This is a genomic window from Pseudomonas sp. GM60 (assembly GCF_000282415.1).
Taxonomy (GTDB): domain Bacteria; phylum Pseudomonadota; class Gammaproteobacteria; order Pseudomonadales; family Pseudomonadaceae; genus Aquipseudomonas; species Aquipseudomonas migulae.
The window spans coordinates 1-47,407 of the sequence record NZ_AKJI01000165.1; the positions used below are offsets into that span (position 1 = coordinate 1).

The 47,407-nt window shown below is 60.9% G+C and carries 46 protein-coding genes; 26 read left to right on the forward strand and 20 right to left on the reverse strand.

All coding sequences use genetic code 11. The features are described from left to right. From PMI32_RS01680 to PMI32_RS30485, 4 genes are all read left to right on the forward strand, one after another. Positions 1 to 226: CidA/LrgA family protein (locus PMI32_RS01680; protein ID WP_008035077.1), on the forward strand; the 226-nt coding region annotated here is incomplete at its 5' end. Continuing rightward, positions 223 to 939, forward strand: coding sequence for an LrgB family protein (locus PMI32_RS01675; protein WP_008035079.1), 717 nt, complete (start codon positions 223 to 225; stop codon positions 937 to 939). The genes PMI32_RS01680 and PMI32_RS01675, both read left to right, overlap by 4 nt. Positions 940 to 949: 10 nt before the next feature. Next, on the forward strand, positions 950 to 1,540 hold the full coding sequence (locus tag PMI32_RS01670; protein ID WP_008035081.1) for an LON peptidase substrate-binding domain-containing protein: 591 nt from the start codon (positions 950 to 952) through the stop codon (positions 1,538 to 1,540). A 129-nt stretch (positions 1,541 to 1,669) separates the two neighbouring features. After that, positions 1,670 to 1,837: a hypothetical protein gene (locus PMI32_RS30485; RefSeq protein ID WP_008035083.1), complete on the forward strand. Its 168-nt coding sequence runs from the start codon at positions 1,670 to 1,672 to the stop codon at positions 1,835 to 1,837. 53 nt (positions 1,838 to 1,890) lie between these two features. Here the strand turns inward: PMI32_RS30485 and PMI32_RS01665 are convergent, their stop codons facing one another. Together PMI32_RS01665 and PMI32_RS01660 are read right to left on the reverse strand one after the other, a co-directional pair. After that, positions 1,891 to 3,207 (reverse strand): bifunctional DedA family/phosphatase PAP2 family protein, encoded by a 1,317-nt coding sequence (locus tag PMI32_RS01665; protein WP_008035085.1) that lies wholly within the window; start codon positions 3,205 to 3,207, stop codon positions 1,891 to 1,893. Positions 3,208 to 3,377: 170 nt separating this feature from the next. Continuing rightward, entirely contained in the window at positions 3,378 to 4,076 is a 699-nt protein-coding gene (locus PMI32_RS01660) for a DNA-3-methyladenine glycosylase (protein ID WP_032829223.1), read from the reverse strand. Between the two features lie 177 nt (positions 4,077 to 4,253). Between PMI32_RS01660 and PMI32_RS01655 the strand changes: the two genes are divergently transcribed. From PMI32_RS01655 to PMI32_RS01595, 13 genes are all read left to right on the forward strand, one after another. After that, positions 4,254 to 5,525 carry a glutamate-5-semialdehyde dehydrogenase gene (locus tag PMI32_RS01655; RefSeq protein ID WP_008035088.1) on the forward strand — a complete coding sequence of 424 codons (1,272 nt, stop codon included), beginning with the start codon at positions 4,254 to 4,256 and terminating at the stop codon, positions 5,523 to 5,525. Position 5,526: 1 nt separating this feature from the next. Next, positions 5,527 to 6,216 carry a nicotinate-nucleotide adenylyltransferase gene (gene nadD, locus PMI32_RS01650; RefSeq protein WP_085989747.1) on the forward strand — a complete coding sequence of 230 codons (690 nt, stop codon included), beginning with the start codon at positions 5,527 to 5,529 and terminating at the stop codon, positions 6,214 to 6,216. A 72-nt stretch (positions 6,217 to 6,288) separates the two neighbouring features. Continuing rightward, positions 6,289 to 6,783, forward strand: coding sequence for a ribosome silencing factor (rsfS, locus tag PMI32_RS01645; protein ID WP_008035092.1), 495 nt, complete (start codon positions 6,289 to 6,291; stop codon positions 6,781 to 6,783). Positions 6,784 to 6,792: 9 nt separating this feature from the next. Beyond that, complete coding sequence (gene rlmH / locus PMI32_RS01640; protein WP_007937439.1) at positions 6,793 to 7,260, forward strand: 23S rRNA (pseudouridine(1915)-N(3))-methyltransferase RlmH; 468 nt, start codon at positions 6,793 to 6,795, stop codon at positions 7,258 to 7,260. A 9-nt stretch (positions 7,261 to 7,269) separates the two neighbouring features. Then, entirely contained in the window at positions 7,270 to 9,165 is a 1,896-nt protein-coding gene (gene mrdA / locus PMI32_RS01635) for a penicillin-binding protein 2 (protein ID WP_008035095.1), read from the forward strand. Between the two features lie 31 nt (positions 9,166 to 9,196). Further along, positions 9,197 to 10,300: a rod shape-determining protein RodA gene (gene rodA / locus PMI32_RS01630; protein ID WP_050550375.1), complete on the forward strand. Its 1,104-nt coding sequence runs from the start codon at positions 9,197 to 9,199 to the stop codon at positions 10,298 to 10,300. A gap of 17 nt (positions 10,301 to 10,317) precedes the next feature. Beyond that, positions 10,318 to 11,328: a lytic murein transglycosylase B gene (gene mltB, locus PMI32_RS01625; RefSeq protein WP_008035098.1), complete on the forward strand. Its 1,011-nt coding sequence runs from the start codon at positions 10,318 to 10,320 to the stop codon at positions 11,326 to 11,328. Beyond that, entirely contained in the window at positions 11,328 to 12,338 is a 1,011-nt protein-coding gene (locus PMI32_RS01620) for a septal ring lytic transglycosylase RlpA family protein (protein ID WP_008035099.1), read from the forward strand. Before mltB ends, PMI32_RS01620 begins: the two co-directional genes overlap by 1 nt. A gap of 182 nt (positions 12,339 to 12,520) precedes the next feature. Beyond that, positions 12,521 to 13,678, forward strand: coding sequence for a D-alanyl-D-alanine carboxypeptidase family protein (locus PMI32_RS01615; RefSeq protein WP_008035100.1), 1,158 nt, complete (start codon positions 12,521 to 12,523; stop codon positions 13,676 to 13,678). 86 nt (positions 13,679 to 13,764) lie between these two features. Further along, positions 13,765 to 14,040, forward strand: coding sequence for a DUF493 domain-containing protein (locus PMI32_RS01610; RefSeq protein ID WP_008022933.1), 276 nt, complete (start codon positions 13,765 to 13,767; stop codon positions 14,038 to 14,040). Continuing rightward, positions 14,040 to 14,687, forward strand: a complete 648-nt coding sequence (gene lipB, locus PMI32_RS01605; protein ID WP_008035101.1) for a lipoyl(octanoyl) transferase LipB — start codon at positions 14,040 to 14,042, stop codon at positions 14,685 to 14,687. Before PMI32_RS01610 ends, lipB begins: the two co-directional genes overlap by 1 nt. 1 nt (position 14,688) lies before the next feature. Next, a complete protein-coding gene (lipA, locus tag PMI32_RS01600; protein WP_008035102.1) occupies positions 14,689 to 15,714 on the forward strand; it encodes a lipoyl synthase in 1,026 nt (341 codons plus the stop codon). Positions 15,715 to 15,873: 159 nt separating this feature from the next. Further along, positions 15,874 to 16,824, forward strand: a complete 951-nt coding sequence (locus tag PMI32_RS01595) for a S66 peptidase family protein (RefSeq protein ID WP_008035103.1) — start codon at positions 15,874 to 15,876, stop codon at positions 16,822 to 16,824. 111 nt (positions 16,825 to 16,935) lie between these two features. Here the strand turns inward: PMI32_RS01595 and PMI32_RS01590 are convergent, their stop codons facing one another. The 5 genes from PMI32_RS01590 to leuS form a co-directional block, all read right to left on the reverse strand. Beyond that, entirely contained in the window at positions 16,936 to 18,258 is a 1,323-nt protein-coding gene (locus PMI32_RS01590; RefSeq protein ID WP_008035104.1) for a lytic murein transglycosylase, read from the reverse strand. A gap of 62 nt (positions 18,259 to 18,320) precedes the next feature. After that, complete coding sequence (arfA, locus tag PMI32_RS01585) at positions 18,321 to 18,485, reverse strand: alternative ribosome rescue factor ArfA (RefSeq protein ID WP_008035105.1); 165 nt, start codon at positions 18,483 to 18,485, stop codon at positions 18,321 to 18,323. A gap of 234 nt (positions 18,486 to 18,719) precedes the next feature. Further along, the gene (gene holA / locus PMI32_RS01580) at positions 18,720 to 19,757 is read right to left on the reverse strand and encodes a DNA polymerase III subunit delta (RefSeq protein WP_008035107.1); all 1,038 of its coding nucleotides are present in this window, start codon (positions 19,755 to 19,757) and stop codon (positions 18,720 to 18,722) included. A 39-nt stretch (positions 19,758 to 19,796) separates the two neighbouring features. Continuing rightward, on the reverse strand, positions 19,797 to 20,402 hold the full coding sequence (locus PMI32_RS01575) for an LPS-assembly lipoprotein LptE (RefSeq protein WP_008035109.1): 606 nt from the start codon (positions 20,400 to 20,402) through the stop codon (positions 19,797 to 19,799). 87 nt (positions 20,403 to 20,489) lie between these two features. Further along, positions 20,490 to 23,096 carry a leucine--tRNA ligase gene (gene leuS, locus PMI32_RS01570; RefSeq protein ID WP_008035112.1) on the reverse strand — a complete coding sequence of 869 codons (2,607 nt, stop codon included), beginning with the start codon at positions 23,094 to 23,096 and terminating at the stop codon, positions 20,490 to 20,492. 279 nt (positions 23,097 to 23,375) lie between these two features. Here leuS and PMI32_RS01565 point away from each other — a divergent pair, with 279 nt between their 5' ends. Together PMI32_RS01565 and PMI32_RS01560 are read left to right on the forward strand one after the other, a co-directional pair. Beyond that, positions 23,376 to 23,696: a hypothetical protein gene (locus tag PMI32_RS01565; RefSeq protein ID WP_008035114.1), complete on the forward strand. Its 321-nt coding sequence runs from the start codon at positions 23,376 to 23,378 to the stop codon at positions 23,694 to 23,696. A 107-nt stretch (positions 23,697 to 23,803) separates the two neighbouring features. Next, positions 23,804 to 24,565: a YdcF family protein gene (locus PMI32_RS01560; protein ID WP_008035115.1), complete on the forward strand. Its 762-nt coding sequence runs from the start codon at positions 23,804 to 23,806 to the stop codon at positions 24,563 to 24,565. Between the two features lie 125 nt (positions 24,566 to 24,690). Here PMI32_RS01560 and lnt read toward each other — a convergent pair whose 3' ends face one another. From lnt to miaB, 5 genes are all read right to left on the reverse strand, one after another. Continuing rightward, positions 24,691 to 26,214, reverse strand: coding sequence for an apolipoprotein N-acyltransferase (gene lnt / locus PMI32_RS01555; RefSeq protein WP_008035117.1), 1,524 nt, complete (start codon positions 26,212 to 26,214; stop codon positions 24,691 to 24,693). A gap of 14 nt (positions 26,215 to 26,228) precedes the next feature. Next, complete coding sequence (locus tag PMI32_RS01550) at positions 26,229 to 27,068, reverse strand: CorC family transporter (RefSeq protein ID WP_008035118.1); 840 nt, start codon at positions 27,066 to 27,068, stop codon at positions 26,229 to 26,231. 5 nt (positions 27,069 to 27,073) lie between these two features. Beyond that, the gene (ybeY, locus tag PMI32_RS01545; protein ID WP_008035119.1) at positions 27,074 to 27,568 is read right to left on the reverse strand and encodes an rRNA maturation RNase YbeY; all 495 of its coding nucleotides are present in this window, start codon (positions 27,566 to 27,568) and stop codon (positions 27,074 to 27,076) included. Next, complete coding sequence (locus PMI32_RS01540) at positions 27,561 to 28,565, reverse strand: PhoH family protein (RefSeq protein WP_032829221.1); 1,005 nt, start codon at positions 28,563 to 28,565, stop codon at positions 27,561 to 27,563. Before PMI32_RS01540 ends, ybeY begins: the two co-directional genes overlap by 8 nt. A gap of 193 nt (positions 28,566 to 28,758) precedes the next feature. Next, positions 28,759 to 30,087 (reverse strand): tRNA (N6-isopentenyl adenosine(37)-C2)-methylthiotransferase MiaB, encoded by a 1,329-nt coding sequence (gene miaB, locus PMI32_RS01535; protein WP_032829224.1) that lies wholly within the window; start codon positions 30,085 to 30,087, stop codon positions 28,759 to 28,761. A 134-nt stretch (positions 30,088 to 30,221) separates the two neighbouring features. Between miaB and PMI32_RS01530 the strand changes: the two genes are divergently transcribed. Next, positions 30,222 to 30,551, forward strand: a complete 330-nt coding sequence (locus PMI32_RS01530; protein WP_007894425.1) for a DUF1820 family protein — start codon at positions 30,222 to 30,224, stop codon at positions 30,549 to 30,551. A 140-nt stretch (positions 30,552 to 30,691) separates the two neighbouring features. On the opposite strand, the gene PMI32_RS01525 is transcribed toward PMI32_RS01530, so the two are convergent. From PMI32_RS01525 to PMI32_RS01510, 4 genes are all read right to left on the reverse strand, one after another. Further along, positions 30,692 to 31,246 (reverse strand): tetratricopeptide repeat protein, encoded by a 555-nt coding sequence (locus PMI32_RS01525; protein ID WP_008035122.1) that lies wholly within the window; start codon positions 31,244 to 31,246, stop codon positions 30,692 to 30,694. Positions 31,247 to 31,471: 225 nt separating this feature from the next. After that, the gene (gene hemL, locus PMI32_RS01520) at positions 31,472 to 32,755 is read right to left on the reverse strand and encodes a glutamate-1-semialdehyde 2,1-aminomutase (protein ID WP_008035126.1); all 1,284 of its coding nucleotides are present in this window, start codon (positions 32,753 to 32,755) and stop codon (positions 31,472 to 31,474) included. 15 nt (positions 32,756 to 32,770) lie between these two features. Beyond that, positions 32,771 to 33,394, reverse strand: coding sequence for a thiamine phosphate synthase (gene thiE / locus PMI32_RS01515; protein ID WP_008035128.1), 624 nt, complete (start codon positions 33,392 to 33,394; stop codon positions 32,771 to 32,773). Between the two features lie 18 nt (positions 33,395 to 33,412). After that, on the reverse strand, positions 33,413 to 34,210 hold the full coding sequence (locus PMI32_RS01510) for a hydroxymethylpyrimidine/phosphomethylpyrimidine kinase (protein WP_032829222.1): 798 nt from the start codon (positions 34,208 to 34,210) through the stop codon (positions 33,413 to 33,415). 314 nt (positions 34,211 to 34,524) lie between these two features. Here PMI32_RS01510 and PMI32_RS01505 point away from each other — a divergent pair, with 314 nt between their 5' ends. The 4 genes from PMI32_RS01505 to PMI32_RS01490 all read left to right on the forward strand — a co-directional run bounded on the left by PMI32_RS01505 (position 34,525) and on the right by PMI32_RS01490 (position 41,012). Continuing rightward, on the forward strand, positions 34,525 to 36,909 hold the full coding sequence (locus PMI32_RS01505; protein ID WP_008035132.1) for a hybrid sensor histidine kinase/response regulator: 2,385 nt from the start codon (positions 34,525 to 34,527) through the stop codon (positions 36,907 to 36,909). Between the two features lie 73 nt (positions 36,910 to 36,982). After that, positions 36,983 to 38,629: an acyl-CoA dehydrogenase family protein gene (locus PMI32_RS01500; protein WP_008035134.1), complete on the forward strand. Its 1,647-nt coding sequence runs from the start codon at positions 36,983 to 36,985 to the stop codon at positions 38,627 to 38,629. A 172-nt stretch (positions 38,630 to 38,801) separates the two neighbouring features. Further along, on the forward strand, positions 38,802 to 40,301 hold the full coding sequence (amn, locus tag PMI32_RS01495; RefSeq protein WP_177318196.1) for an AMP nucleosidase: 1,500 nt from the start codon (positions 38,802 to 38,804) through the stop codon (positions 40,299 to 40,301). Positions 40,302 to 40,376: 75 nt separating this feature from the next. Next, positions 40,377 to 41,012, forward strand: coding sequence for a pseudouridine synthase (locus PMI32_RS01490; protein ID WP_008035145.1), 636 nt, complete (start codon positions 40,377 to 40,379; stop codon positions 41,010 to 41,012). Here PMI32_RS01490 and PMI32_RS01485 read toward each other — a convergent pair. Together PMI32_RS01485 and PMI32_RS01480 are read right to left on the reverse strand one after the other, a co-directional pair. Continuing rightward, positions 41,007 to 41,216 (reverse strand): DUF2788 domain-containing protein, encoded by a 210-nt coding sequence (locus PMI32_RS01485; protein WP_007937369.1) that lies wholly within the window; start codon positions 41,214 to 41,216, stop codon positions 41,007 to 41,009. The genes PMI32_RS01490 and PMI32_RS01485 overlap by 6 nt on opposite strands. A 189-nt stretch (positions 41,217 to 41,405) precedes the next feature. Next, positions 41,406 to 41,885 carry an Lrp/AsnC family transcriptional regulator gene (locus PMI32_RS01480; protein ID WP_007894448.1) on the reverse strand — a complete coding sequence of 160 codons (480 nt, stop codon included), beginning with the start codon at positions 41,883 to 41,885 and terminating at the stop codon, positions 41,406 to 41,408. Between the two features lie 435 nt (positions 41,886 to 42,320). Here PMI32_RS01480 and PMI32_RS01475 point away from each other — a divergent pair, with 435 nt between their 5' ends. Next, complete coding sequence (locus PMI32_RS01475) at positions 42,321 to 43,349, forward strand: DUF6515 family protein (protein ID WP_008035148.1); 1,029 nt, start codon at positions 42,321 to 42,323, stop codon at positions 43,347 to 43,349. Here the strand turns inward: PMI32_RS01475 and PMI32_RS01470 are convergent. Beyond that, a complete protein-coding gene (locus tag PMI32_RS01470) occupies positions 43,334 to 44,242 on the reverse strand; it encodes a cation diffusion facilitator family transporter (protein WP_008035150.1) in 909 nt (302 codons plus the stop codon). The two genes, PMI32_RS01475 and PMI32_RS01470, sit on opposite strands and share 16 nt — an antisense overlap. A 29-nt stretch (positions 44,243 to 44,271) precedes the next feature. After that, positions 44,272 to 44,691, reverse strand: a complete 420-nt coding sequence (gene pmcY, locus PMI32_RS01465) for a periplasmic Zn2+ metallochaperone PmcY (RefSeq protein ID WP_008035153.1) — start codon at positions 44,689 to 44,691, stop codon at positions 44,272 to 44,274. A 109-nt stretch (positions 44,692 to 44,800) separates the two neighbouring features. On the opposite strand from pmcY, the gene hrpB reads away from it, so the two are divergent. Next, positions 44,801 to 47,317, forward strand: a complete 2,517-nt coding sequence (gene hrpB, locus PMI32_RS01460; protein WP_008035161.1) for an ATP-dependent helicase HrpB — start codon at positions 44,801 to 44,803, stop codon at positions 47,315 to 47,317. Positions 47,318 to 47,407 lie beyond the last annotated feature (90 nt).

Below are 47,407 nucleotides of genomic sequence, written 5' to 3' on the forward strand. Positions count from 1 at the left end.
GGGGGGGGAGCCGTTGAGCCTGGCGGCCGGCAGCCTGCTGCGTTACCTGCCGTTGTTGCTGGTGCCGCCTGCCGTGGGCGTGATGGTTTACGCCAAGGACATTGCCGCGGACTTCTGGGCCATCGTCGGTGCACTGGTGTTGTCGCTGCTGCTGTCCATGGCGTTCGCCGGTGTGCTGATGCAGCGCATGGTCAAACGCCACGCGCACCGCGAGGACTCGCAATGATCTTCGACTGGCAGGGCGCCTGGGTGTCGGTGATTCATCATCCGTTGTTCGGCATCGGCATCACCCTCGGCGCCTATCAGCTGGTGTTGGCGGCGTTCGAGAAAACCCGCTGGATTTTTCTGCAGCCGGTGCTGGTCTCCATGCTGTTGGTCATTGGCGTGCTGGTCGGCTGCGGCCTGACCTACGCCGAGTACCGCAAGAGCACCGAGATCCTCAGCATTTTGCTCGGCCCGGCCACCGTTGCGCTGGCCGTGCCGCTTTACCTCAACCTGCGGCGGATTCGGCAGTTGTTCTGGCCGATATTTACTACGCTGGTGATAGGTGGCGTGATTGCCACCGGCATGGGCGTGTTGCTCGGGTGGTCGTTTGGTGCAGAGCACATGATCCTGATGACCATGGCGCCGAAGTCGGTGACCTCGCCGATCGCCATGCTGGTGGCCGAACAGATCGGCGGCGTCGCGGCGCTGGCGGCGGTTTTTGTGTTGATCACCGGCGTGATCGGGGCGATCTTTGGGCCGAGCCTGCTGAACCGGCTCGGCGTCCACAGCCCCGAGGCGCGCGGCATGGCGCTGGGCATGACCGCCCATGCGGTGGGCACGGCCGTGGCGATGCAGGAAAGTGAAGAATGCGGCGCCTTCGCGGCGCTGGCGATGAGTCTGATGGGCGTGGCCACGGCGGTGTTCCTGCCGTTGGCGGTGTCGATGGTGGTGTAAGGAAATGTCTATGAGCTTGCCGCTTTTCCCGCTGAATACGGTGCTGTTTCCGGGCTGCATCCTCGACTTGCAGATCTTCGAGGCGCGCTACCTGGACATGATTGGTCGCTGCATGAAACAGGGCGGCGGCTTCGGCGTGGTGTGCATCCTTGAGGGTGAAGAGGTCGGCATCGCCCCGTCAGGTTATGCGCTGGTCGGGTGTGAGGCGCTGATCACCGATTTCAAGCAGCAGGACAATGGCCTGCTGGGCATTCGGGTGCAGGGCGGGCGGCGTTTTCACGTGTTGCGCACCGAGGTTCAGCGCGATCAGTTGACCGTCGCCGAGGTCGAGTGGCTGGAAGACGAGCCGGAGCAACCCTTGCAGGATGAGGATGCCGACCTCGTCGCACTGCTCAAGGCCCTGGCCGAACACCCGATGGTCGAAGCGCTGAACATGGGCACCGAAGCGACCGGGCAACAGTCGCTGGCCAATCAGTTGGCGTACCTGCTGCCATTCGCCGAGGTGGACAAGATCGACCTGCTGCAACTCGACGATCCGCAGCAACGACTGGATGCGATCCAGGCGCTGCTCGATGAATTGCAGGGTGAGTTGTTCGCTTGAAAGCGAAGGGCTGATGAACGCATTTGGTAGCAGTTTGGGCCTCAGGCCAGCATTGTCGGAAGCAACGGATGCGCATAGTTTCAAGTCTGCCCACAGGAAGTGGGTTCACACTTGAAAAGGAAGATGTAAATGGATTCCGACGCAACACAAAAACAGGCTATCTGGGATCAATGCGCCGTTGAGGTCATGCTGGTAGTGCTGAAGAGTCAACAGCGATTCAACTATGAAGTCGCTGCTCAGGCTGCCGTCGATGCCGCGGATGCACTGATCGAAAAACGCGAAGCTCGACGTACTTGAACAATTTCGCTGGATAAAAAAGCCCGAGCAATGCTCGGGCTTTTTGTGTTCGATCAATAGGCATACCGCAACATCGCGTGCGGCAAATGCCGCAACGCAAAGAAGCCGAATAACACCGCCATTGCCGGCAACACCAGCCACCAGACTTTGGGTGGCATGGCGTTGAGCGGTGTCTGGCGCTGACTCAACCCCAGGCTCGCCGCACACACGCACGCCGCCAGCATGGCGCCGGCCAGCACATCCGTTGGCCAGTGCGCGCCCAGGTACACGCGTGACAAGGCAATCGCCAGCGCCGGCAGGCAACCCAGCAGCAACCAGGTCAGGCGCATCCTTGGCGGTTGTCCGCGACCGGCCAGCACGGCGAGCGTCAGAAAAAGCGCGAAAGAGCCCGAGGCATGGCCGCTGGGCATGCTGTAGCTGGTAAGCGGGTCGCTCAGGACTTCCGGACGCAACCGGGCGAAAAAGTGTTTGGTGAGTGTATTGCCGAGTGCGGTGACGAGCAGCGTGCTGCCGGCGAAAATCGCCTGTCGCCATTGCCGGGTCAGCAGCAGCAAAACGGTCAGCAGGGCGCTGAACAGCAGCATGTTGCGGAACTCGCCGATCAGCGTGAAAGTCACGGCGACTTCATCGAGCATCGGGCTGCGGTGTTCCTGCACCAGTGTCATCAAGCCCTGGTCGAGAGCGGTGAGGTGCGGGTAGCCGATAAACAATCCGGCCAGAATCAACAAGCTCATGCTGGCGATCAGTATCGTGGCCTTGCGATGACGGCGCAGGCTGCTGGTTGCGCTCAGGCCGACCATCACGGCGATGCTGCCGGCGACGATCCCGGCCTCAGGCCAGAAACCTTCCGGTAATGGCAAGCGAATCGCCGCGCCCGTGGCCCAGCCGGGCAGCAGGTAGGCAACACTCCAGCCGGCAGTGGCCAGCAGGCTGACGGCGACGAAGCGCGGGAACGGCATGTCAAACATCCCGGCGACCATCGGCAGCATCGGCCTTAGTGGCCCGATGAATCGTCCGACCAACAGGCTGGCGATGCCATAGCGCTGGAAGTAAGCCTCGGCACCGGCGATCCACTCCGGGTGATGGCGCAGACCGGGCAGGCGCCGGATGTTCTGATGGAAATGTCGCCCAACAAAGTAGGAAACGATATCGCCCAGCACGCCGGCGGCGAATCCCAGCAGCAAGGTTTCGCTCAACGACAGTGCACCGCTGCCGGCCAGCACGGCGACGGCAAACAGCAACACCGTGCCGGGTACGATCAGTCCGGCAATCGCCAGGCATTCCACGAAGGCCACGATGAACACCGCCGCAGCCAGCCATTGCGGGTTGACCGTCAGCCATCCGGTCACGCTATCGAGCCATGGGCCCATAAAAACAACTCCATTGAATAATCAATCTTCAAAACACCGCGGCCCTCCCTGTAGGAGCAAGCTTGCTCGCGATGGTCGTTAACGATAACGCGTGCCGTCTGGATAAACGCAGCGTTCTGGAGACCATCGCCGGCAAGCCGGTCTCGCTCCTACAGGGGGGGCACAATTATTCAGGTCAGCAAAAAATAATCGCGACCTTCGACCTGCCCCCGTCGCAGCGGGTTCCGCGTGCAATACGGCGCGTAAGCCGCGTCGACGAAGCGGTACATCAGATGCTCATCGCGCCCATGGGGAATACCCAGGCGTGTGGTTTGAATAATGTGGCCCGGTGCCGGGCCGACATCCTCCACCAGCAGCACTTCATGATCAAAACGCTTGGCGTCCCAGACCGGCACCTTCAAACCCAGCGCCTTGCACAACAGCGTTTGCCCGGCACAGAGTTTTTGCGACGGGCGAGGGCGTCCCTGGGCGTCGGGATTGTTCAGCAGCATCTGCGCCAGGCTAGCCGGGCCGCTCAACTCATCGACCCACGGATAAGCGGATTTGATCAAAACCGCATTGCCCGGACCTTGAGCGCTGAAATTCAGGGAGTCGCCGCCCCGGGCGTAATACATATAGATGTGGCCGCCATCCAGAAACAAAGCCTTACGCTTTTCTGTGTAGCCGAGAGAGGCATGGCTGCCTTTTTCTTCGAAGTAATAGGCTTCGGTCTCGATGATCCGGGCGCTGAGCCACAGTTCACCGACCCGATGCCGGATGACTTTGCCAAGTAAATCCCGGGCCAGCGTTTGCGCATCCCGGTCGAAAAATGCGTCCGGGAGCCCGGTGGGCAGGCTCGCATCGGTCGCACGAACAGTCAGGTTGGACATGATGAGCGGCATTTATCAAAGCTGATTGAGTCGTGATGATAACAATTTGCAGCTTAATCACGGCTGAACGTCGGCAAATTGCCCTCCATTTCGACCATCCGCCCGTCACCGCTGTTAGTCAGGGGACGCGACAGCTATAATCTGCCGCTTTCATCTTTGCCAAGATCACAGCAGACAATGACTGAGTCCGTTCTCGACTACATGACCCGCCTGGGTCGCGCCGCCCGTGAAGCGTCGCGCATCATCGGCCGTGCCAGCACCGCGCAGAAAAACCGCGCCTTGCAGGCGGCTGCCAATGCGCTGGATGCCGCGCGTGCCGAGCTGACGGCCGCCAATGAGCTGGATCTGGCGGCTGGTCGAGCCAATGGCCTGGAACCTGCGCTGCTGGAACGTCTGGCGCTGACCCCGGAGCGTATCGACGGCATGATCGTCGGTTTGCGCCAGGTTGCAGCGTTGCCGGACCCGGTCGGCGCCATTCGCGACATGAGCTTCCGTCCGTCGGGGATTCAGGTCGGCAAGATGCGTGTGCCGCTGGGCGTAATCGGGATCATTTACGAATCCCGGCCCAACGTGACCATCGACGCCGCCAGCCTGTGCCTGAAGTCCGGCAACGCGACCATCCTGCGCGGCGGTTCCGAAGCGATTCATTCCAACCGTGCCATCGCCGCCTGCATCCAGCGCGGCCTGGCCGAAGCCGATCTGCCGGCCGCCGTGGTGCAAGTGGTCGAAACCACCGACCGTGCCGCCGTTGGCGCGCTGATCACCATGCCTGAATACGTCGACGTCATCGTGCCCCGTGGCGGCCGTGGCCTGATCGAGCGCGTCAGCCGTGATGCGCGTGTGCCGGTGATCAAGCATCTGGACGGTATCTGCCACGTTTACGTCAGTGCCCACGCCGATCTGCCGAAGGCCCAGCGTATTGCCTTCAATGCCAAGACTTACCGTTATGGCATTTGCGGTGCGATGGAGACGTTGTTGGTGGATCAAACCGTTGCCAAAGATTTCCTGCCATCGATGGCTGCCCAGTTCCGCGAGAAAGGCGTTGAACTGCGGGGGTGCGAGCGCACTCGGGCGATCATCGATGCCGCAGTGGCCACAGAAGAAGACTGGCACACCGAATACCTGGCGCCGATCCTCTCGATCCGCGTGGTCGACGGGCTGGACCAGGCCATCGAGCACATTAATAAGTACGGCTCCCATCACACCGATTCGATCGTCAGCGAAAACCTAGCGGACACCCGGCGTTTCGTCGCGGAAGTCGATTCGTCGTCGGTGATGATCAACACCCCGACCTGCTTCGCTGATGGCTTCGAATACGGATTGGGTGCCGAGATTGGCATTTCTACTGATAAGCTGCACGCCCGCGGCCCGGTGGGTCTCGAAGGTCTGACCTGCGAGAAGTACATCGTGGTCGGTGATGGCCAGTTGCGCGGCCAGGCGTCGGTCTGACTTGGGCGACCTTGATCCGTCGGCCCCGGTAACCACCAGCGAACCTGCGCCTCGACGTATCGGCATGCTGGGCGGGACGTTCGACCCGGTGCACATCGGCCATTTGCGCGGTGCGCTGGAAGTCGCCGAAGCGCTGGGGCTCGACGAGTTACGTTTGACACCGAGTGCAAGGCCGCCTCATCGCGGTACGCCGCAGGTGTCGGCGAAGGACCGTCTGGCGATGGTCGAGTGCGCGGTGGCCGGTGTGGCGCCGTTGGTGGTGGACGCCCGCGAATTGCAGCGGGACAAGCCGTCCTACACCATCGACACCCTGGAACTGATGCGCGCCGAACTGGCCGCTGAAGACCAGGTTTTTCTACTTTTGGGCTGGGACGCATTTTGCGGCCTGCCCACTTGGCATCGCTGGGAAGAGTTGCTCCAGCATTGCCACATCCTGGTGCTGCAACGCCCGGATGCCGACAGCGAACCGCCGGATGCCTTGCGCAACCTGCTGGCAGCGCGCTCGGTGAGCGACCCGCTGGCCCTTAAAGGGCCGAGCGGACAGATTGCATTCGTCTGGCAGACGCCGCTCGCGGTATCCGCCACCCAGATCCGTCAACTGCTGGCCAGCGGTAAGTCGGTACGTTTCCTGGTGCCCGACGCGGTCCTGGCCTACATCGATGCGCACGGACTTTACCGTGCGTCGAACTGAAAAAGGGTGCGCTTCAAGGCACGTGAATGCGTGTAGCGAAGCGCCCGAACATACGAGCAAAACGAGTTTTATATGACTGACAAAGACGTAGCTAAAGTAAAGCGCAAAGGCACATTCAAGAGCGCCCCGCTGCCAGTAGAAGCTCCAACCGGCCCTGAGCTGGCTGGCGAAGCGCTGGTCAAGGTTGCCGTGGCAGCCCTGGAAGACGTGAAGGCCCAGGACATCCAGGTCATCGACGTTCGTGAAAAGCAGAGCATCACTGACTTCATGATCATCGCTACCGGTACGTCCAACCGCCAGATCGGCGCCATGCTGGACAAGGTCCGCGAGGCCGTCAAAGCCCAGGGCGTCAAGCCTTTGGGTGAAGAAGGCAAGGGCGACAGCGACTGGGTCCTGCTGGATATGGACGACGTCATCGTGCACATGATGACCGCCTCGGCTCGCCAGTTCTACGACCTGGAGCGCCTGTGGGCCGGTGCAGAGCAGAGCCGTTCGGCCAGCGCTGCGCATCACAGCCCGGAAAACACCCACGAGCATTTCACCAAGCTCAACAAAGACCAGCTGTAAGGGATTGCTGTGCGACTGCGACTGATCGCCGTCGGTTCACGCATGCCCAAGTGGGTGGAAGAAGGCTGGCATGAATATGCCAAGCGTCTTCCGTCCGAGCTGGCGCTGGAACTGGTGGAAATACCGCTCAACACCCGTGGCAAGAACGCCGACGTGGCACGCTTCATCCGTCAGGAAGGCGAAGCCATGCTGGCCAAGGTCGGGCCGAACGAGCGCGTTGTCACCCTCGAAGTCCACGGCAAGCCCTGGAGCACCGAGCAGTTGGCGGTCGAGCTCGATCGCTGGCGGCTGGACTCGCGCACGGTGAATTTCATGGTCGGCGGCCCCGAAGGGCTGGCGCCGGAAGTTTGTGCGCGGGCCGATCAGCGCTGGTCGTTGTCACCGTTGACGTTGCCGCACCCGCTGGTGCGGATTCTGATCGGCGAACAGCTGTACCGTGCCTGGACAGTTCTGTCCGGTCACCCTTACCACAAGTAGTTCTGCCTCATGTCCCAGCCGATCCGCATCAAGGACCACGAAAAAGACGCCCGTCTGGTGCGTGGCCGCGTCGTGTTCGGGGCTATTGCAGTGGTGGTGCTGATTGGCGTGCTGATCGCTCGCCTGTATTTCCTCCAGGTGATCCAGTACGAGTACCACTCGACCCTGTCGGAAAACAACCGCGTCCATGTGCAGCCGATTCCGCCGACCCGCGGATTGATCTTCGACCGCAATGGCGTGGTGGTGGCTGACAACCGGCCCAGCTTCAGCCTGAGCATGACCCGCGAGCGTTCCGGCGACTGGCAGCAAGTGCTCGACGTGATCGTCGAAGTGCTGGAACTGACGCCCGAGGATCGGGTGATCTTCGAGAAACGCATGCGCCAGGGGCGTCGGCCATTCGAGCCGGTGCCGATCCTGTTCGAGCTGACCGAAGAGCAGATCGCCCGCATCGCCGTGAACCAGTTCCGCCTCCCGGGTGTGGAAGTGGTTGCGCAGCTGGTGCGGCATTACCCGCAGGGCGCGCACTTTGCGCACTCGGTGGGTTACATGGGGCGGATCAACGAGAAAGAGCTGAAGTCTCTCGATCCGGTCAATTACAGCGGCACCCACCACATCGGCAAGACCGGCATCGAGCGTTTCTACGAGCCCGAGCTGCATGGCCAGGTGGGTTACGAAGAAGTCGAAACCAACGCACGAGGCCGCGTTCTGCGGGTGCTCAAGCGTACCGATCCGATTCCCGGCAAGGACATCGTCCTGAGCCTGGACATCAAGTTGCAGGAAGCGGCCGAAGCGGCACTCGGCGGTCGCCGTGGTGCGGTGGTCGCGCTGGACCCGAAAACCGGTGAAGTGCTGGCAATGGTCAGTCAGCCGAGTTTCGACCCGAACCTGTTTGTGACCGGTATCAGCTTCAAGGCTTATTCCGAACTGCGTGATTCCATCGACCGGCCGTTGTTCAACCGCGTGCTGCGTGGTCTTTACCCACCGGGTTCGACCATCAAGCCAGCGGTGGCCATTGCAGGCCTGGACTCGGGCGTTGTCACCGCGTCGACCCGGGTCTTCGACCCCGGCTACTACATGCTGCCCAATTACGATCACAAGTATCGCAACTGGAACCGTACCGGTGACGGCTACGTCGATCTGGACACGGCGATCATGCGGTCCAACGACACCTACTTCTATGATCTGGCCCACAAGCTGGGGATTGATCGCTTGTCGGCCTACATGGGCAAGTTCGGCATCGGCCAAAAGGTCTCGCTGGACATGTTCGAAGAGTCGCCGGGGCTGATGCCGTCCCGTGAGTGGAAGCGTGCGACCCGGCGTCAGGCCTGGTTCCCGGGTGAAACGCTGATTCTCGGGATCGGTCAGGGCTACATGCAATCCACGCCGCTGCAACTGGCCCAGGCCACGGCGCTGGTGGCCAACAAAGGCGTGTGGAACCGTCCGCACCTGGCCAAGACCGTCGAAGGTGAGCGGCCGAAGGATGACAATCCGATGCCGGATATCATCCTGCGCGATCCGTCCGACTGGACCCGGGTCAACCACGGCATGCAGCAAGTGATGCACGGTGCGCGCGGTACGGCGCGCAAGGCTTCGATCGGCGCGCAATACCGGATCGCCGGCAAAAGTGGTACCGCCCAGGTGGTCGCGATCAAGCAGGGCGAGAAGTACGACCGCTCGAAGGTTCAGGAACGTCATCGCGACCACGCCTTGTTTGTCGGCTTCGCGCCGGCCGACGACCCGAAAATCGTGGTGTCGGTGATGGTCGAGAACGGCGAGTCCGGTTCCGGCGTCGCCGCGCCTGTGGTGCGTCAAGTCATGGACGCCTGGCTCCTCGACCAGGACGGCCGACTGAAAGCCGAATACGCCAGCCCTATCAGTGCGGAGGCTACGGCCCGTGAAGAGTAATTTCGATCGCATCCTCTCCAGCGAGGATGTGATGCGTCGCCGTGCGACGCTGTTGCAACGCATGCACATCGACGGACCGCTGCTGATCCTGCTGCTGACCCTCGCCGCCGGCAGCCTGTTCGTGCTGTATTCGGCCAGCGGCAAGAGCTGGGACCTGCTGGCCAAGCAAGCCACTTCCTTCGGCATCGGCCTGGTGTCGATGATCGTCATCGCCCAGTTCGAGCCGCGCTTCATGGCCCGTTGGGTGCCGGTCGCTTATGTCGTCGGCGTGCTGTTGCTGGTGGTGGTGGACGTCATGGGTCACAACGCCATGGGCGCCACGCGCTGGATCAACATTCCGGGGGTGATCCGCTTCCAGCCTTCGGAGTTCATGAAGATCCTGATGCCGGCAACCATCGCCTGGTACTTGTCCAAGCGCACCTTGCCGCCGCAGCTCAAGCATGTGGGCGTCAGTCTGTTCCTGATCGGTTTGCCGTTCATTCTGATCGTGCGTCAGCCCGACCTCGGCACTTCGCTGCTGATCCTGGCGGGTGGCGCATTTGTTTTGTTCATGGGCGGGCTGCGCTGGCGCTGGATCATCAGCGTGCTGGCCGCCGCTGTGCCGGTGGCCGTGGGGATGTGGTTTTTCATCATGCACGACTACCAGAAGCAACGAATCCTGACGTTCCTCGACCCGGAAAGCGATCCGCTGGGCACCGGCTGGAACATCATTCAGTCAAAAGCCGCCATCGGTTCCGGCGGCGTGTTCGGCAAGGGTTGGCTGCTGGGCACGCAATCGCACCTGGACTTCCTGCCGGAAAGCCACACCGACTTCATTATTGCGGTGATGGGTGAAGAGTTCGGCCTGGTGGGCATCTGCGCACTGCTGCTGATTTACCTGCTGTTGATCGGTCGCGGGCTGGTGATTACCGCCCAGGCCCAGACATTGTTCGGCAAACTGCTCGCGGGCGCCCTGACCATGACGTTTTTTGTTTACGTTTTCGTCAACATCGGTATGGTCAGTGGCCTGTTGCCGGTTGTAGGGGTGCCGTTGCCGTTCATTAGCTACGGAGGAACTTCGCTGGTAACGCTGCTGTCAGCGTTTGGGGTTTTGATGTCGATCCATACCCATCGCAAGTGGATCGCACAGGTTTGAATAAGGTGAAGATTTCAATGCAAGTAATGCGTGGCTGGGCGACTCGATACGCGCCATGGGTCGGCCTGGTAAGCATCCTTGGCACAGCGCAGGACGCGTTGGCCGGCGATTACGAAGGCTCACCCCAGGTGGCCGGCTTCGTCGGTGAAATGACCCGCGACTACGGTTTTGCCGGTGAACAGCTGATGGGCGTGTTCCGCGAAGCCGAGCGCAAGCAGTCGATTCTGGACGCGATCTCCAAGCCCGCCGAGCGGGTCAAGCAGTGGAAAGAATATCGCCCGATGTTCATCACCGACGCGCGCATCGCACGCGGCGTGGATTTCTGGCGGCAGCACGAGGCGGTACTCGCCCGTGCCGAGCAGGAATATGGCGTACCGGCCCAGGTGATTGTCTCGATCATCGGCGTTGAGACGTTTTTCGGTCGAAATACCGGCAATTACCGGGTAATCGACGCCTTGTCGACCCTGGGTTTCGACTATCCTCCCCGTGCCGAATTCTTCCGCAAGGAATTGCGTGAATTCCTGTTGCTGGCCCGGGAAGAGCAGGTCGATCCATTGACCCTAAAAGGCTCCTACGCCGGGGCGATGGGCTTGCCGCAGTTCATGCCGAGCAGCTTTCGCGCCTATGCGGTGGATTTCGACGGTGACGGCCACATTAATATCTGGACCAATCCGGACGATGCCATCGGCAGCGTCGCCAGTTATTTCAAGCGTCACGGCTGGGTGGCCGGCGAACCGGTGGTCAGCCGCGCCGATGTGCGTGGCGATCAAGTCGACGAAGGTTTGACCACCGGCATCGAACCGACTAAAACCGTCGGGGAGTTGCGGGCTCTAGGGTGGTCAAGTCATGATGCGCTGCGCGATGATATGCCGGTCACGGCATTCCGCCTGGAAGGTGACAATGGCCCTGAATACTGGATGGGCCTGACGAATTTTTACGCAATCACGCGTTATAACCGCAGCGTGATGTACGCCATGGCAGTACATCAACTGTCTGAACAGCTGGTCCAAGCACGGGGCGTCAAGTAATGCGGGCATTGCCTATGAATAAACCCCTGAAGCTGATGGCATTCGCCGCGTTGGCAGTGCTGGTCGCCAGTTGTTCGACCAGCCGCGCACCGTCGCAGAAATCATCCACCGCCGTGCGCTCGACGCCGGGGCTGGACATCAACCGCGCCCACAAAGATGGCGCACCGTGGTGGGACGTCGACGTATCGCGCATCCCGGATGCCACGCCGACCCTGCACACCGGGCCTTACAAGGCCAACCCGTACACCGTGCTGGGCAAGACTTACTTCCCGCTGCAAGAATCCAAGACCTACGTCGCCTCGGGCACGGCGTCCTGGTACGGCACCAAGTTCCACGGCCAGAACACCGCCAATGGCGAGGTTTACGACCTGTATGGCATGAGCGCCGCTCACAAGACCTTGCCACTGCCGAGTTACGTTCGGGTGACCAACCTCGACAACAACAAGTCAGTGATTTTGCGGGTCAACGATCGCGGGCCGTTTTACTCGGATCGCATCATCGACTTGTCCTACGCTGCCGCGAAGAAACTCGGCTACGCCGAAACCGGCACCGCACGGGTCAAGGTCGAAGGCATCGACCCGCAGCAATGGTGGGCGGCCAAAGGCCGTCCGGCGCCTTTGATGCTCAACGAGCCACAAGTAGCGCAAAATGCCGCGCCGACGATTACCGCTTCTGCCGGCACGGTCGAGCAATGGACGCCTCCGCCGCAGCAACACGCCGCGGCCGTTGTACCCGTGCAGATCGATGCAAAAAAAAACGCTTCTGTACCAGCCTCTGGCCAGTATCTGCAGGTGGGCGCGTTCGCCAACCCGGACGCTGCAGAACTCCTGAGATCGAAGCTCAGCGGGATGGTGAGCGCTCCGGTGTTCATCAGCTCGATCGTGCGTAATCAACAGACACTGCATCGGGTGCGCCTGGGGCCGATCGGCTCGCCGGGTGAAATCCAGCAAGTGCAGAACAGCGTGCGCCTGGCCAATCTCGGTTCGCCGAGCGTGGTCACCGCCGAGTAATACGTAGTACTTGATTGACGGTTCACTTGCGGTTTTGAGGGGTGGACCTGGTTGTTGGCTCGTTGAAGAACAAAAGCCCGGCAAGGGTACTGAGTGAACGACTGAACACGCGACAGCTCGTTAGAAGGCTGTCTGATTAGTTTTGCCTTCGGGCAGTTTCCATTAGCGATTTCGAGAGACGGATGAACATCACCACCTTTGCCAAACGCCTGTGCCTTCTAGTCCCGCTGCTCCTCTCGCCTGCCGCTTTCGCGGTCGAGATGATGCCGTCGCCGCCACAACTGGCCGCCAAAGCCTATGTGCTCATGGATGCCAGCAGCGGCAACGTGCTGGTCGAGAACAACGGTGACCAGCGTCTGCCTCCTGCCAGCCTGACCAAGCTGATGACCGCGTACATCGCGACCCTGGAAATCCGTCGCGGCCAGATCGGCGAAAACGACCCGGTGACCGTCAGCGAAAACGCCTGGCGCACTGGCGGTTCGCGGATGTTCATCAAGGTCGGTTCGCAAGTGACCGTCAGCGACCTGCTGCACGGTATCATCATTCAGTCGGGTAACGACGCCAGTGTTGCGCTCTCCGAGCACATCGCCGGCAGCGAAGACGCGTTCGCCGACATGATGAACAAAACCGTGGCCGACCTGGGCATGACCAATAGCCACTTCATGAACCCGACCGGTCTGCCGAACCCTGAGCACTACTCGTCGGCTCACGACATGGCTGTGCTGGCTCGCGCGATCATCCACGAAGACCCGGCTCACTACGCGATCTACTCGCAGAAAGAGTTCTTCTGGAACGGCATCAAGCAACCTAACCGTAACCTGCTGCTGTGGCGCGACAAGACTGTCGACGGTCTGAAAACCGGCCACACCGATGAAGCCGGCTACTGCATGGTGTCTTCGGCCGTACGTGATGGCATGCGCCTGATCGCCGTGGTGTTCGGCACCAACAGCGAAGTGGCACGTGCGTCGGAAACCCAGAAGCTGCTGACCTACGGTTTCCGTTTCTTCGAAACCCAGACCTTCTATCAGAAAGGCGCCGAGCTGGCTCAGGCCCCTGTCTGGAAAGGCTCCACCAATCAAGTCAAGGCCGGCCTGGCTGAAGACCTGACCATGACCCTGCCAAAAGGCCAGCTGAAAAAGCTCGCTGCCAGCATGACCATGAACCCGCAACTGGTTGCGCCAATCGCCAAGGGCGACGTGATCGGTAAAGTCGAAGTCAAACTGGACGACAAGGTGGTGCACAGCGCTGACCTGATCGCTCTGGATGGCGTCGAAGAGGGTGGTATCTTCCGTCGCATGTGGGATAGCATCCGTCTATTCTTCTACGGCTTGTTCAACTGAATTAGTGTGCACCTGCATGGTCCCGCGCTCATCCGGCGTGGGGTCATGCCCGTCGCCACGGCTTACGCTTACGAGGCCGTTACGCCATGACCGATACTGAAGTAAAGGCGCCCAAGATCGAATTCCCCAACGTTGATTACCCGGTTAAGGTGATCAGCGATACCGGTGTTGGCAACAAAGACAGGATCATCGAGATCGTCAAGAAACACGCGACGATCAACCATGACCGTGTGGATGAGCGCCAAAGCACCAACGGCAAATACACCACGATTCAATTGCACATCGTCGCCACCGACCAGGACCAGCTGTACAACATCAACAGCGAACTGCGGGCTACCGGCTTCGTGCACATGGTGCTGTGATGTCTGGCACGCTGGGCTTTCGCGAGCTCGGCCAGATGGCGTACGAGCCGGTCTGGCATGCCATGCAACGCTTCACCAACGAACGCGGCAGCGATGCCGCGGACGAGATCTGGCTGGTTGAGCACCCGCCGGTGTTCACCCAGGGCCAGGCCGGCAAGGCCGAGCACTTGTTGCTGCCGGGGGATATTCCGGTGGTGCAGGTCGATCGCGGTGGTCAGGTGACTTATCACGGTCCCGGCCAGTTGGTCGCCTATCTGTTGCTCGATGTGCGCAAGCTGGGTTTTGGCGTGCGTGACCTGGTCACCCGCATGGAGTTCTGCCTGATCGAGCTGCTGGCCAGCTACGGCGTGACGGCTGCGGCCAAGCCGGATGCACCGGGTGTCTACGTCGATGGGGCGAAAATCGCTTCCCTGGGTCTGCGGATCCGCCACGGTTGTTCCTTTCATGGCCTGGCCCTGAACGTGGACATGAACCTGGAACCGTTTCGACGGATTAATCCCTGCGGCTACGCCGGGCTGGCGATGACCCAGCTGAGCGATCACGCAGGATCGATTGAATTTGCCGAGGTAAGTGCCCGGCTGCGCGCGCAGCTCGTCAAACACCTCGACTATGCTGAGCAGACGACCCTAACGGGCGGAATCGACTGATATGACTACTGATGCAGTGCAAACCATGATCCCGACGCTGGATGTCACCGAGCGTCCGGCCCCGCGTGCCAAGGTTGAAGCCGGCGTCAAGCTGCGCGGCGCCGAGAAGGTTGCACGCATCCCGGTAAAGATCATTCCTACCACCGAACTGCCGAAGAAACCTGACTGGATCCGCGTGCGCATCCCGGTTTCCCCGGAAGTCGACCGCATCAAGGCGTTGCTGCGCAAACACAAGCTGCACAGCGTGTGCGAAGAAGCGTCCTGCCCGAACCTGGGCGAGTGCTTCTCCGGCGGCACCGCTACCTTCATGATCATGGGCGACATCTGCACCCGTCGCTGCCCGTTCTGCGACGTTGGCCACGGCCGTCCGAAACCACTGGACGTGAATGAGCCGGAAAGCCTGGCCATTGCCATCGCCGACCTGAAACTGAAATACGTAGTGATCACTTCGGTTGACCGCGATGACCTGCGTGACGGCGGTGCCCAGCACTTTGCCGACTGCATCCGCGAAATCCGCAAGCTGTCGCCGAACGTGCAGCTCGAAACCCTGGTCCCGGATTACCGTGGGCGCATGGACGTGGCGCTGGAAATCACCGCCGCCGAGCCACCGGATGTGTTCAACCACAACCTGGAAACCGTGCCACGCCTGTACAAGGCTGCGCGTCCGGGTTCGGACTACCAGTGGTCGCTGACCTTGCTGCAACGCTTCAAGCAGATGATGCCGCACATTCCGACCAAGTCCGGCCTGATGCTGGGTCTGGGCGAGACCGATGAAGAAGTCATCGAAGTCATGAAGCGCATGCGCGAACACGACATCGACATGCTGACCCTCGGCCAGTACCTGCAACCGTCCCGCAGCCACTTGCCGGTGCAGCGTTTCGTGCACCCGGACACCTTCGCCTGGTTCGCCGAGGAAGGTTACAAGATGGGCTTCAAGAACGTCGCTTCCGGTCCGCTGGTACGTTCCTCGTACCACGCCGATGAGCAGGCGAAGCTGGTTAAAGCTGAACTGATCTCGTCGTTGTAACAAAACGCCCGCAAGGCTTTTCAGCCTTGCGGGCATTTTTTTGCCGTGCCTACGGCAACTACAGTCTTTTCCTGCACGCTGTGGGGCGACTGTCCCTCTTCTGTTTATTCCCGTTCCTGACTACTGTGTGCAGAAGCTTTCGCGCAGGGAGATTCATGGATGACCGTTCGACCGACCCACACTCTTTTTCCCCACAAACCCGTTCCGGCCTTGCCCTCGCAAGGGCTGATCGGCGTCATTGCGCCCGCAGGCCCCGCTGCACTGGACACCGATAAGGCCATCAACTGGATGCGCGCGCGCGGTTATGCGTTGCGGATTTTCCCTGGTGTGTATGAGCAGGACGGATACCTGGCCGGCAGCGACGATGTGCGGCTCAATGACCTGCACGCCGCGTTCGCGGACAGCGAGGTCGATGCGATCATTTGCCTGCGCGGTGGTTACGGCACGCCGCGTTTACTCGATCGCATTGATTTCGAACTATTGCAGAACAACGCCAAGCCGTTCATCGGCTACAGCGATATCACGGCGCTGCACCTGGCGATCAGCCGTTATGCCGGGTTCGTGACTTTTCATGGCCCGCTGCTCAACGCTGATTTGTTGGGGGACAAGCAAAAGCCTACCGAGTCCTCGTTTTTCAACATGCTCAGGGGGCAGGTGAAGGCGGGCAGTGTGTTGACGCACCCGGTGGCTTACCCGTTGACCACAATCGAGCCAGGCATCGCTCATGGGCGCTTGCTGGGCGGTAATCTGTCGATGATTGCCGCGACCATGGGTACGCCTTATGAAATCGAGGCCGAGGGCGTCATCCTGCTTATCGAGGACATCAACGAGCCGTTGTACCGCATCGACCGATTGCTGACTCATCTGCGTCTGGCCGGCACGCTGGGCAAGTTGCGCGGGGTTCTGGTGGGCGATGTGGCGGGGGTCGATTCGATTGCGCTGGAGCGGTTGCTCAAGCAGACGTTCGAGCCGTTGCGGATTCCGGTGTTGTCGGGGTGGCGTAGCGGGCATTGCGATCCGAACCTGACGCTGCCCATGGGGGCATTGGTCCGGTTGGATGCGGGCAATAAGGAATTGGTGTTGGAGCAGGATGTAGTCGTCAAGCGATAGAGTTTCGTCGCCAGGTAGTCCGTATTCGCGAGCAAGCCCGCTCCCACAGGGTTAGCGAATAACCTGTGGGAGCGGGCTTGCTCGCGAAGGCGGCATTCGCCATACGGCTATCTATCGGTTACGCAGGCCTTCGAGCAACTTGTGCGTCGGGTACCCGTCCGCCGGCCAGCCAAACGACTGCTGGGCGCTGCGGATCGCTTTGCGGGTATTGGCGCCGATGATGCCGTCGGCGGTTCCCGCTTCGTATTTCTGCGCGCTCAGCAGGTTTTGCAGCTCGATCCGTTCGGTACGGCTCAGCGGCAAATCATCCTTGGGCCAGGTGCCATTGATGAAACCCGCGCCGTTGAAGCGCCCAGCCAACAAGCTGACGGCCAGCGCATAGGACGACGAGTTGTTGTACTTGAGGATCGCACGGAAGTTGTCGAGCACCAGGAATGCCGGGCCACGATAGCCCGCCGGCAGGAGCAGGGCCGCCGACAGGTGTTCCGAACCGGCCGGAACCTGGCCGCCGTTAGGCAGCGTGACGCCCAATTGCTGCCATTCGGCGACGCTCTTGCGAATCGAGCCATCGGCCAGCACGTAGTTGAAGCTGCCCGGCAGCTGCACTTCAAAGCCCCATGGCTGGCCTTTCTGCCAGCCAGAGCTTTGCAGGTAGTGCGCGGTCGACGCCAGGGCGTCGGCAGAGCTGCCCCAGATGTCGCGACGGCCGTCGCCATCAAAGTCCACGGCGTGGGTGTTGTAGGTGGTCGGGATGAACTGGGTCTGGCCCATGGCGCCGGCCCAGGAGCCGAGCATTTTCTCCGGCGCGATGTCGCCCTGTTGCAGGATCTGCAGGGCCGCGATCAATTGCGCGTGGGCGAAACCAGGGCGCCGGCCTTCGTAGGCCAGGGTCGCCAGGGAGTTGATCACCGACTTGCTGCCCTGAAACTGGCCGAAGTTACTTTCCATGCCCCACACCGCGACCAGTGCCTGACGATCGACGCCGTAGCGTTGTTCGATGCTTTGCAGGATGTCGGCGTACTGGCTGACCAGTGCCTGACCTTTGCGCACGCGCAGCGGCGACAGGGCACCATCGAGGTATTCCCACACCGGGCGGGAAAATTCCGGTTGGCTGCGGTCGGCACGGATCACACTGGTGTCCAGGCTGACATTGGCGAAGGCGCGGTCGAACAGGTCGGCGCGGATGCCGGCGGCCAGCGCATCCTTGCGGAAACCCGCCTGCCATTCGGCGAAGGTCTGGGTCGGCTGGATGTCGAGATTTTCACCGGTCTGCACCACGGGCGGGATCACCGCTGGGGCTGTCGCGACGGGAAGGGTCTGAAGCGGTTGGGCGTCGGCGGCGGTCGGTTTTTCCGCGCAGGCGACAAGCAGAACGAGGCTGGAGGCAGCAATCAATTGGCGAAAATGCCAACGACGGGAAATACAAAGGGGCATGCACGGGTCCAGGGAATACGGATCAGGTGCAGACCTTAACATGTTGAGCGATGGCTTGCCTTTCAGGCCGCCAGAAAGTAAGAAGCCTCCCAGTTGTCAGACTGGAAGGCTTCGCGGCGGTAGCTGCCTTTGCCCTTGCCGGCTCGTTCCTGACGGCTGCGGAACAGTGGCTGGGCGATGATGGATTTGGCCTTGTTGGGGCCATGTTTAGATGGCTTTTTGCTCATGATCAGATCTCTCGATTGAGTGGGGTTTTGCGGGGGGAAATAATCTGCTGAAGTTGGGGTTCTGTCTAGACCCCACATTGCGTAGGACCTTTCGGATGCCTTCGCTGTAGGAGCGAGCTTGCTCGCGAAGAACGTCAACGATGACGCGGGCATCCTGAAAGCCAGTGGTGCCCTTGAGTTCTTCGCGAGCAAGCTCGCTCCTACAGGGAATAGGCCGTGATGCGGTCGAACGCCTTATTCGGCAGGCAATGTCAGCCGCTGCCCAGCCATCAACAACGACAGCCGACTCAAACTCATCCATGGCGAACCCGCCGCCTGACCTTTGATCTGTGCGTCGATGCGCTGCGCTTCCAACAACAACTGTGCCCAGCGTTGCGCCGAGTAACGTTGCAAGGCTTTGCTCATCAGCGGTTTGCGTTTGTCCCAGACCGGCGGTCGGGCAGAGCTGAAGGCTTTGTCCAGCGGCACGCCCTGGCTGTATTGCAGCGAGAGGTTGGCCAGCAAGCGCAGTTCCCGGGCCAGCGCCCAGAGAATCACCGGCGGCTCGACGCCTTCACCGCGCAGCCCTTCGAGCATGCGCAGGGCATGAGCGGCTTCGCCGTTGAGAATCGCGTCGGTCAGGCCGAAGACATCGAAGCGCGCACTGTCGGCCACCGCGGCTTGCACGGTTTCGACGGTGATCTGCCCGCCTTCGGCCATCAGCTTGAGCTTTTCGATCTCTTGCGCGGCCGCCAGCAAGTTGCCCTCGACTCGCGCGGCGATCAGTTCCACGGCGTCCTGGCTGGCGGACAGGCCGGCCTGAGACAAGCGCTGCCGGATCCAGCCCGGCAGCTGGCTGGCGTCCACCGGCCAGATTTGCACGAACTGAGTGTGCTGACCTTCGACCAGCGCCTTGCCCCACTTGGTTTTCTGCGCGCTGCCGTCGAGCTTCGGCAGGCTGATCAGCAACACGGTGTCTTCGGCCGGTCGCGAGCAGTACTCGATGAAGGCGGCTGCGCCTTTGTCACCGGGTTTGCCGGATGGCAGACGCAGTTCCAGCAGGCGTTTTTCAGCGAACAACGACATGCTTGCGCCGGCTTGCAGCAGCGTTCCCCAGTCGAAACTGGCTTCGGCGGCGAACACCTGACGTTCATCGAAGCCCTGTTGACGGGCGGCTGCGCGAATGGCGTCGGCGGCTTCCTGACACAGCAGTGGATCGTCGCCACTGATGATGTAGACCGGCGCGAGCGTACCTTGCAGGTGTTTGGCGAGTTGGGCGGGGGCGAGTTTCATAGGCGAGGGCAAACGGGGCGCCTGAGCGCCCCGTAAGTCTTATTGCTGCGGGATTTCGACAGGCGACTGACGCGGCGTTTCCGCTTCAGCCTTCTGCGCTGCTTCCAGTGCCGCGGCGTCAGCTCTGACCTTGGCGTCGGCGGTCTGTTGCATTTGCTCCAGATGAGTCGGCGTAAGCTGTTGCAGGCGAATCATCATGCGTTGAACCAGTTCACGACTAGTGTCCTTGCGGGCATCGGCGGCTTCCTGGTCGGAACCCACCAGATTGTTGCCGTCGTGGATGAAGACCCGCTGCATTTCGATCTTGTCGCTCAACAGCGGCACGTCGCCGTGGCCATTGATGTCGTAGCTGAGCACGGTAGTGAGCTCATACTCGCCAGTACGGCCGGCACCTGCGTAGCTGAGAATGCGCTGGCTTTCCTGTTCATTGGTCAGCACCAACTTGAACGGAGCACCGCTGTAGACTTTGACGCCGCCGCTTTCCAGCGCCTGACGCATCAGGTTCACGGTGTCGCCATAGGCATTGCGCGCGCTCAGGTCGATTTCCTTGATCGCCATTTCATAGGTGCCGGTGCCGCGCAGCTGGAAACCGCAGGCGCTCAACAGGACCGCGAGGCCCATCACCAGCAAATTGCGTTTGATCATCTTGTTGCTCCCCTTGAAACCATGTGGGCCGATCATGCGGCCCGAAAGGTTTTACTCGGCGCCAGGCTCACCTGGCGCCTGATCCAATTAGCTGGCGACGATATTGACCAGTTTCCCGGGCACTACGATCACTTTACGAATAGTCAGGCCATCGACAAAACGCAGCACGTTTTCGTTGATACGGGCAGCGGCTTCGATCTCTTCACGAGTCGCGCTGGCCGGCATTTCGATCTGGCCGCGCAGCTTGCCGTTGACCTGGATAACCAGTGTCAGGCTGTCCTGCACCAGTGCGCTGTCGTCCAGCACTGGCCAGCCGGCGTCGATCACCGGATCGGCGTGACCCAGGCGATGCCACAGCTCATGGCTGATGTGCGGGGTGATCGGAGCCAGCAGCAGCGTCACGGTTTCCAGACCTTCGTGAACCAGCGCGCGATCCTGTTCGGTCGCCTGCGGGGCTTTTTCCAACACGTTCATCAGCGTCATCACCTGGGCGATGGCGGTGTTGAATTTGTGGTTCTGGCCAACGTCGTGGCTGGCCTGTTTGATGGCCTGGTGGATCGAACGGCGAATGACTTTCTGCTCGTCGTTCAGGCTGGCGATGTCCAGTTTGCCCGGCAGGCCCTGAGTCACGTGCGCTTGAGCCAGACGCCAGACGCGCTTGAGGAAGCGGTGCGAACCTTCTACACCGGAGTCGGACCATTCCGCGCTCATGTCAGGTGGCGAGGCGAACATCATGAACAGGCGGCAGGTGTCTGCGCCGAACTGGTCAATCATCGACTGAGGGTCGACGCCGTTGTTCTTCGACTTGGCCATCTTCTCGGTGCCGCCGATTTCCACCGGCAGGCCGTCGGCGATCAACTTGGCGCTGATGACCTTGGCCTTGCTGTCGCGTTCGAGTTCGACGTCTGCCGGGTTGAACCAGGTGTAAGCACCATTGGCTTCGCGACGATAGTAAGTCTCGGCGATCACCATGCCCTGGGTCAGCAGGTTCTTGAACGGCTCGTTGGAGCTCACCAGGCCTTCGTCGCGCATCAGCTTGTGGAAGAAGCGCGCGTACAGCAGGTGAAGAATCGCGTGTTCGATACCGCCGATGTACTGATCCACCGGCAGCCAATGGTCGGCCGCGGATTTCTCCACCAGGCCGCCTTCATAGTGCGGCGAGGCGTAACGGGCGTAGTACCACGAGGACTCGACGAAGGTGTCCATGGTGTCGGTTTCACGCTTGGCCGGTGCGCCGCATTTCGGGCAAGTGCACTCGTAGAACTCGGGCATGCGGGCCAATGGTGAACCGGCGCCATCCGGCACCACATCTTCCGGCAGTACGACAGGCAACTGGTCTTCCGGGACCGGCACGTCACCGCAGGTGCCGCAGTGGATGATCGGGATCGGGCAGCCCCAGTAACGCTGACGGCTGATGCCCCAGTCGCGCAGGCGGAACTGGGTACGCGAGGCGCCGAGGTTTTTCTTGATCAGCGCGACTTCCATGGCGTCGAAAGCGCCTGCGAAGTCGAGGCCGTCAAATTCGCCGGAGTTGATCAGCGTGCCGTGTTCGCCGTAGGCGTCTTGCCACGGCGCCGGGTTGGTGTCACCTGAACTGGTGCGCACCACCGATTTGACCGGCAGGTTGTACTTGTGGGCGAACTCGAAATCACGCTCGTCGTGCGCTGGAACCGCCATGACGGCGCCGTCGCCGTAGTGCATCAGCACATAGTTGGCGACCCACACCGGCAGCTTCTCGCCGGTCAGTGGGTGCTCGACGAACAGGCCGGTCGGCAGGCCTTTTTTCTCTTGGGTGGCGACGTCGGCTTCAGCGACGCTGCCGCCCTTGCATTCAGCGATGAACGCTTGCAGCTCAGGGTTGTTCTGTGCGGCCAGGGTGGCCAGGTGGTGTTCGGCGGCCACGGCGACGTAGGTCGCGCCCATCAGGGTGTCCGGACGGGTGGTGAAGACTTTCAGCGCGCCGGCTTCGCCGATGGAATCGACGTTGTACGGGAACTGCACTTCCATGCCGCGGGACTTGCCGATCCAGTTGCGCTGCATGGTCTTGACCTGTTCAGGCCAGCCCGGCAGATCGTCGAGACTCTCCAGCAGTTCATCCGCATACGCGGTGATCTTGAAGTAGTACATCGGGATTTCGCGTTTTTCGATCAGCGCGCCGGAACGCCAGCCGCGACCGTCGATCACTTGCTCGTTGGCCAGGACGGTCTGGTCGACCGGGTCCCAGTTCACGGTGCCGCTCTTTTTGTAGATCACGCCTTTTTCGAACAGGCGAGTGAACAGCCATTGTTCCCAGCGGTAGTAATCGGGCTTGCAGGTGGTCACTTCACGCGACCAGTCCACCGCCAGGCCCAGGCTGCGCAGCTGGTTTTTCATGTAGGCGATGTTTTCGTAGGTCCACTTGGCGGGCGCTACGTTGTTCTTCATCGCGGCGTTTTCCGCCGGCATGCCGAAGGCATCCCAACCCATGGGTTGCAGGACGTTCTTGCCTTGCATGCGCTGGTAGCGGGAGATCACGTCGCCGATGGTGTAGTTGCGCACATGCCCCATGTGTAGCTTGCCGCTGGGGTAAGGGAACATCGACAGGCAATAGAACGTCTCCTTGCCTGGCTGTTCACTGACTTCAAAGGACTTTTGCTCGTCCCAGAACGACTGGGCGGCGGCTTCGATTTCACGGGGCTGATATTGTTCGTGCATGGCTACTTTTGAACTGAATAGGGGTGGCCTAATCCTCTTCAATGCGACGCTGGACGGTGATCACGCCAAATCGGCGTTTCGGTGCCCAGACGAGCTGGAAGTGGAGTTACAGGAAGCGCCGTAGCATACATGACCGCACTCTACCGAGGGAAACCCTGATTACTGCCGCGCGTCTCGCAGAAATGGCTGCGAGGGCCGTTGGTCGCGGCGTTCAGCCGGTTTGTTCATGGAAGCTAAGCTCTAAATGGGGAGTGAGTCTTATCTTCAATGAGGTGAGGGATGGTTGAGTCACAGCAAAAAGTTACAAAACCGGAGTTGTACGAAAGACTGATCGATCGTCTGGGATTGGCCTTGGACGCGGCAAAAACCGCTGGCCGGTTGCGCGATGAACGTCCCCTGGAGCTGGAGCTGCGTGGCCTGAGCCCCGCAGAGTTTGAACTGGTCAAGGCGTATCTGGACCGCAGTGAACGTGAAACACACGGATGCTTGTCAGAAGCAGTGAAGCAACTCGACGCACCACGTTCGGCCAAGATCATCTGGCTCAAGGACAAGGCACCCGGCAGAGACGCGGTAAAGGTCCGGTCTCTGCAATTCAAGTAAGGGCACTTGAACCCATGGCGTATGGTTTTTTAAAGCTTAGTCCTTTCGCATTTGTTGTCGCATTGCGTCAACCCACTTAGGCTTCGGGCATCTTCAGGAGATGCTCGATGCCTTTTCGTTACTTCGTTAAACAACTTCTGCTGCCTCCCGGCATTTTATTGTTGTTACTGGTGCTTGCCTGGTGGCTTCGCCGCTCAAGGCCGCGCCTTGCGGGCGTGTGCTTTGTATTGGGCGCGGGCGGTTTCTGGTTGATGAGTTTGCCGGTGGTGGTGCAGTGGAGCGCCGAAGCCCTTGAACGTATGCCCCCACTGGCTCGCGACGAATGGGCCGCCCTGGCTCAGCGTGCCGATGCAATTGTGGTGCTGGGATCGGGGCGTGAACGTGGCGATCCGGCCTGGGGCGCCGATCAGCCGACCGGTGTCGGTCTGGAGCGAGAGCGTTATGCCGCCAGACTGGCCAAGGCGTCTGGCTTGCCGATCCTGACCAGTGGCGGCCTGCATTACGGCACGCCACCGACAGAAGCCAAGTTGATGGCGGACTCGTTGCTCGATGATTTCGGCGTAACTGTGCGCTGGCAGGAAGGGCGCAGCCGTACGACCTGGGAAAACGCGCAGTTCAGCGCCGAGGTGTTGCTGCCACAAGGGATCAAGCGCGTTGTGGTCGTGACTCAGGCCTGGCACATGCCGCGGGCAGTCTGGAGTTTCCAGAAGGCAGGATTTGAGGTGGTGGCAGCACCTGTAGGGTTTTTAGGCGTAGACAACGCCCGACCGCTGGGTGGTTGGATGCCGGAGTTCAAGTCGATCTGGCAGAGCGGGCAGTTATTGAATGAGGCAGTGGGGCAGGTGGGGTATTCGTTGTTTTATCGATAACCCGAAGTTCACGCATTTCTTGTAGGAGCGAGCTTGCTCGCGATGAGTCTGAAAGCGGCGCTTGTTTGCGGCAAACACGCGTCATCGTTCACGTCCATCGCGAGCAAGCTCGCTCCTACAGAGATTCAGACGGTTTTGGCCATCCGGTTCGCGACCAGCGCCCAGCCGAACAACAGCACGCACACGATGATCAGCGGCCACGAACGCCATTCAAGATACGGCGTCAGGTTGTGCATCGGCACCACTTCGCCATACAGAATGCCGCGTTCGAACTGTGGGATCTGGACAGTGATCTGCCCAAACGGGTTGATCAGGCCGGTGACGCCGTTGTTGGTGGCGCGGATCATCCAGCGACCGGCCTCAAGTGCGCGCATCTGCGCCATCTGCAAGTGTTGCAGCGGGCCGATGGAAGTGCCGAACCAGGTGTCGTTGCTGATGGTCAGCAACAGATCGCTGCGAGCGGCAAGGCTGGCGGCGAATTCCGGATAAACCACCTCGTAGCAGATGAACGGCGCAATCTGATAACCCTTGGCTTGCAGCATCGCCTGATCGGCGGGGCCACGGGCAAAGTCCGACATCGGCAAATCGAAGAACGCGATCAGCCCGCGCAGCACTTCCTGCAACGGTACGTACTCACCGAACGGCACCAGTTTCTGCTTGAGGTACGTGCCATCGCCTTCACCCACTACGGTAATGCCGTTGTAGAAGCGCTTCTGGTGGTGAACCTCTTCACGGATCGGTACGCCGGTAATCAGCGCGCTCTTACGTTCCGCGGCGAAGTTTCCCATCATGTTCAGGTAGCCTTGGGCGGACTCCTTGAGCACCGGGACGGCGGTTTCCGGCCAGATCAGCAGGTCCACTGGCTTGGAGCTGAAGCTCATGTCGCGGTACAGCGCCAGTTGCGCATTGAGCTGCGCCGGGTCCCACTTCATGCTTTGTTCGATATTGCCTTGAATCGCCGCGACGCTCAGCGGCTCGCCGGCCGGGGTGGTCCAGGCATGGCCCTTGAGTGCGATGCCGACGACCCAAGGGCCGAGCAACAGCAATACGCCGGCGGCGATGAAGGCTTTACGTCCCGCTTTCACCAGGCGCAAGGCGTTGTAGATCAGTGCGGCGGTCAGGGCCAGGGTGAAGGAAATCAGCCACATCCCGCCCACAGGCGCGAGCCCGGCCAACGGGCCGTCGAGCTGGCTGTAACCGGAGTAGAGCCACGGGAAACCGGTCAGGAACCAGCCACGAAACGCTTCCTGGCCGACCCACAACGCCGCAAATGCCAGGGCATCGGCCAGCGGCGCCTCGTTGCGTCGCAGCCAGCGCGCCCAGATCCAGGCGGGCAGAGCGAAAAACCAGGCAATCGCTGCGGTGAAGAGCAGCATCAGGAACCCGGCCAGCAGCACGGAAGCGCCACCGAAGTTGTGAATGCTGTAGTAGATCCAGCTGGTGCCCGCGCCAAACAGGCCAAAACCGAAGCACCAGCCACGGCCCAGGGCCTGACGCGGATTCAGTTCGCGCAAACCGGCATAAAAGAACCCGACCGCCAGCAGTGCCAGCGGCCAGATGTCAAACGGCGCCAGGGCCAGGGTGGTGAGTGCACCGGCCGCCACGGCCAGCAGGTTACCGGGCCAGCCGGGGCGGGTCATACGATGCATTTCAATCCTTGGATTTATCGGGCAATTGGAGTCAGGCGCAGCAAGTGAATCCGACGGCTGTCAGCGTTCAGGATACGAAAGCGATAAGGGCCGATTTCAGTGATTTCGTTGCGTTTTGGCAAGTGCCCGAACGCGCTCATCACCAGGCCGCCAACGGTGTCGAATTCGTCGTCGGAGAACTCGCTGTCGAAGAATTCGTTGAAGTTCTCGATCGGCGTCAGGGCCTTGACCAGGAAATCACCGCTGGGCAGCGGCTTGATGTAGCTGTCTTCCTCGACGTCATGCTCGTCTTCGATGTCGCCGACGATCTGTTCCAGCACGTCTTCGATGGTCACCAGGCCTGCCACGCCGCCGTATTCGTCGATGACGATGGCCATGTGGTTGTGGTTGGCGCGGAATTCGCGCAGCAGCACGTTCAGGCGCTTGGACTCGGGCACGAAGGTGGCCGGGCGCAGCAGGTCCTTGATGTTGAAGCTGTCGCCGTTCTCCCTGAGGATCAACGGCAGCAAGTCCTTGGCCAGCAACACGCCCATCACGTCATCGTGGCTTTCGCCGATGACCGGGTAGCGGGAGTGGGCGGAGTCGACCACGGCGGGCAAAAACTCGCGGGGTGTCTGGGTCGCCTTGATGCTGATCATCTGCGAACGCGGGACCATGATGTCCCGTACTTGCAGGTCTGCAACCTGGATGGCGCCTTCGACGATGGCCAGCGCTTCGCTGTCCAGCAACTTGTTTTGATGTGCATCGCGCAGGAGCTCCAGCAGCTCCTGACGGTTCTTCGGCTCGTGGGCAAAAGCCTGGGTGAGCTTACCCAGCCATGACTTCTGCCCGTTGCTCGATCGATCTTCGCTCATAGCGATTACTCTGAATCCTTTGTTGTAACGATAGGGGATGTTTCTGTTTCGTCGTCCGCGTACGGATCGGGGTAGCCCAACTCAGCAAGCAACGTTCGTTCCAGTGCTTCCATTTCTTCGGCTTCGTCGTCATCTATATGGTCGTAACCCAGCAGATGCAAGCAGCCGTGAATGACCAGATGTGCCCAGTGGGCCTTGGGTTCCTTGCCTTGTTCGGCGGCTTCGCGCTCGACCACCGCCACGCAGATCACCAGATCGCCCAGCAGCGGGATGTCGAGAAACTCGTCAGGCACATCGGCAGGAAACGACAGCACGTTGGTGGCGTAGTCCTTTTGCCGCCAGGTGTGATTCAGCTCGCGACCTTCCGCTTCGTCGACCAGGCGAATGGTCATTTCGGAGTCGGCGGTGCGCTGGCGCAGGGCCAGTTCGCACCATTGGCGGAACTCGGCTTCACTTGGCGCAGATGCTTCGGTGGCCAGTTGCAGATCAAGCTCAAGCATCGCGGCGGCTGTCCTTTGGTGTTTCGTCTGCCCCGCGATTCTCGAAGCGCTCGTAGGCTTCGACGATCCGCTGCACCAGTGGATGGCGCACGACGTCCTTGGGCATGAAGTGGGTGAAGCTGATGCCCGGCACGTCTTTCAGCACTTCGATCACGTGGTGCAGCCCGGACTTGGTGCCTTTCGGCAGGTCGACCTGGGTGATGTCACCGGTGATGACCGCTGTGGAACCGAAGCCGATCCGGGTCAGGAACATCTTCATCTGCTCGACGGTGGTGTTCTGGCTTTCATCGAGGATGATGAAGCTGTTGTTCAGCGTGCGACCGCGCATGTAGGCCAGCGGCGCGACTTCGATCACCTGGCGCTCGATCAGCTTGGCGACGTATTCGAAGCCGAGCATTTCGTAGAGTGCGTCGTAGAGCGGACGCAGGTACGGGTCGATCTTTTGCGACAGGTCGCCGGGCAGGAAGCCGAGTTTTTCGCCCGCTTCAACCGCCGGGCGCACCAGCAGGATGCGGCGGATCTGCTCGCGTTCCAGCGCATCTACCGCGCAGGCAACGGCCAGGTAGGTCTTGCCGGTACCGGCCGGACCGATGCCGAAGTTGATGTCGTTGCCGAGGATTTCCTTCACGTAGCGCAGCTGATTCAAGCCGCGAGGGCGAATCATGCCTTTCTTGGTGCGCAGGGCCACGGAGGGTTCGGACGGCGAAACGTTGTCCAGCTCTTCGACGGCCGATTCCTGCAGGAACAGGTGAACCATGTCCGGCGACAGCTCGGTACCCTTGGTTTCCCGGTACAGGCGGCGCAGGAGGTTTTCCGCGGAGGTGGTGTGTTTGGGGTCGCCGATCAGCTCGAACTGATTTCCGCGGTTGCGGATTTCGATAGTCAGGCGTTGCTCGATCAAGCGCAGGTGCTCGTCGAACATCCCGCACAGATTGGCAAAGCGGCGAGCCTCAAAGGGCTCGAGGATAAAACGATGTGGTTCTATGGGTGCGTTCAAGGTCGTATTTAGCCGCCCTGGGGCAATTAAGATGAAATCAAGGATAACGCCAGTGAGGCGGGTGCGAAAGCTCTTAAATATCTCGACCTGACACATCTCGATTCTGTAGGAGCCGGCTTGCTGGCGATGAACGATAACGCGGTCTTGCTGATCTACCGCGGTGTTCCCATCGCCAGCAAGCCGGCTCCTACAGTTAGATAATCAGCGAGCCGCGCAGCGAGTGCGGCTGAGCGGCGTCGATATGCACGTCGGCAAACTGGCCTATCAGGGTTGGATTGTCGCAGCGGAAGTTGACGATCCGGTTATTCTCGGTCCGGCCCTGCAGCTCGCCGGGGTCTTTTTTCGAGTAATCGGTTACCAGGATCCGCTGGACCGAACCGACCATTTGTCGGCTGATCTCGAAACCTTGCTGGTTCAGGCGATGTTGCAAGGCGTTCAGGCGTTCTTTTTTCAGTTCTTCCGGCGTTTCGTCGGCCAGATCGGCCGCCGGCGTGCCTGGGCGCTGGCTATAGACGAACGAATAGGAGAAGTCGAAACCGACGTCTTCGATCAGCTTCATGGTCTGTTCGAAGTCTTTTTCGGTCTCGCCCGGGAAGCCGACGATGAAGTCCGAGCTGATGCAGATCCCCGGGACGGCGGCGCGCAGCTTGCGCAGTTTGGATTTGTATTCCAGCGCCGTGTGGTTGCGTTTCATTGCCGACAGAATGCGGTCCGAACCCGATTGCACCGGCAAGTGCAGGTGTTTCACCAGTTCCGGTACCTCGGCGTGGGCCTGGATCAGGCTGTCGGAGAACTCCAGCGGGTGGGAGGTGGTGTAACGAATCCGGTCGATGCCATCGACAGCGGCGACCACGCGGATCAGTTCGGCGAGGTCCGCCAGGCGACCATCGTGAGTGGTGCCGCGATAGCCGTTGACGTTCTGGCCCAGCAACGTCACTTCACGCACGCCGTTCTCGGCGAGGTGGATGATTTCGGCAATCACGTCATCGAACGGGCGGCTGACTTCTTCGCCGCGGGTGTAGGGCACCACGCAGAATGTGCAGTACTTGCTGCAACCCTCCATCACCGACACATAAGCGCTCGGGCCATCGATGCGCGGCTCTGGCAGGTGGTCGAACTTTTCGATTTCCGGGAACGAGACGTCGACTTGCGGCAGCTTGGTGGCGCGTGCGGCGTCGATCATTTCCGGCAAACGGTGCAGGGTTTGTGGGCCGAACACCACGTCGACGTACGGTGCGCGATCGCGGATGGCGGCGCCTTCCTGGCTGGCGACGCAACCGCCGACGGCGATCACCATCTCCGGGTTCGCCAGTTTCAGTTCACGCCAGCGGCCGAGCTGGGAATACACCCGGTCCTGGGCGCGTTCGCGGATCGAGCAGGTGTTGAGCAGGATCACGTCGGCGTCTTCAGCGCGAGCGGTGACTTCCAGGGCCTGATGTTCACCCAGCAGATCAACCATGCGCGAGCTGTCGTACTCGTTCATCTGGCAACCGTGGGTTTCGATGTAAAGCTTCTTGGCCATGGATACAGTCATCACGTGATTCAAAGAACCGCGCATTATAGGGAACATGTCCCAAGGTTCCTACCGTTGCGCGTCCGGTGGCTATGCTATAGTTCGCGCCCTCATTTTTATCCCCGATGTGTTGCTCGCCCACCATGACCAAACGTGAAGCTCCAATCTACAAGGTGATTTTCCTCAATCAGGGCCAGGTGTACGAAATGTACGCCAAGCAGATCTATCAAAGTGATCTGTGGGGCTTCCTGGAAGTGGAAGAGTTCGTCTTTGGCGAGCGCACGCAAGTGGTCGTCGACCCGAGCGAAGAGAAGCTCAAGGCTCAGTTCGAGGGCGTGGTGCGCAGTTTTGTGCCGATGCATTCGATCGTGCGCATCGACGAAGTCGAGCGTCTGGGCACCCCGAAAATCAGCGAAGCCCGTGGCGCGGTCGGCAATGTGATGCCGTTTCCGATGCCGATGCCTGAGAAGTAAGCCTCAAGACCGCGTTGCCCCCATTCGCGAGCAAGCCCGCTCCCACATTGGATCTTCAGTGAACACAATATTTGTGGTCACCAGAGATTCCATGTGGGAGCGGGCTTGCTCGCGAAGGGGGCAGTCAGAACAACGCAGATTCAGGGAAGCGGCGAGAAAGGCGTGCGCCCATCGGCGCTCTGCAATTCCATCAGGTACTTGCGGAAGATCTGTCCAAGCACCTGGGTCGCCACTTCAAGCTCTTCACGCGGCATCTTCTCGGCGACTTCATCCGCCGTATCCAGCGCTTCTTCCGCACCATTGACCGCCGCCATTTTCAGCACGATGTACGCCTGAACGTTATTGGCCGGTACGCCTTCGCCGTGGAAGAACATGGTGCCGAGTTTGAATTGCGCCTGGGCATGGCCTTGCAGCGAGGCTTTTTCGAAGTAATCCAGGGCTTTTTTCAGATCGCGAGGGGTGTTTTTGCCGTCGTAGTAGAACTCACCCAACTCGTATTGCGCTTGCGCATCCCCTTCATCCGACGCTTTCTGACAGGCGGCGAGCGCCTGTGCCAGGTCTTGCGGCTGGGTATTGAGGGTGCAGCGACCCATCGCTGGGATTAACAACGAGTTGCCGCCTGCTTGTGCGAGCGCGAGCAGGGGCTGAAGGAGCAACAGGCAGCCCATTGCAAGGGCGCGGCCGGTGCGGTTCATGGGAATCGACTTACCTCTGAAGGGCGCGCGGACCCAACGAGGGGATCCAATAAGCGCGCATTATGAAATAAGCAGGGCCAACCTTACAAAGTCTTTACTCGTTTTTCTGCTGCACGGGGAATATATCGCCCACTTTACGGGGGATTATCTGCAGGTGAGTAGGAAAAGAGGCGGGAATGTAGGTGAAAGCTGACGCTGGCAATCGCCAACGTCAGCGGCACAACGTTATTTCAATGCAGCGAAGGCGCGCTCGGCGGCATCCAGGGTCAGTTTCAACTCGGCTTCGCCATGGGCGATCGAGGTGAAGCCGGCTTCGAATGCACTTGGTGCCAGGTACACGCCACCTTCGAGCATCAGGTGGAAGAAACGGCCGAACAGCTTCGCGTCGCTGGCCATCACGTCATCGAAGGTGACGATGTCGTCGGCGCCGCTGAAGTACAAGCCGAACATGCCACCGGCCTGGGTGGTCACGAACGGAATGCCGGCGGCGTCGGCGCGCTGTTGCAGGCCATCGAGCAGGCGGCTGGTATAGTCGCTCAGTTCGGCGTGGAAGCCTGGGCGGCTGATCAGGCGCAAGGTCGTCAGACCTGCCGCCATTGCCAGCGGGTTACCCGACAAGGTGCCAGCCTGGTACACCGGGCCCAGTGGCGCGATGTGCGACATGATTGCGCGTTTGCCGCCGAAGCAGCCAACCGGCATGCCACCACCGATGATCTTGCCGAACGTGGTCAGGTCTGGCGTAACGCCGTAATGCGCTTGAGCGCCGCCGAGGGCAACGCGGAAACCGGTCATCACTTCGTCGAAAATCAGCACCACGCCGTGCTTGTCGCACAGGGTCCGCAGGCCTTCGAGGAAGCCCGGTGCCGGCGGTACGCAGTTCATATTGCCGGCCACCGGCTCGACGATGATGCAGGCCACGTCCTGGCCCACTTCAGCGAGCATGGTTTCCACGGCGTCGATGTCGTTGAACGGCAGGGTCAGGGTGTGTTTGGCGAAGGCCGCCGGTACACCGGCCGAGCTCGGCACGCCTTGGGTCAGGGCGCCGGAACCTGCTTTAACCAGCAGGCTGTCGGAGTGACCGTGGTAGCAGCCTTCGAACTTGATGATGCTGTCGCGACCGGTGAAACCACGGGCCAGGCGAATCGCACTCATGGTCGCTTCGGTGCCGGAGCTGACCATGCGCACCATTTCCATCGATGGCACGATCGAGCAGACCAGGTCGGCCATCTCGGTTTCCATCTCGGTCGGGGCGCCGTAGGACAAGCCGTGTTCCAGCTGCTTGCGCACCGCGTCCAGCACGTCCGGATGGCTGTGGCCGAGGATCATCGGCCCCCAGGAACCGACGTAATCCACATAACGCTTGTCGTCTTCGTCGGTGACGTAGGCGCCTTCAGCGTGTTTGAAAAACAGGGGGGTGCCGCCAACGCTCTTGAACGCGCGAACAGGCGAGTTCACGCCACCGGGAATGTGTTTCTGGGCATTGGCAAACAGCGTTTCGGAACGAGACATGATGGGGCTCTCAAATCAGATTTTTAGTAATTCGTTAAATGCGCGGGCGCGGCGGGTCACTTCAGCCGTGCTCTCGGCGCCAAACAGGCCGTGGACCACCGCCAGCAGATCGACCCCGTGGGCCACCAGCGGGGCGGCGTTTTTCAGGGTGATGCCGCCGATCGCGCAGATCGGCAGGTGCAATGTGCTGCGGGCCTGGTCGAGCAGTTCGAGGCTGCAAGTCGGTGCGCCGGGTTTGGTGCTGGAATTGAAGAAGCGGCCGAAGGCGACATAACTGGCGCCTTCTTTGGCTGCTTGTTCGGCGAGTTCGAGTTGCGCGTGACAGGTCGAACCGATGATCGCCTGGCGACCGAGCAACGCACGAGCCGGAGTCAGCGGGCCGTCGGTCTGGCCCAAGTGCACGCCGACGTTCAGGCGTGCGGCCAGTTCGGCATCGTCATTGATGATCAGATGGGTCTTGTAGCGTTCGCACAGATCGCGCAGGGCTTCAGCTTCACGCAGACGGCGGGCCTCGTCGCTGCTCTTGTCGCGGTATTGCAGCAAGGTGACGCCGCCTTCCAGCGCCGCCTCCACGTACGAAAGAAATTTACCGGCCAGTAACTGGCTGTCGGTAATGGCGTACAGGCCACGTAGTTTCATCGGGCAAGCCTCATGGCGTTACGAACAGAAATCCAGTGGCAGACGGCGCGGCACGAACTGGCCTTTGCCCAACTGCTCGGCATCGCGCAGGGTGCGCCACGTGTAGTTAAGCGCGCTCTGCACTGCACTGACGAGGTTTTCACCCTGGGCCAGACGACCGGCGAGGGCGCTCGCCAATGTGCAACCGGAACCGTGGTAACTGCCGGGCAAGCGCTGGCAGGTATAGGTTTCGCGCAGACCGTCGCGGCTGTACAGGCGATTGTGTATTTCGTGTTCATCACCGTGGCCGCCGGTGATCAGCAGGTGTTTGACGAACGGCAGGAGTTTTTCAGCGCACTCGTCGGCGGTGCCTTCTGGCAGTTCAGCGAGGATGCGGGCTTCGGGAAGGTTAGGGGTGGCGATGATGGCCAGGGGCAGCAAGCGTTCGCGCATGGCGTAGCCGACTTCGTCCTTGCCCAGTCGTCCGCCACCGCCGGCGCGCAGCACCGGGTCGCAGACCATCGGCAAATGCGGGTGCGCCTGAAGCAGTTCGACGACGGTGTCGACCATTTCCAGGGAACCGAGCATGCCCAGCTTGACGGCGGCGACTTCGGAGTCGTTGAGCACGGCGTTGGCCTGAGCCAGCACCCACTCACGGTCGAGGACGCGGAAATCCGTGACGTTGACCGTGTCTTGCACGGTCAGGGCGGTGACGGCCGGAGCCGCATGACATCCCTGGGCAAGCAGGGCTTCGATATCTGCCTGCAAGCCGGCGCCACCACTTGGGTCGTGGCCGGAGAGACAGAGGACAACGGGGCGAGAGCTGTAGATATTCATGGTGCGCGAGCTTACCACCAAACATCGATTTTCGGGTGCAGTGCCCGCCAGGTCTGCCGATAGAGAGTCATGGGCTGGCAATGCAGCCCTCCGGGATTGTCATAATCTGACCGAGCAAACAGTAATGGCTCGATATGCTTCGCTGGAACGCCCGTGCTAGAGCCTTTTCAAGAAAAATTTCAATGGTGTTCAATGGCCATCAACGGCTATGCTAGAGTGGATCCAAACCAATAACAGGTAATGCCGGTTTTACGTCTACTCAAAAGGAATGAGGGGCTTCCTGAGATAACCGGACAGGCCACGCTGGGGCTTAAATGCGCTATTTGCTGATGTTGCTGTTTTGCTTGCCCCTCATGGCAAGCGCAGTCGAGTTCGATGAGTTCACTCAAAGCCTGCCCTTGGGCCGAACCCTGCAAGTGTTCGAAGACGCCGATGGTCAGGCGAGCATTGCCGATATCCGCGCGCAAGCCGCTGCCGGACACTTCAAGCCCCATGACAAGGCCACGCTCAACGCCGGTTACTCGCGTTCGGTATTCTGGCTGAAAATCGACCTGCATTACCGCCCGACCAATCCCGCTGCACAGCGGACGTGGCTGCTGGAGCTGGCCTATCCGCCCCTCGATCACCTTGATCTGTATTTGCCTGATGCCGGCGGTGGCTATCAATTGGCCCGTCAGACCGGCGATGCCTTGCCGTTCAGCAGCCGCGAGATTCGCCAGAACAACTACCTGTTCGATCTGAACTTCACGCCCGACCAAATGCAAACCGTGTACTTGCGCCTGCAAAGCGAAGGGTCGATCCAGGCGCCGGTCACGTTGTGGTCGAGCACCGCGTTTCTCGAAGAACAGCCGGTGCGGCTTTATGTGTTGGGCATGATTTACGGCGTATTGCTGGGGATGCTGGTCTACAACCTGTTCATCTACCTCAGCGTGCGCGACACCAGCTACCTCTATTACATCTTTTATATTGCCTCGTTCGGCCTGTATCAGCTGTCGGTGAATGGCGCGGCCGTAGAGTATTTCTGGCCAGACAACCCGTGGTGGGCCAACGCCGCGACGCCGTTCTTCATCGGTTGCGCAGGGCTGTTCGGCAGCCAGTTCGCCCGCAGCTTCCTGCAAACGGCGACCCTCAGCCGCTGGCTCGATCGCTTGCTGCTGGCGTTGATTGCGTTCAGTGCGGTAGTCGTCGGGTTGTCATTGATGACCAGTTACGCCCTGGCCCTGCGCCTGGCGACGACGCTGGCCCTGTCGTTCACCGTGGTGATTTTCGCCGCAGGGTTTTTCGCCTGGTGGCGCGGCTTGCGGGTGGCGCGCTATTTCATCATCGCCTGGTCGGCGTTTTTGCTCGGCGGCATCATCAATACGATGATGGTGCTGGGTTACCTGCCGAACGTATTCCTGACCATGTATTCCAGCCAGATCGGTTCGGCCATCGAGGTGGCGCTGCTGTCCCTGGCCTTGGCCGACCGCATCAACGCCATGCGCGAGCAACAGGCGCAAACCTTGTTCGATGCTGGCCAGAAGCTTGAAGTGCTCAACCAGCAACTGGCGCACAGTAACAAGCTAAAGGATGAATTCCTCGCCACGTTGACCCACGAATTGCGCACCCCCATGAACGGTGTGATCGGTTCCCTGGAATTGATGCAAACCGTCGAGATGGACCCGGAGCTGGAGCAATACCAGCAAACGGCCGCCGGTTCGGCGCGCGACATGATGCGCATGGTCAACGGCATTCTTACCCTGACCGAGTTGCAGGCCGGCAAGCTCAAGGCTTCGGCGTCCACCTTCAGTTTGCGCAGCGTGGTCGATACCTTGCGCGTGCAGTTCGAAGGCAACGCGTCGGGCAAGTCACTGGACTTCAAGGTCGAGGTGACACCGGGCCTGCCGGACCGTTTGTACGGCGATAACGTCAAGTTGGCGCAATGCCTGGAATGCCTGCTGGATAACGCGATCAAGTTCACGCGAGTGGGCGGGGTGGCGCTGCGGGTCTCGGGTAAAAACGCGGAGCCCGGCAAGCTGGCATTGTCCTTTGCGGTGATCGACACCGGCATCGGTTTCACTGATCTGGGCGAGGCGACGCTGTATCAGCGGTTCTTCCAGCTCGACGGCTCGATGACCCGTGAATATGGCGGCCTCGGTGTGGGCCTGGCGATCTGTCGACAACTGGTCGACCTGCTCGGCGGGAACCTGACTCACCGCTCCGAGCCAGGTCGCGGCAGCCGCTTCCAGCTTGACGTCGAGTTTGAATTGCCGGTGGTCGAGCGCGTGACAACGGAATTGATGACCCGGGAATTCCCGCGCCTGCGCTTGCCTCAGGACTGCACGGTGCTGCTGGTGGACGACAACAGCATCAATCAATTGGTGATGCGCGGCATGTTGCTCAAGCTCGGATTTCGGGTCCGTACGGCGGACAACGGGGCGACCGCGCTGGAAGTCCTGCAGCGTGAAACCTTCGACGCTGTACTCCTCGATTGTCAGCTACCGCCCCTCGACGGTGAGTCTGTCTGCTGCCAGATCCGGGACTTGCCGGGTTGTGCCGAATTGCCGGTGTTCATGATTGCCTTGAGCGCTGATCGGGAGCGCTGCCCAACCGGTGCACTGATCGATTACCTGAGCAAACCGGTGAAATTCGAAGACTTGCAGGCCGCGTTGTATCGACGCGTGCTTTGTCCAAAACAAGGCGAAAGCGCCGACAGTTAGGCTGATATGCCACTTTGTTCAGCCTCGGGGCAGTGCTTAACTGAACTCCTTGGCTGACCAAAGGAGCCCCGTCATGAACCTGCATCAGTTCGCCGAAACCCACGAAGTCACCAACCAGCCGCCGTTGCTGGACGGCGCCAACCTGTATCGCATCGACCTGCCTTTGCAGGAGTGGTCGCGGCGTTTCGGGGCCGGTTGGGCCGAGTCGCGGATCGACGCTTACGGCGCGTTGGCCGGCGGGCCGCTGATGGAAGCGGGGTTCCTGGCCAACCAGAACAAACCGGTGTTCAGCAGCCACGACCGTTACGGTCACCGCATCGATCTGGTGGAATTTCACCCGGCGTATCACGAGCTGATGCGCACGGCGATCGAGCACGGGTTGACCTCGCTGCCCTGGGCGCATCCACAGGACGGCGCCCATGTCGCCCGCGCCTCCATGACCTACCTGCACAGCCAGGCCGAAGCCGGCAGCGGTTGCCCGCTGACCATGACCTTCGCCAGCGTGCCGGCGATGCGCCTGCAAGCGGACCTGGCCAAGCAGTGGCTGCCGAAAATCCTCGCCACCGAATACGACCCGCGCAATGTCGGCATGGCCCACAAGGCCGGTGTCACCATTGGCATGGCGATGACCGAGAAACAGGGCGGCACCGATGTGCGGGCCAACACCACCAAGGCGTTTCCGGTGGGTGCCAGCGGACCGGGCCAGGCCTACGAACTGGTGGGCCACAAATGGTTCTGTTCTGCGCCGATGTGCGATGCCTTCCTCACGCTGGCGCAGACCGACAAAGGATTGACCTGCTTCCTGTTGCCACGCCATCGCCCCGACGACACGCGCAATCAGTTCTACATCCAGCGCCTGAAAAACAAACTCGGCAATTGCTCCAACGCCTCCAGCGAAGTCGAGTTTCGCGGTGCGCTGGCTTGGATGGTCGGCGAAGAGGGGCGTGGCGTTCCGACCATTATCGAAATGGTTGCCATGACCCGCTTCGATTGCATGGTCGGTTCCAGCGCCTTGATGCGTCAGGCGCTGACCCAGGCCAGTCATCACTGCGCCCATCGCAGCGTCGGCGGCAAGCTGCTCAGCGAGCAACCGTTGATGCAGAACGTCCTCGCCGATCTGGCCTTGGAGAGCGAAGCAGCGTTGGCGTTGAGCCTGCGCATGGGCAAGGCGCTGGATCATCTGGATGACGGGCACGAAGCCAAATTCGCCCGCCTGGTGACCGCAGTGGGCAAGTACTGGATCTGCAAACGCGCGCCCGCGATGATCAACGAAGCTGCCGAATGCATGGGCGGTGCCGGGTATGTCGAAGACAGCATCCTGCCGCGCTTGTACCGCGAGGCACCGGTCAATTCGACGTGGGAAGGTTCCGGCAACGTGCAATGCCTGGATGTGTTGCGGGCGCTGTCGAAAGAGCCGGGCGTGCTGGATGTGTTGTTCAGCGAGTTGGGTGATGGTCACGGCGACAAACGGCTGGCCGCACACATCAGCCAATTGCAGGTGGCCTTCAAGGACACCGGCGATATTCAGTATCGTGCGCGGCAACTCACCGAAGACATTGCGTTGGGGCTGCAAGCCAAGCTGTTGCTGGAGGCCGGCAATTCGGCGGTCAGCGATGCGTTCATCGCCAGCCGTCTCGGCGACGCCGGTCGCGTATACGGTGCGTTGCCGCGAGGGCTGGATGTCGAAGCGATCGTCGCCCGCTCGACCCCGTTCGTGTAACCGACACCGGTCTACTGTGGGAGTGAGCCTGCTCGCGATATCGGTCTGTCAGCCACATCAATGTCGAATGTGCCTACGCTATCGCGAGCAGGCTCGCTCCCACATTGGATCTACTGTGGACTTGTCATTTGTGTAGCCACCACTGTTCCCGTGAAGCGACGATGCAGGCAAGATGAAGGCCTGCAAGTCAGAACACAGGATGCTGATCGTGACCGAAGCTTTTATTATCGTTCAAACCGCCGAGCAAGCCGTGGACCGGCTTGCTCACTTGCACAATCGCGCAACCACCGCACTGAGCCAGGCGCTCAAGCGTTACCTCAAGGATCGGGTTGAACCGGACGCCGAACAGCGTGCGATGTTTCGTTATCCTGAACTGCGTCTGACCTACCACTGCCAGGGCGAAGTCCCGCAAACCACCCGCGCCTACGCCAAGGTGCAGTTGCCGGGGACCTACAGCGTCACCGTCACCCATCCGGCGGCTTTCCGTAAATACTTGCTGGAACAGCTCGTGCCGTTGATGCACGACTTCACCGTGACCGTGGAAGTCGGCATCAGCCAGCAGAATATTCCTTATCCGTATGTGGTCGAGCAGGGCGATGAACTGGCCGGCTCCGGCGTGACCGCGGCCGTGCTGGCGCGGGTGTTCCCGAGTACCGACCTGTCGGCCGCCACCGATGGCATCGCTGACGGTTTGTACGATTGGGAAAACACCGACCCGCTGCCGCTGGCCCTGTTCGATGCCGCGCGGGTGGATTTCTCCCTGCGCCGCCTCGTGCACTACACCGGCAGCGACTGGCGCCATGTGCAGCCGTGGATTCTGCTGACCAACTACCACCGCTACGTTGACCAGTTCATCGTTCATGGCCTCGAGCAGTTGCGCAGCGATCCGCGTTTCGTACGCATGGTGCTGCCGGGCAACGTGATCATCGAAAAGAGCATGGATCACGGCGAAGCGTCGGCGATTGCTGCCGGCGTGGTCTGGCATCGCTATCAAATGCCGGCCTATCACCTGATCGCCAGCGACGGTCATGGCGTGACTTTGGTGAACATCGGCGTCGGCCCGTCCAACGCCAAGAACATCACCGACCATTTGGCGGTATTGCGTCCGCATTGCTGGCTGATGATCGGTCACTGCGGCGGTCTGCGTCAGTCGCAGACCATTGGCGATTACGTGCTGGCTCACGCCTACATGCGCCGCGACGGGATTCTCGATCGGGTCGTGCCGCCGAACATTCCGATTCCGGCCCTGGCAGAAGTGCAGATGGCGTTGCAGCAAGCGGCGGCCAACATCACTGGCGAAAAGGGCGACGAGCTGAAGAAACGCCTGCGCACCGGCACCGTGCTGACTTACGACGACCGTAACTGGGAATTGCGCTGGGCCCAGGAGCGTCCGCTGATCAACCTGTCCCGCGCCGTGGCGGTGGACATGGAAAGCGGCACCATCGCCGCGCAAGGTTATCGCTTGCGGGTGCCTTACGGCACATTGCTTTGCGTCTCGGACAAACCGCTGCACAGCGAAATCAAGCTGCCGGGTTCGGCCAACGCCTTTTACGAGCGCGCGGTCAGCCAGCACTTGAAGATCGGTATCGAGGCGGTGGACTTGTTGCGCACCGAACTCAACTCGTTGCACTCGCGCAAACTGCGCAGCTTCGACGAGCCGCCGTTCCGCTGATTGAGAGTTGTCATGGTCATTTGGCGGTCAGGGCACTAGCATTAGCAGCCCTGACCGTTAGATGTTCTCTTCGCCATGTCCCGTCCCCAACGTCCCGTGTCCCGCCGCCCTGGCGCGAACACCCCGTCATCAGCCCCGCGCCGTGTCGCCAAAGCGCCGCCGGCCGAGCCGAAGCTGATTCTGTTCAACAAACCGTTCGATGTGCTGACGCAATTCAGCGACGGCGAAGGGCGGGCGACGCTCAAGGATTTCATTGAGATTCCCGGGATTTACCCGGCAGGCCGTCTGGATCGCGACAGCGAAGGGTTGTTGCTGCTGACCAACGACGGCCAGCTCCAGGCGAGGATTGCCGACCCCAAGCACAAACTGGCCAAGACTTATTGGGTGCAAGTGGAAGGTGAGCCGAGTGCCGAGCAGTTACAGCGTTTGCGTGATGGCGTCGAGCTGAATGACGGCATGACCTTGCCCGCGCAAGCGCGGCAACTGGATGAGCCGCAACTGTGGCCGCGAAACCCGCCGGTGCGCTTTCGCAAAAGTGTGCCGACCAGTTGGCTGGAACTGGTGATTCGCGAGGGGCGTAACCGTCAGGTTCGGCGCATGACCGCCGCGGTCGGCTTGCCGACGTTGCGGCTGGTGCGGGTCAGGATCGGCGACTGGTCGATCGAAGGGCTCGATCAGGGCCAGTGGAAAGAAGTGCCGGCGCGCTTATAACGTGCCGGATTCGATCAGGCCGATCACCACGCTTTTGATCACGAACGCGGCCACGCCCAGACCGAGCACGAAGAACAGGATGAACGAGCCGAAGCGCCCGGCCTTGGATTTCTTTGCCAGATCCCAGACGATGAAACCCATGAAAATGATCAGAATGCTGACCAGTCCGGTCATCATCCACTCTTCGAATACTGCAGGATCCATCGGACATCTCCAGCGGGGGCGGGGCTAAAAGGCGCTGGAGTATACGGCATGGGGGATTGGTGCGGCATTGACCTGCGGCAGCGTGTCGCAGCTATTCGTCACTTGTTCCGGCCTCTTCGCGGGCAAGCCTCGCTCCTACAAGGGCTCGCGCAAAACCTGTAGGAGCGAGGCTTGCCCGCGAAGGCGTCGTCAGCTACGCAGATGAGTCAGCGGCAGTTCGGTGCTGTTGAGCACCTGATTCAACACAAAACTCGACCGCACACTCGTCACCCCTTCAATCCTTGTCAGGTGCCCCAGCAGCAATTTCTGATAGTGATCCATGTCCGGCACCACCACCTTGAGCTGATAGTCCGCATCCATCCCCGTCACCAGGCTGCATTCAAGCACTTGCGGCAAGGTGCGAATCGCCGCTTCGAAGTTCTCGAATCGCTCCGGTGTATGCCGGTCCATGCCGATCAGCACGTAAGCAGTCAGGCTCAGGCCAAGCATTTTGCGATCCAGCAGGGCTACCTGGCGGGTGATGTAGCCGTCGTCTTCCAGTTGCTTGACCCGGCGCGAGCACGGTGAAGGTGACAGGCCGATGCGTTCGGCCAGCTCCTGGTTGGAGATGCGCGCGTCGCGCTGCAATTCCGCCAAAATGCTCAGGTCGTATCGGTCGAGTTTGCTCATCAATCAGGCCTTTGTCATATCGATTGCGGCAGATTATCTATCCAGGGTTAAAAATTGCGCAAGTCATGTTTATTTGAGCAATCTTCGCAATCCTCTGCCGGCGCCCCAGGCCTATTCTTATCACCAGAATCACTGCTCGGACAAACAGTCCACAGCGGCTCGCCCAATCAGGCCAGTCGCGGCCGCCACCCCCACCGGGGATGTGCCGGCCCCCGAGCTACACACTGTCCAGAAGACGGCGTGAGGTGAGCCGACGTCATAAGCGTCGAGCACGGACGAAGTTCTCAAAGGGAGGCCGACGGGTCTCCCTTTTCTTTTGCCCGCAATTTTTCACCCGCCCTCAATAAATAAGTTGCGCGACTGATAACCTGTTGCAGAACCGGCCTGTGCTTTCCCAGTCTTACGTACAGGCCCTAACCCGCAGTGAGGAAAAGCATGAAGTCGCGCATCTGGCGTTTGGCCGGTGTTGGTTTGCTGTGTGTCAGTGTCACTGCGCAATCGCTGGCCGATGAGCCGCAGAACCGGGGTCCCGACAATGGACAACGCGGTGACGGTCATCAGGGCAACAATCAGGGCCATGGTGGCAACAATCAGCCGCGCCCGCAAAACAACGACATCATTCGTGGCGACAACAGTCGCCAGTTCGAGAACAACGGCCAGTCGCGCAATGGCGGGCAGTGGCAAAACAATCAGCCGCGAGACAACCCGCCGCGCGACTTCAACAGCCCCGTCCGGCCACCACCGCCGCCGCCACAATTGCCGGCCAACGACTTGCCGATCCAGGGCCGGCCCGACACCGTGCGTCAGACCCAGCAGCCGCAACGTGGTTACTATCAGGACATCCCGCGAAACAATGGTTACAACCAGCAATGGCAGACCGGCGGGCCGGGCTCACGTCCCGATGATCATCATTGGGCCGGTCGCCCGAACGGCCACGGTAACGGTTGGGGCCCTGGCCCGCAGTACCGTCCCGGGCATGTGATCGACCGCTTCCCGGACCGCGACTACCGCGTGCCGTATCGTGGGCAGGATTATTTCTTCTCCGGCGGCTACTGGTATCGCCCGCTCGGCCCGCGTTATGTCGTGGTGCAGCCGCCGCGCGGGATTCGCGTCAGCTACCTGCCTGATTACGCCCGTGAAGTGTGGATCGGCGGCGCGCTGTTATTCCTGGCGGCGGGCTCGTATTACGCCTATCAGGAAAGCACTCAGGATTACGTGGTGGTCGAGCCGCCCGTGCAACCGCAACCGACCGGCAATGGCTATGACGTGGTGGCGTATCCCGCCAACGGGCAGTCGCCGCAGCAGGTCAATCAGGACGGCTACGAGTGTTATCAATACGCGGTGCAGCAGAGTGGCTTCGATCCGCGCACGGCCACCTACCAGCCGGATCCGTCGGTGGTGCAAGCCTACCGCCAGGCCCAGGGCAACTGCCTGGGCAGTCGCGGGTATCAGGTGAGTTTCTGATTTGCCCTGGCGGCCTTCACCACTTCCTGCGGGTCGGCGTGCACCAGCACCTCGGCTCGCGGGTACGCCGCGTGAATTGCATCGGCCGCCTGATCGCTGATGCCGTGAGCGACTGACAGGGTCAACTCCCCCGGCAATTCCAGGTGCAATTGCACGAACCACTGGTTGCCGGACACCCGTGTGCGCAGGTCATGCGCGCCCAGCACCCCCGGTACGCTGCAGGCCAGTTCGAGCATGTGTTGGCTGACGTCTGGCGGCAGTTCCTCGTCCATCAGCACCTTAAAACTTTCCCGGGCGATTTGAATGGCGCTCCAGAAGATGTAAGCGGCGATCCCCAAGCCAAACCACGCGTCCATCTGATGCCAGCCAAACCCGGCCAGCACCAGCGCAACCAGAATGCTGCCATTGAGCAGCAAGTCCGAACGGTAATGCAGGGAATCGGCGCGCACCGCGTTGGAGCCGGTGGCCTTGACGACCCGATGCTGCAACATCAGCAGGGCCAACGTCAGCGCCAGGGAAAACACGATCACGCCGATGCTGATCCACGGCGCACCCACCGGTTCCGGATGCTTGAGCCGATCAAACGCCTGCAATGCAATCAGCACCGCACTGCCACCAATGAACAACGCCTGCGCCATGCCCGCCAGCGATTCGGCCTTGCCGTGCCCGTAACGGTGATCTTCATCGGCGGGGCGCAAGGCGTAATGCACTGCCAGCAGGTTGAGCAGCGAGGCGATACCGTCGAGGGCCGAGTCGGTCAACCCGGCGAGCATGCTCACCGAACCGCTCAACCACCACGCGATGGCTTTGGCGACGATCAACGTGCACGCCACCGCCACCGAGGCACGGGTCGCCAGCCGCAGCAGGCGGGCGTGTTCGGAGCTGGAAATCATAAGTGCGGCTATTCCTTTATGTGCACGGATTACGCGGCAGGTTGCAGGCCGAGCAAGGCCAGTTGCTGAGTGCTGCCCTTGTGTTGAATCAAACGTGGATCGTCCAGCGGGAAGCTGCGGCCCAGTTCGGTTTCAAGAATAGTCTGCAACTTGTGGGTATCGACCTTGCCATCGGCACCGATCGCTTCCTTGAGTTTTTCCGGCGCCACCTGCGCGGTCTCGCCCGGTGCGTAGTAGATCGCGCCGGTGGCGAAGTCCACGGCAAACGCGATCAGGCCGGGGATGATGTAGAACAGCAGGCCCACGGCATCCAGCGCGGCGATGGCCGGGTCAATCTTGCCTTCGATCTGCCCACGGCGATCAGGGTAGAAGATCGATCCGCAAGCGGTAACCTGGGTCAGCAGGGTTGCAACCAATACACCGCCAATCAGGCGAAAGGGAACACGCATATGAAATCTCCTGGGTAATTTCAAAACGAAAGGGCGTCTCTATGAATTAGGACCCTGATAAACGCCGAGCAGTTCGCCGTTATACTCGGCCCTCTGTTTGGGAGCCAGCATGATTTCTTTGCCGATTGATGAAGTTTTACCCGCCCTGCGTGAAGCCTTGGCGACACGCCACGAAGCCGTGCTCGAAGCACCGCCCGGTGCCGGTAAAACCACCCGTGTTCCATTGGCCCTGCTCAACGAGCCGTGGCTGGCCGGGCAGACCATTCTGATGCTTGAACCGCGTCGGTTGGCTGCACGAGCGGCGGCGGAGCGCTTGGCCAGTGAGCTGGGCGAAAAGGTCGGTGAAACCGTCGGCTATCGCATTCGGCTGGACAGCAAAGTCGGGCCACGGACGCGGATTGAAGTGGTCACCGAAGGCATCCTCACCCGGCGCTTGCAGGATGATCCGGCGCTGGAAGGCGTGGGTTTGCTGATCTTCGACGAATTTCATGAGCGCAGTCTTGATGCCGATCTGGCCTTGGCCCTCAGCCTGAATGGCCGGGAACTGTTCCGCGATGATCAACCGCTGAAAATTCTTTTGATGTCGGCCACCCTTGAAGGCGAACGCCTGGCCGGGTTGCTCGATGACGCGCCGATCCTGCGCAGTGAAGGGCGCATGTACCCGGTGGCGATGCGCTGGGGCCGACCGTTCCAGCCCGGTGAATTCATCGAGCCGCGCCTGGTGCAAACCATCCTCGAAGCCTTGAACGATGAAACCGGCAGCCTCCTGGTGTTCCTGCCGGGGCAAGCGGAAATCCGCCGGGTGCATCAACAACTGGCCGATGCGCTGGGCGAAAACACACAGGTGTTGCTCTGCCCGTTGCACGGTGAACTGGACCTCGCCGCGCAGCGCGCTGCGATTGATCCAGCCCCGACGGGCAAGCGCAAAGTGGTGCTGGCGACCAACATCGCCGAGACCAGCCTGACCATCGACGGCGTGCGTGTGGTGATCGATGCCGGGTTGGCGCGGGTGCCGCGTTTCGATCCCGGTAGCGGCATGACCCGCCTCGACACGCAGCGCATCTCTCGCGCCAGTGCCACGCAACGTGCGGGGCGGGCAGGGCGGCTGGAGCCGGGCGTGTGTTATCGCTTGTGGTCGCAGGATCAACACGAGCAACTGGCGGCGTATGCGAGTGCGGAAATTCTTTCGGCGGACCTTGCCGGTCTGGCTTTGCAACTCGGTCGCTGGGGCGTGACACCGACGCAACTGGTGTGGCTCGACGTGCCGCCCGCCGCCGCGTATGCCCAGGCTCAGGACTTGCTTGATCGCCTTGGCGCACTGGATGGCGAAGCGCTGACCCGCCACGGTCAGGCCATGGCCGAATTGCCGGCGCATCCGCGTATCGCTCATTTGCTGCTGCGCGGTCAGGCGCTGGGCTTGGCGGACATGGCGTGCGATGTCGCAGCGTTGCTCGGCGAGCGGGATATTTTGCGCGGTGCCGGCGCCGATCTGCACAGTCGACTGGTGCTGTTGTCCGGCGAAGAGCGTGCCGCACGCGGTGCTCAGGGCGGTGTTCAGCGAGCGCGGCAACTGGCGCGTCAATACCGTGGTTATCTGCGTGGCAAGGCGTCGGAACCGGTCAGCGATCCGGAGCACCCGCGCTGGCTCGGCGCCTTGCTGGCGCTGGCCTATCCCGACCGTGTCGCGCAGCAACGTCGAGCGGGTGGTGCGGAATATCGCCTGGCCAACGGCCGTGCCGCGTTGTTCGCCGAAGCCGACAGCTTGATGAAACAACCGTGGCTGGTAATCGCCGACCTCGGCAGCCGTCAGGGGCAGCGTGAGGAACGGATTTATCTGGCGGCGGATTTCGATCCGGCGTTGTTCGATTCGGTGCTCGCTGAACAGGTACGGGTGGTCGATCAGCTGGATTGGGACGAGCGTGAAGGCGTGTTGCGCGCCGAGCGTCAGCGCAAGGTTGGCGAGTTGGTCTTCAGCCGTGAACCGTTAACCGGGCTCGATGAAACCGCGCGCAGTCAGGCGCTGGTGAATCTGGTGCGGCGCAAGGGGCTGGAGTTGTTGCCGTGGACGCCGGAGTTGCGTCAGTGGCAGGCGAGGGTGGCGTTGTTGCGGCAGTTGGACCTTGTCGGCAAGGGCGAGAGCGAGTGGCCGGATGTCAGCGATGCTGCGCTGCTCAAAAGCCTCGAACACTGGTTGATGCCGTATCTGGGGAAGGTTTCGCGGCTCAGTCATTTTGCCAATCTGGATCTCTCAAGCATTGTTCATAACCTATTGCCGTGGCCGCTGCCGCAACGGCTCGATGAGCTGGCGCCGCATCATTTGAGCGTGCCTTCAGGGTCGTCGATTCGTCTGGATTACAGCGAGCAGCCGCCGATTCTGGCGGTGCGGTTGCAGGAGTTGTTCGGTTTGGCCGAAACCCCGCGCATTGCCGGTGGAAGGCAGGTGGTCAAACTGCATTTACTGTCCCCGGCGCGGCGGCCGGTGCAGGTGACGCAGGACCTGGCGAACTTCTGGCGTAGCACCTATGCCGAGGTGAAAAAGGATTTGAAGGGGCGGTATCCGAAGCATTATTGGCCGGATGATCCGTTGGTGGCCGAAGCGACCGCACGAATCAAACCCCGGAAGTGAGGTGCCCCCCACTGTAGGAGCCGGCTTGCTGGCGATAGCGGTGGGTCAGTTATAGATTTATTGGCTGGACGGACGCCATCGCCAGCAAGC

Bases quoted from the DNA above. Each gene is read 5' to 3' on its own strand.
- thiE (WP_008035128.1), bottom strand. From the start codon at position 33,394: ATGAAACTACGTGGCCTGTACGCCATTACCGACAGCCAGTTACTGGCC.
- PMI32_RS01610 (WP_008022933.1), top strand. From the start codon at position 13,765: ATGACCGATACTGAAGTAAAGGCGCCCAAGATCGAATTCCCCAACGTT.
- PMI32_RS01560 (WP_008035115.1), top strand. From the start codon at position 23,804: ATGCCTTTTCGTTACTTCGTTAAACAACTTCTGCTGCCTCCCGGCATT.
- pmcY (WP_008035153.1), bottom strand. From the start codon at position 44,691: ATGCGTGTTCCCTTTCGCCTGATTGGCGGTGTATTGGTTGCAACCCTG.
- PMI32_RS01565 (WP_008035114.1), top strand. From the start codon at position 23,376: ATGGTTGAGTCACAGCAAAAAGTTACAAAACCGGAGTTGTACGAAAGA.
- ybeY (WP_008035119.1), bottom strand. From the start codon at position 27,568: ATGCTTGAGCTTGATCTGCAACTGGCCACCGAAGCATCTGCGCCAAGT.
- PMI32_RS01485 (WP_007937369.1), bottom strand. From the start codon at position 41,216: ATGGATCCTGCAGTATTCGAAGAGTGGATGATGACCGGACTGGTCAGC.
- PMI32_RS01590 (WP_008035104.1), bottom strand. From the start codon at position 18,258: ATGCCCCTTTGTATTTCCCGTCGTTGGCATTTTCGCCAATTGATTGCT.
- PMI32_RS01500 (WP_008035134.1), top strand. From the start codon at position 36,983: ATGAACCTGCATCAGTTCGCCGAAACCCACGAAGTCACCAACCAGCCG.
- PMI32_RS01475 (WP_008035148.1), top strand. From the start codon at position 42,321: ATGAAGTCGCGCATCTGGCGTTTGGCCGGTGTTGGTTTGCTGTGTGTC.
- PMI32_RS01615 (WP_008035100.1), top strand. From the start codon at position 12,521: ATGAACATCACCACCTTTGCCAAACGCCTGTGCCTTCTAGTCCCGCTG.
- hrpB (WP_008035161.1), top strand. From the start codon at position 44,801: ATGATTTCTTTGCCGATTGATGAAGTTTTACCCGCCCTGCGTGAAGCC.
- miaB (WP_032829224.1), bottom strand. From the start codon at position 30,087: ATGGCCAAGAAGCTTTACATCGAAACCCACGGTTGCCAGATGAACGAG.
- holA (WP_008035107.1), bottom strand. From the start codon at position 19,757: ATGAAACTCGCCCCCGCCCAACTCGCCAAACACCTGCAAGGTACGCTC.
- lnt (WP_008035117.1), bottom strand. From the start codon at position 26,214: ATGCATCGTATGACCCGCCCCGGCTGGCCCGGTAACCTGCTGGCCGTG.
- lipB (WP_008035101.1), top strand. From the start codon at position 14,040: ATGTCTGGCACGCTGGGCTTTCGCGAGCTCGGCCAGATGGCGTACGAG.
- PMI32_RS01525 (WP_008035122.1), bottom strand. From the start codon at position 31,246: ATGAACCGCACCGGCCGCGCCCTTGCAATGGGCTGCCTGTTGCTCCTT.
- PMI32_RS01470 (WP_008035150.1), bottom strand. From the start codon at position 44,242: ATGATTTCCAGCTCCGAACACGCCCGCCTGCTGCGGCTGGCGACCCGT.
- mrdA (WP_008035095.1), top strand. From the start codon at position 7,270: ATGTCCCAGCCGATCCGCATCAAGGACCACGAAAAAGACGCCCGTCTG.
- rsfS (WP_008035092.1), top strand. From the start codon at position 6,289: ATGACTGACAAAGACGTAGCTAAAGTAAAGCGCAAAGGCACATTCAAG.
- PMI32_RS01480 (WP_007894448.1), bottom strand. From the start codon at position 41,885: ATGAGCAAACTCGACCGATACGACCTGAGCATTTTGGCGGAATTGCAG.
- PMI32_RS01595 (WP_008035103.1), top strand. From the start codon at position 15,874: ATGACCGTTCGACCGACCCACACTCTTTTTCCCCACAAACCCGTTCCG.
- PMI32_RS01675 (WP_008035079.1), top strand. From the start codon at position 223: ATGATCTTCGACTGGCAGGGCGCCTGGGTGTCGGTGATTCATCATCCG.
- PMI32_RS01530 (WP_007894425.1), top strand. From the start codon at position 30,222: ATGACCAAACGTGAAGCTCCAATCTACAAGGTGATTTTCCTCAATCAG.
- PMI32_RS01575 (WP_008035109.1), bottom strand. From the start codon at position 20,402: ATGATCAAACGCAATTTGCTGGTGATGGGCCTCGCGGTCCTGTTGAGC.
- PMI32_RS01550 (WP_008035118.1), bottom strand. From the start codon at position 27,068: ATGAGCGAAGATCGATCGAGCAACGGGCAGAAGTCATGGCTGGGTAAG.
- PMI32_RS01490 (WP_008035145.1), top strand. From the start codon at position 40,377: ATGTCCCGTCCCCAACGTCCCGTGTCCCGCCGCCCTGGCGCGAACACC.
- amn (WP_177318196.1), top strand. From the start codon at position 38,802: ATGAAGGCCTGCAAGTCAGAACACAGGATGCTGATCGTGACCGAAGCT.
- PMI32_RS01665 (WP_008035085.1), bottom strand. From the start codon at position 3,207: ATGGGCCCATGGCTCGATAGCGTGACCGGATGGCTGACGGTCAACCCG.
- mltB (WP_008035098.1), top strand. From the start codon at position 10,318: ATGCAAGTAATGCGTGGCTGGGCGACTCGATACGCGCCATGGGTCGGC.
- rodA (WP_050550375.1), top strand. From the start codon at position 9,197: ATGCGTCGCCGTGCGACGCTGTTGCAACGCATGCACATCGACGGACCG.
- arfA (WP_008035105.1), bottom strand. From the start codon at position 18,485: ATGAGCAAAAAGCCATCTAAACATGGCCCCAACAAGGCCAAATCCATC.
- PMI32_RS30485 (WP_008035083.1), top strand. From the start codon at position 1,670: ATGGATTCCGACGCAACACAAAAACAGGCTATCTGGGATCAATGCGCC.
- PMI32_RS01505 (WP_008035132.1), top strand. From the start codon at position 34,525: ATGCGCTATTTGCTGATGTTGCTGTTTTGCTTGCCCCTCATGGCAAGC.
- PMI32_RS01670 (WP_008035081.1), top strand. From the start codon at position 950: ATGAGCTTGCCGCTTTTCCCGCTGAATACGGTGCTGTTTCCGGGCTGC.
- PMI32_RS01660 (WP_032829223.1), bottom strand. From the start codon at position 4,076: ATGTCCAACCTGACTGTTCGTGCGACCGATGCGAGCCTGCCCACCGGG.
- hemL (WP_008035126.1), bottom strand. From the start codon at position 32,755: ATGTCTCGTTCCGAAACGCTGTTTGCCAATGCCCAGAAACACATTCCC.
- PMI32_RS01620 (WP_008035099.1), top strand. From the start codon at position 11,328: ATGCGGGCATTGCCTATGAATAAACCCCTGAAGCTGATGGCATTCGCC.
- PMI32_RS01510 (WP_032829222.1), bottom strand. From the start codon at position 34,210: ATGAATATCTACAGCTCTCGCCCCGTTGTCCTCTGTCTCTCCGGCCAC.
- PMI32_RS01655 (WP_008035088.1), top strand. From the start codon at position 4,254: ATGACTGAGTCCGTTCTCGACTACATGACCCGCCTGGGTCGCGCCGCC.
- leuS (WP_008035112.1), bottom strand. From the start codon at position 23,096: ATGCACGAACAATATCAGCCCCGTGAAATCGAAGCCGCCGCCCAGTCG.
- lipA (WP_008035102.1), top strand. From the start codon at position 14,689: ATGACTACTGATGCAGTGCAAACCATGATCCCGACGCTGGATGTCACC.